Source organism: Blautia sp. JLR.GB0024, from assembly GCF_037000545.1.
Taxonomy (GTDB): Bacteria; Bacillota; Clostridia; order Lachnospirales; family Lachnospiraceae; genus Blautia; species Blautia celeris.
In genome coordinates this window covers 185,344-243,014 of record NZ_JBANBF010000003.1, presented here as the reverse complement: position 1 = coordinate 243,014, position 57,671 = coordinate 185,344, and the positions used below count along the sequence as shown (strand labels likewise).

Here is a 57,671-nt window from a genome sequence, read left to right as displayed (position 1 = left end):
CATTTAAAAATTATGCCCTGGAGTATCTGCGAAGCCCGTCGGAATTTGATGTGGATAAGCTTCTCATGGCAATGCGGCTGGCAGGATGGAAGCGGAGCGGTCCTTTTTTCTGTGTCTGCATGGAACTGACGGAGACCGGGCAGGAGCTGCATTCAGCCGCCTATGAGAGCGTGCTTTTTGACCACCAGCTTCACGGTTACCTCTCCCTGGAATATGAGGACAGGCTGCTGCTTCTGTGCAATCTGGGCCTTGGGCTGGAGGGCAGGGATGAGGAATGCAGGCGCCTGGCCTATATTGTAAGGGATAATCTGTTCAAGTCAGGAATCAGCACAGAGTTCTCTGACTTCTTCCAGTTTCCTGACTACTACCGGCAGGCAGAGGCAGCCCTTTATTCAGGAAAGGAGTGCAGCAGCACCCAGTGGCTGTTCAAATTCGAGGACTATGCCCTGCACTATGTGCTGAACTGCGGTGCCGACACCCTGCCGGTGCGGACGCTGATACCGGCGTCCATCCTGGAACTCATCCGCTATGACAGGACCCACGATACCAGCTATTACAAGACCTTACTGAATTACATAGAATTTGACTCCCACACAGCAAAGGCCATTGATGATCTGTACATACACAGAAATACCTTTAAGTCCCGGATGAAAAAGATCAGGGAGCTTCTGGATATGGATCTGGATTCCCCTCAGGAGAGGCTTTATCTGATGCTCATCTTCCGAATCTTAAAACGGTATCCTGAGCTTGCAGGGGAGCAGGAGGTGATATTATGAAGCTGAATGGATGGATACTGGCGGAAGACTTAAAGGGGGTGGAGGGAAGTTCCCTGAAATCAGACCCTGCGGAGCTTTGTCTGACCGGCGCCCTGATCTGGCAGGAGGGGATATTGCCGAGAGCCTATCACGTATATGTCATGTACGCCGGGGACCTGGAGCGTATACCGAAAAAACATCCTGCCCTTACTTTAGTGAGCATCGGAAAGCCCTCCAAAGAGTGCCTGGAAAGAGAGGGCATGGATATTCTCTGGGTCAGACCCTATCTGACACCTCAAATGATCTTGTCGCTGCTTATGAAACTGTTTGAAAAATACAGGATGTTTGAGGAAGAGCTGGACCGGCTGTGCAGGGACGGAAAACCGTTCTCTGCCCTTGCCCCTGTGCTTCTGTCTGTCTTCTCCAATCCCATTATCCTGGTGGGAGAACATATGGAGATCCTGGCACTGTCCCAGAATGAGGATGCCTGCAGGATTCCCTGTGAGTGCAGGGACGGGGATACCGATTTTCTGCGGCCGTCTTTTGCCCGTTCTTTTTGCCGGGCCTGTAAGGGGGAGGGCGGGGTTTCCGAAACAGAGGAGGGGATTCCCTTCCTGGCAGTGCCGGTCCGTAAGGAGGATAAGTTTTTGTTCGGGATCTTTCTTCTCTCTGTCACAATGCCGCTGACGGAACGGGACAGGATACTGCTCTGTCATACAGGGCAGTATTTAAGGAGCCTGCTCCGTGTGAATTTTATAAACAGTTATCAGGGTATGGAACGGATGCAGAAAACCCTGGCGATACAGGCGGAAAAGGGCAGCAGCTTTCTGCAGATGCCCAGATGCCTGGAGCTTGCCCTCTCCACCCTCGGCTGGGAAATAAAGGGCAGTTATGTGTGCATTGTGCTGAAATCAGCCTTTTTCAGCAAAGTCAGCCAGAGAGAGATACCCGATGATGAGCTGTTTGAGCGAAGCAGTCTCATGGTAAAGACAGGGACTGAGATTTTCTTCCTCTGCAACCTGCTTCCGATATCCGGCGGTGTGGATGAGATCGCAAAACGGCTGGAAAAGATACTGAAAGATTCCCCGCTGATCGCAGGTGTCAGCACGCCTTTCCGCAGTTTTTTAGATTACCCGGATTACTGTACCCAGGCATTGGCTGCCATACGGATCGGAAACAAACTGGATTACACGAAAAAGGCATGTCTATTCAGGGATTTTGCGCTGGATTACATCATCTATGAGGGGTGGAAATCCCTGCCGGTCAATGTCCTTTTATTCGGAGGGCTGAAGGACCTGCTCCTCCATGACCATATCCACCACACCAGCTATTATCAGACCCTGGAGGCTCTCTTTGACAACTTTATGGTCATGAGCCGTACCGCTTCCCATCTGGGAATCCATATCAGTACGCTGAAATACAGGGTAAGACGTATCCACGAAATGCTGGGTCTTGACTTAAACGACAGCTACAATAAAATGTATCTCCAGAGCATTCTGTTCCTGCTGAAACAGGATACCGCGTCCCTTAAGGCATACCTGGAACAGGAGGCTAAGAAGCCCGCGCGGTCGATTCGGGTTGCCAGTTCAGAAAAAATGAAGTAAAATAATACCATTGAGGAGGTATTATCATGAAGAAACGTAATATTCAGAAAATTATAGAACCCATCGTCCGCCGCCCCGGCTGTACGTCATTTGCAGTGATCGGAGACCCGGGATGCGAAGGGCTGGGCACTGTTATGATGAAGACGTACGCAGGCGCGCTGGAGAAGGCAGCGAAGGAGGATATGATTCTCATTGCGGGCGATATGGTTCCCGTAGGGGATGAACGGCACTATAAAAATGTGTGTACCCTCACGGAATCCGTAGCCGAAAAAGATGTATTTGTGCTCCGGGGAAACCACGATACAGGAGACTATGAAGCTTTCTTCGGCCTGCACGATTACGCGGTCCTTGCAGAGACCTTCACCATTGTGGTGGTGGATAATGCCTTCCGGAAATTCTCCGATGCAGGGCTTGCACTTCTGGGACAGGTACTTGCCATGGAGGAATGCAAAAATGTGGTGATCGCGTTCCACATACCTATTCCAAACCATTTTACGGGAAATTCAGTCTCCCAAGAGGAGTTTGAACGCCTGCGGGCAGTGTATTTACCCTATAAAGAGAAGATTAAATATTTTGTGTGCGGCCATGTCCACTCCTGCTTTGAGGACGAAGTGGACAACATCCCCTTTGTCTGTACAGGGGGAGGCGGTGCCATTATTGAGGACGTATCCGAGAATATCAAGGCAGCGGATGTGGAGCATCACATTGTCCGCTTTGCCCGGGAGAACGGCAGGCTCTGCCACAGGTTTGAAAATCTGGGGGATGCCCCTTACCAGAGGGAGCGGGAGGATAAAATCACCAAGAGTCAGCTTGAGGAGACGGTAAAGGGAGAACTGTATGCGTTTCTCAGATATCAGACCTTTGCGGAACGCGCGGATAAGAGAGGATACGGCAGGATCGCCAATCTGTTCCGCGCCCTGGCAGAGTCGGAATACCGGCATGCCAAGAGCTTTTACGCCATTTTAGACAAGCCGAAGGCCTTTCATGAATCCGTGGACACCTATGTGCCGGGAGAGGAATTCGAGTACGAACGGCTGTACCCCATGGTTGCGGACTACGCCCAGGAGCATGATCTCCTGCTGACCAGGCAGGCTTACCGGGATGCCGCTTCCGCGGAGAAAGCCCATGCAAGGCTTCTTCGGGAGGCTGCAGACTGTGACGGATTTGAAAAAACCGTATTTTATGTGTGCCCGGTCTGCGGATGCCTGATGGAGAGCCGCCCGGAGCGCTGTCCGGTCTGCGGGGCGCCGGCCGGGGAATTTTTAGTATATGAAAGTAAAGAAGAGACGGAAGAGGGATGACAGAATTATGACACAGAGCATTGCAAGAACAGGTCTTGTTTTGGAGGGAGGCGGCATGCGCGGTGTGTTTACCGCAGGCGTGCTGGATTATTTTCTGGAACAGGACATACAGTTTGACACCTGTATTGGCGTTTCCGCAGGTTCCTGCCTGGCCTGCAGCTATCTTTCCAAGCAGCACAGAAGGGGATACCGGACCATCACCGGATATCTGGATGACCCCAGATACTGCGGAATAGGCAGTTTTATCAAAACAGGCGATTATTTTGGAGCCGAGATGCTGTATAAAACCATTCCGGAAGAGCTGGACCCCTATGATTATGAGACTTTTGACGCCAACCCTGCCGTGTTTTACGCTGTGGTGACAAACTGTGAGACCGGGCAGGCAGAGTATAAGCAGATCAGGGACCTGCGCCGTGAGATCTGTTATATCCGCGCATCCAGCTCCCTTCCTCTTATGTCCAGAACCCTGTGGATCCGGAAGAAACCCTACCTGGACGGAGGCATCACAGATTCCATTCCCATCCGAAAATCCGAGAGCCTGGGAAATGAGAAAAATGTGGTGATTCTCACCCGCGGCAGGGAATACCGGAAAAAGAAGAACCAGATGATGCCTCTTCTGCGCATCCGCTACGGCAGACAGTTTCCAAAGCTTGTAGAGCGTATGGAAAACAGACATCTGGATTACAACGAGACCCTGGATTATCTGTACCGGGAAGAAAAAGAGGGCAGGGTTTTCCTGATCCAGCCTCCCAGGCCTGTGGAAATCGGGCGTATAGAAAAGGACGGGGAAAAACTGGAGGCACTTTACCGCCAGGGATACGAGACAGCCGCACAGAGAGCAGAGGCGCTGAAAAAATACCTGGAAGGCTAGAGCCTGTTTGACGCTCTTAAGGAAGCTGCCGGACAGGTTTATGTAACAAGAAAAAACAAATATTAACATCCTGAACTATGTTACTGAAACGGAAAGTTTTCTATAATAGAGCCAGGAAGACGAAAAGGGGTCTGCCGGTGCGGGCCCCTTTCGTTTGGGAAGGCGCAGAGCCATTACAGCGGGTATCTGCAGCAAAGTTCTTAATAGGAGATTCAGGAGGGTTTCGTAACATGAAATACGGACATTTTGACAATGAGAAAAGAGAGTATGTGATTGACAGGGTAGATCTGCCTACATCCTGGACCAATTACCTGGGAGTAAAAGACATGTGTGCGGTTTTGAACCATACCGCAGGCGGATATATTTTCTATAAATCACCGGAGTACCACCGCATAACCCGCTTTCGGGCCAACGCAGTTCCCATGGACCGCCCGGGCCATTATGTGTATATCCGGGATGATGAGGACGGAGATTACTGGAGCGTATCCTGGCAGCCGGTGGGAAAACCGCTGGATCAGGCAAAATACACCTGCCGCCACGGTATGTCCTATACGGTCTATGAATGCGATTACAGCGGCATCAAAGCGTCTCAGAAAATGTGCATCCCCAAAGAGGACCCGGTGGAGCTGTGGGATGTGAAGATCAAAAACGACAGCGGACGCACCAGAAGCCTCAGCGTGTATTCCTATCTGGAATTTTCCTTCCATCAGATCGAGATGGACAATAAGAACTTTCAGATGAGTATGTACGCGGCTGCCTCCTCCTGCGAGGACGGCATCATTGAACACGACCTTTTCTATGAAGAGTTTGGATTCCAGTGGTTTACAGCCAGTTTCCGGCCGGACGGATTTGAGTGTCTGCGGGATGAGTTCATCGGCTCTTACCGCACGGAGACCAATCCCATCGGGGTGGAAAAGGGTGTTCTTGGCGGCGGTTTTGAGAAGGGCAACAACCATTGCGGAGCCCTGCAGAAAAAGCTTACACTGGCTCCCGGTGAGGAAGTGCGCCTGGTGTTCATGCTGGGTGAGGGAAACAGAAAAGCCGCTTATCCCTACAGAGAAAAATACAGCAGTTTTGCCAATGTGGACGCAGCCTATGAGGAACTGAAAAACTACTGGGAGAGCAAGTTCGACAAACTGCAGATCCGGACTCCAAATGAAGGCATGAACACGCTTATCAATACCTGGACTCTCTATCAGGCGGAGATCAATGTGATGTTCTCCAGGTTTGCCTCCTTCATCGAAGTGGGCGGACGGACAGGACTGGGCTATCGGGACACTGCCCAGGATGCCATGACGGTACCGCATTCCAATCCGGCAAAATGCCGCCAGAGGATCATAGAGCTTTTAAGGGGCCAGGTGTCGGAGGGATACGGCCTGCATCTGTTCCAGCCGGAATGGTTTGACCCGGATACGGAAGTGAAGCCCTTTAAGTCCCCCACAGTCGTGCCCACACCCAGTAAGGACCAGATGATCCACGGTCTGGAGGACACCTGCTCAGACGATGCCCTGTGGCTGGTCAGCTCCATTGTGGAGTATGTAAAAGAGACAGGGGAATTTGAACTGCTGAAACAGGTGGTGCCTTATGCGGACAAAGGCGAGGGCACAGTCTATGACCATATGAAACGAATTCTGGACTTTTCCGCCAGACAGGTGGGAGCTGACGGCGTGTGCAAGGGTCTGCGCGCGGACTGGAACGACTGCCTGAACTTAGGCGGCGGCGAGAGTGCCATGGTATCCTTCCTGCACTACTGGGCGATACAGAGCTTTCTCGAGATGGCTTCTTATCTGGGCGAGAAAGAGGATGTGGAGAAATACAGGTCAATGGCCGAAAATGTGAAAAAGGTCTGTGACCGGGAACTGTGGGACGGGGAGTGGTATATCCGCGGCATCACGAAAAACGGCCGGAAGATCGGAACACAGAAGGACAAAGAGGGAAGAGTACATCTGGAATCCAATGCCTGGGCAGTGCTCTCCGGTGCGGCGCCCAAAGAAAAGGGAACAAAGGCCATGGATGCTGTTTATGAGAACCTCTTCACTCCTTACGGCATCATGCTCAACGGCCCCTCCTATACGGTGCCGGATGATGATATCGGTTTTGTGACCAGGGTGTACCCGGGCCTGAAAGAAAACGGTTCTGTGTTCAGTCATCCCAACCCATGGGCATGGGCAGCGGAATGTATGCTGGGCAGAGGCAGCCGTGCCATGGAGTTCTACAACGCCCTGTGTCCGTACTATCAGAATGACATGATAGAGGTGCGCCAGGCAGAGCCTTATTCCTACTGCCAGTTCATCATGGGCAGGGACCACACAGCCTACGGCAGGGCACGCCATCCATTCATGACAGGCAGCGGCGGCTGGGCTTACTTTGCAGCCACCAGATATATGCTGGGCATCCGTCCGCTGATGGACGGACTGGAGATCAATCCCTGTATTCCGGGTGACTGGGACGGATTTTCCGCGCACAGGGTATTTCGCGGCGCGTCCTTTGATATCACAGTGGAAAACCCGGACCATGTGGAAAAAGGCGTGAAGGAAATCTGGCTCAACAAGGAAAAAGTGGATAAGATACCGGTCTGCGAAGCAGGCAGTGAAAATACAGTAAAAATTGTTATGGGATAACTTGTGGGTTCGTACAGGAAGGAGAGAACAGCAATGATCAAATTTGGAACAGGCGGTTGGAGAGCAATTATAGGTGACGGCTTCACGAAGGAGAATATCCAGAAGCTGACAAAGGCCCTTGCCATGAAAATGAAGGCAGAGGGCGTGGAGAAGGAGGACATCTGCATCGGATATGACAGGCGTTTCCTGGCAAAAGAGGCAGTTATGTGGTCCTGTGAGGTGCTGGCAGCGGAGGGAATCCGCGCCTGGTTCATCAACAGGTCCTCACCCACACCACTTATCATGTATTATGTGATGGCACACAACCTGCCATACGGCATGATGGTGACAGCCAGCCATAATCCGGCGATCTATAACGGCATCAAGGTCTTCACAAGAGGCGGAAGGGATGCCAATGAAGTGCAGACCGCAGAGATTGAGGAGTATATCGCAAAAGTGGAGGAGGAGATCGCCGCAGGAACTCCCATCGCCGCCATTCCCTATGAGCAGGCAGTGGCTGAGGGGAAAGTGGTGGAATTTAACCCTCTCAATGAATATCTGGACAATATCATTGCCGCTGTGGATGTGGAGGCCATCAAGAACAAAGGACTCCGTGTGGCTCTTGACCCCATGTACGGTGTGAGCCAGACTTCTCTGAAGACCCTGCTCTCCATCACCCGCTGCGAGCTGGAGATCATCCATGAGCGCCATGACACGCTGTTCGGCGGCAAGCTGCCGGCACCCAATGCCCAGACCCTGCGCTCCCTGCAGAACTATGTGCTGGACAGAGGCTGTGACATCGGTGTGGCCACCGACGGGGATGCGGACCGTATCGGCGTCATTGATGATACGGGAAAATTCCTGCACCCCAATGATATCTTAGTGCTGCTGTATTATTATCTGGTAAAATATAAAGGCTGGAGCGGCCCGGTCGTCCGCAACGTGGCAACCACCCACATGCTGGACCGTGTGGCAGAGAGCTTCGGGCAGAAATGCTATGAGGTTCCCGTTGGCTTTAAGTATATCTCTTCCAAGATGGAGGAGACAGATGCCATCATCGGCGGGGAATCTTCAGGCGGCCTGACCGTAAAAGGACACATCAACGGCAAGGACGGCGTATATGCTGCCATGCTGCTGGTGGAAATGATCGCAGTAACAGGAAAGAAGATATCCCAGATCGCCAGGGACATTGAGGAGGAGTACGGAAGTATCTATATGGAGGAGAGGGACTACAAGTTCACGCCTGAAAGAAAAGAGGAGATCCAGAGGACCCTCATGGTGGATAAGGCCCTTCCCAATATTGACGAACCGGTGGAAAAGGTTTCCTACATGGACGGCTGTAAGATCTACTTTAAAAACGGAGGCTGGATCATTGCCAGATTCTCCGGCACAGAGCCTCTTCTGCGCATTTTCTGTGAGATGCCTGAGGCTTACCAGGCTGTCCGCATGTGCGAGATTTTCGAGGAATTCCTGGAACTGAAAAATTGATCGGATAAAGGATGAGGGTATGCTGCAGGATGTTAAAATTTTGCAGCATACCCTCTAATTTTTTCTGCGCAAAAGGATAGTACATGGTATGATAGAGAAAGAGCGGTGCCGGGACGGGAACCGCAGAATGCAGGAGAGGGGAAACGAGATGAAAGAAAAGAAGAAATTTTCCATCCAGTGGAGAGTGATCGCCATTGCTCTTGGCTGCTGGATGATACCATTTGTGCTCATGGTGGGGATGATGGTCCATTATATCCTGTCCAATCAGTTAGGTGACCGGGTGGATAATATGACGGACCAGGTGAACTTTAATATGCAGACAAGCGTGGAGCGGCTGAACCAGGCCATAGAGGACTCCAGAGACGCCTCCTATGAGGGGGAACTGCGCTCCGTATACGAGGCTTTTAAGAACAATCATTATAAAGATTACTGGCTCAGCGGCAGGGTGCGCGGATATCTGAACACCAAGTATACCAAGGATAAAAGCTTTTCCAGCACCGTATTCTGGTATCTGGATGATCCGGAAAAGCTGAACGGCGAGGTGTACAATGCAAGCGCCGGCGGGTCCTATCATCAGATTGACACCTATTGGAAGGAAGACCACGAGACAGTGAAAAAATATGCCGAGACCCTTGATACAAACATCGGTTTTCTGGAGTGTGACGGCAGGGTCTACATGATCCGTAACCTGGTAAACCGTTCCTTTGAGCCTGTGGGTGTACTTGTCATGCGCATGAATATTGCCTACTGCTTTGAGGGCATGCGGCATTTCCTGGAAGACTTTGATATGAGTATCTATTTAAATGAATTGAATCTGGAGTTCAGCCAGGGGAAAGAACAGACGAAGACAGAAGGACTTCACCCCGAGGAGTATCCCCAGGGAAGCACTTGGGACGGGGGCTATCTGTATATCCGGAATCTGGTGAAGGAGAACAGCTACAGCCTGGATACCCTTGTGCGGATACCCAAGATGGTGGTCATGGATTCCATGTACGCGTATCTTCGCATTCTGGGCGTGATGATCGTGCTGCTGGTACCTCTGGTGGTGTTTTTGATCCTTATGGTGCGGCGGCATATCCTGCAGCCCACAGAACAGCTTATGGAGGGGGCGAGGGAGATCCAGGAGGGCAATCTGGGCTATCAGATCACCTTCGAGGCGGGAAGCCGGGAGTTCGTCTACCTGACAGAGTCCTTTAACCAGATGTCAAGCCGGCTGAAATACCAGTTTGACCATATTTACCAGGAGGAGATGGCGCTCAAGGATGCCAGGATCATGGCCCTGCAGTCCCACATCAACCCCCACTTTATGAACAACACGCTGGAGATCATCAACTGGGAGGCACGTCTCTCCGGTAATATGAAGATATCCAAGATGATAGAATCCCTGTCTGTGCTCATGAACGCTGCCATGGACAGGAAACGCCGCCATGTGGTGCCTCTGAAGGAGGAGCTGCAATATGTGGAGGCCTATCTTCATATAATGAAAGAGAGGCTGGGAAGCAAGCTCACTGTGGAGGTGGAGATCGCGGAGGACACCCTGAATGAGAAGGTGCCCAGGCTGATCCTGCAGCCCGTGATCGAGAACGCCATAGAACACGGCGTTATCCGAAGCGGCAGCGGCACAGTGGTACTGAGAAGTTACAAAAAGGGGGACTACCTCTATCTGGAGACCGAGAACAACGGTGTGATGAACGAGCAGGAGAGGGCAAAGGTGGACAGGCTGCTTGCGCCTGACTATGACACCAGCAAGGAATCCTCCGGCAATCTGGGCATAGCAAATGTGAACCAGAGACTGGGTATTTTGTACGGAGAACCCTGCGGACTGTCCATTTTCCAGGAAAAAGATGACCGGATTTGTGCCCGTTTGACCATTTTTGTTGGTCTAAGAGCACAATAAAAAGCAAAAAATCACAGCCTCAGTTATTCGCTTTTTACAATATTTGCGGTATTATAATGTCATCAAGAAAAACAAAGCAAAACAAAGCAAACAGGGAGGTAAGTTAGTTATGAAGAAGAAAGTTGTAGCAGTTTTACTCGTTGGAGCAATGGCAGGAACCATGCTGGCAGGCTGCGGCGGCGACAGTAAAGCAGCAGACGCCGGAGATGATACCAAGAAAGAAGATACCGCGGATACATCGGATGACAGCGATGAAGGCAGTGCGGAAGGCAAAGTTACATTGAATGTGACCACAACTTTTGCAGGAACCGAGAGCAATGTGGATAAATATCAGGAAACCATTGAGAACTGGCAGAAAGAGACAGGAAACAAGATCAATGATTCCTCCGCATCTGCAGATGAAGCCATGAAAGCCCGTGTGATCACAGACTTTGAGACAGGTGCAGAACCGGATGTTATGTTCTACTTCAACGGCAATGATTCCAACCCCTTCGTAGAGGCTGACAAGGTGGTTTCCATTGATGAGATTCGTGAAAAATATCCGGACTATGCATCAAATATGAATGATGACCTGATCCCGGCATCCCCGGTAGACGGTGTAAAATATGCAGTTCCTTTCTACGGATACTGGGAAGGCATGTATGTGAACAAAAAAGTTTGTGAGGACGCAGGTGTTGAGATTCCGGGACCGGATACCACATGGGAACAGTTCATGGAGACCTGCCAGAAGATCAAGGACGCAGGTTATACTCCAATCGCTGCTTCTCTGATCAAAGAGCCGCACTACTGGTTTGAGTATTCTATCTTCAACCATGACACACCGGCAACACACGTGGCAGTACCGGAAAAAGTAGATGACAAAGTGGGCAAAGCCTGGGCAGAAGGCATCGCTGACATCAAAGATGTCTATGAAAAAGGCTTCTTCACAGAAAATACCAATACCTGCGAAGCTGACGAGGCATTCCAGGGATTCTTACAGGACAAAGCAGCATTTTATGTAGACGGTTCCTGGAAGATGGGCGGTATCAGAGACAACGCTGAAAACATTGATAACTTCACCGTTACCTTCGTACCGGGACAGAATGAGAGAAAGACAACAGATATCATCAGCGGTCTGTCATCAGGATGGTACATCTCCAAAAAAGCTTGGGATGATCCGGAAAAACAGAAAGCAGCTGTAGATTTAGTGGAATATTTCATCAACACAGAAACCGTTTCCGATTTTGCAGGAACAGCAACAACATCCTTAAAAGACGGCGCCCAGATTGACGAAAGCAAACTGAACTCTCTGGAAAAAGACGCCCTCACCATGCTGAAATCCGTAACCGCTACATCAGGCGCATGCCAGGATCTGTGCACCGAAGATCAGAGAGCTCCTATCTTCACAAATATGCCGCAGATCGTAGAAGGTCAGATGGAAATCAATGACGCGATCCAGCAGGTTATTGATGCAATGGAAGAATAATCATATCTGTATCCGCAGATAAAGTATTTGTAACGTAAAAACCGTATTTTTTTCAAGGACCGGAGAGGAAAAAATCCTCCGGTCCTTCTTAAAGAAAAGCAAGTGAAGTAACTTTCAAATGGACGCAGGTGTTCGCTTGAAAGTCTGGGAGGCGAAATCTATGAATAACACATCTAATATTTATAAGAATAAGAAGCCGGCCATTTTTTTCCTGCTGCCTGCATTCCTGTTTCTGATACTGTACCTGTACTACCCATTTATCCAGAACATCTTCAACAGTTTCATGAAAATCAAAGGACTGGCAACTCCGGCCAAAGGGTTCAATGACCCGGTTTACAAAAACTACACACGTCTGTTCACAGACCCGAACATGAGAATTGCCCTGAAAAACACACTGATCATGATTATCGTAACCATCGTAGGGCAGGTGGGAATCGCGATTATCATAGCACTTCTGGTAGACAACATCAAAAGAGGAGCAAAATTCTTCCGAATCGTTTACTTCTTCCCGATCGTTATCTCCGCAACCGCATTAGGACTTCTGTTCAACCTGATCTTCCTGTATGACAAAGGTATGATCAACCAGCTTCTGGAATTCCTGGGCATGACGAACCTGACAGACTGGAAGGACGAGGCCCACGCTATCATGACCATGATGATACCGGTCACCTGGCAGTATGTGGGATTCTATTTCATCATACTGCTGACCGGACTTAACAATATATCGGATGAACTGTATGAATCAGCATCCATTGACGGAGCCACAAGGTTCCAGAGAGTACGTTTCATCTCCATCCCGCTTCTCCACAATGTCATCTGCACCTGCTGTGTGCTGGCTGTGACAGGAGCACTGAAGGTCTTCGACCTGCCATGGATGATGTTCCCCAACGGTATGCCCTACGGCAAGACATGGCTCACCGGCACGTATATGTACTACTACGCGTTCGTGGCAAGTGACGCGGACTACAGTTCCACCATTGCCATCGTAATTGTTGTTCTCGGCATCATACTATCCAAGGTTGTAAATGTCATTTTCAAAGAGAAAGATTATTAGAAGGGAGATATAAAAAATGAAAAAGCGTAAATTTTCACCAGGAATGTGCGTCGTATATCTCATCCTGATATTCTGGGCACTTACAACAATTTATCCGATTTTGTGGGTTATCTTAAACTCATTCAAGGACAAAAAGAAAATAATAGCAAATTCCTTTGCACTTCCCATCGGGAATCTGTTCAGTATGGATAACTACAAGACAGCATTTGACAGACTGAATATCTTCACCGCATATAAAAACAGTATCATCGTTTCCTGCTGTGTAGCCCTTGTGGTCATCCTCCTGGCAGGAATGGCCTCCTACGCACTGGTGCGCTATAACCTGAAAACCAAGAAACTGCTGAACACACTGGTTGTGGCAGCTATGATGTTCCCGGTATTCGCAACCATTATCCCGGTATTCCGTATGGAGTTTTCCTGGGGAATCGTTAATACCGATAAGGTTTCCCTCTCGCTCATATCGCTGATACTGCCGCAGATAGCCGGAAACCTGGCCTTTGCCATGGTGGTGCTCACAGGGTACATCCGCAGTCTTCCCATTGAACTGGAAGAGTCGGCGTATCTGGAAGGCTGCAATCCCATGCAGATTTTCTTCAAGATCGTGGTGCCGCTTACGAAACCATCATTTGCAACGGTTGGTATCTTCAGTTTCCTGTGGAGCTACAATGACCTGTTCTCCCAGACCTTCTTCCTTCGTTTCAAAGACCAGTGGGCAATCACACGACTGCTCATGGAGATCTCTTCCAGAGAAGGAACAGACTACGGCCTTATGGCAGCAGTAGTGACACTGATCATCGTACCGCTTCTGGTTGTGTATGTATGTCTGCAGAAGTACATCATCAAGGGTATGACGGCGGGAGCTGTAAAGGGATGATGCCTGAATCATAAAAGCTATAAGGAAAGTATTTGGTGGAAAACCGGCCAAATACTTTCCTTTTTTTCGTTAATGTTTTATAATAATAAAAAGTGAATATATTTTACACAAATTTAAGGTAAATTTGAAAGAAGAACAGAAAATTTGTGATAAACTGTAACTGTGAAGGTGACGAGCAGTTACGATAAACGAAAATAAAAGCCGGGGGTACATATGTATAAAGTAGTGATCGTAGATGACGAACCAATTATTGCAGAGGGTCTTTCCAAAGTGGTGCCGTGGGAGAAATACGGCTGCAGGATCGCAGCCACAGCAGGCAATGGACAGGAAGGCCTGGAAGTCATAAGGAAAGAGCAGCCCAATATTGTAATATCCGACATTTCCATGCCGGGTATGGACGGGCTGAAAATGATTGCGGCTCTCAGGGTAGAATTTCCGGAGATGCAGATTTCCATTCTGACAGGATACCGGGATTTTGACTATGCGCAGCAGGCAATCCGTCTGGGTGTGACGCGGTTTCTGTTAAAGCCCTCCAACATGGACGAGATAGAGGAGGCTGTGCAGGTCATGGCGGAAAACCTGAAAAAGCGCAATATCACCGGCGAGGAGGATGAATCTGAAAATACTGCCGGAAGTTTTATTGTGAAGAATGCCCTGGCTTATATACAGGAAAACTATAATAAAAAGATTTCTTTAAGTGAAGTGGCAGAGAATACTTTTGTGAGCCAGTGGCATCTGAGCAAGCTTTTGAACAAGCATCTGGAGAAGAGCTTTTCGGAGATCCTCAATTCCATCCGGATTGACAAGGCCAAGGAGCTTTTAAAGGACCCGTCCCTGCGCATCGGGGATGTGGCGGAGGAAGTGGGATTTCTGGATATGGCGCATTTCTCCAGGGTCTTTAAGAAGATAGAGGGGATTTCAGCCAACGAGTACAGAAATAAGATATAGTCCGTTTACGGAAGAGGTGAGAAAATGGCAATTACAAGATTTGCAGCAATCGACGTAGGGTCTTATCATGTATCCATGGATATCTATGAAATATCACCCAAGGCGGGAATCCGCCAGATCGATGAGGTCAGAAGCCGTCTGGAGATCGGACGGGATACCTACGGCACCGGAAAGATCGGGTACGATTCCACCCAGGAGCTGTGTGCTGTGCTCCACGATTTTGCCGGCATCATGAAGGAATACCAGGTGGACGCATACCGTGCCTGTGCCACCAGCACGCTGCAGGAGGCAAAGAATGTCTGGATCGTGCTGGACCAGGTATACCAGAAGACAGGCATCAATGTGGAGATCCTCAGCAATTCGGAGCAGAGGTTTTACGGTTATAAATCCCTGGCGGCCAAGGACGCGGCTTTTACGAAGATCATCCAGAAGGGAACCGCCATCATTGAGATCGGTGGCGGTAATGTACAGATCTCCCTGTTTGACAAGGACGCTCTGGTGACTACCCAGAACTTTAAGATGGGCAGCCTGCGTATCCGGGAGCGCCTGATTCCTGTGGAAAAGGAGACCGTATACTATGAGCATCTGGTGGAGGAGCTGATACACAACGATATTCTGAGCTTTAAAAAGCTGCATTTGAAAGAGCGGAAGATTGATAATATCATTCTTCTGGGAGATGTGTTTATTGAAACGCTTCTGAAGAAAAAGAGCAGCATGGAGGAAAACAGGACAGTCAGCCGGGAGGCCTTCATGCAGGCGTATGAGGGCATTGTCCACAAATCGCCGGAGCAGGCGGCTGTGGAGCTGGGAATCTCCCTGGAGTTTGCCACGATTTTGGTGCCCACTCTGATCATCTGCAGGGTATTTATTGATGAGATGGGGGCAGATACCTTATGGCTGCCGGGAACCCAGTTAAATGACGGTGTTTCCTACGACTACGCCCAGAAACAAAAGCTCATCAAGAGCACCCACAATTTTGAAAACGACATACTGGTTTCCGCCAGAAATATAGCAAAGCGGTATATGAGCAACAAGAGCCATACACAGACCGTGGCGGAGGTGGCTACCATCATCTTTGACAGCATGAAAAAAGTGCACGGCATGGGAAGCAGGGAGAAGCTGCTTCTGCAGATCGCGGTCATCCTCCACGACTGCGGAAAATATATCAGCATGAGCAATGCGGCGGAGTGTTCCTACGCGATCATCATGTCCACAGAGATCATCGGCCTGTCCCATATGGAGCGGGAAGTCATCGCCAGCGTAGTGCGGTTTAACTCGGAGCCTTTCAAATATTATGGGGAGGCGGATTCCAAGAGTGCCATTGACCGTGATACTTACATGCTCATCGGCAAACTGACAGCCATATTGCGGGTGGCCAATGCCCTGGACCGCAGCCATAAGCAGAAGGTGGAGGAGATCAAAGCGGCAGTCAGGGAGAAGGAACTGGTACTGACCATTGACACGCAGGAGGATCTGACGCTGGAGGAAGGGCTGCTGACGGAAAAGGCGGATTTCTTTGAAGAGGTGTTCAGCATCCGACCGAGGCTGCGCCGGAAAAAGAGAAGATAGGGGGCATGAGGATGGATTTAAAAGATTATATAAAACCGGAATATTACTGGAACAGGGAACTGAGCTGGATCAAATTTAACGAGAGAGTCCTCTCAGAGGCCAGGGATAAAAGCCTTCCCCTGTTTGAAAGACTGAAATTTTTGAGCATAACGGCATCTAATCTGGACGAATTTTTCATGATCCGTGTGGCATCCCTGAAGGATATGGTGCATGCCAAATACACAAAGCCGGACATTGCCGGCATGACGCCCAAGGAACAGCTAAAAGAGCTGTCTGTTGTGACAAAGGAGCTGGTGGAGACACAGTATAACACCTACAACCGTTCTCTTCTGCCTGCGCTTAACAAAGTAGGGCTTCACGTGGTGGAAAAGCATGAGGATCTGACAAAGGAACAGCAGGAATATGTGGACCGCTATTTTGAGGAAAGCGTATACCCGGTTCTGACACCCATGGCAATGGATTCCGCCAGGCCTTTTCCGCTTATCAGGAATAAGACATTGAATATCGGTGCCCTGATCTCCAAAAAGGACAAAAAGGGCAGGGAGGAGCTGGAATTTGCCACGGTCCAGGTGCCCTCTGTGCTGCCGAGGATCGTGATGCTGCCTGAGGACAAAAAGGGAAACACCGTGGTGATTCTGCTGGAGCAGGTGATCGAGCGGAATATCGGCAAGCTGTTTTTGAGCAATGAGGTGGCCTGCACCTGTCCGTACCGGATCATGCGGAATGCGGATCTGACCATAGATGAGGACGAGGCGGCAGACCTTTTAAAGGAGATCCAGAAGCAGCTGAAAAAGCGCCAGTGGGGCGAGGTGATCCGTCTGGAAGTGGAAGACAAGATGGACGAAAGGCTTCTGAACATTCTGAAAATGGAGTTTGAGATCAAGGAGGAGGATATCTTCCAGATAAACGGCCCCTTAGATCTGACCTTCCTGATGAAAATGTATGGAATGGACGGCTTTGAGGAGTACAGGAACAAGCCATACACACCGGCTCTGGTGCCGGCTATGATGACAGATGAGGATATTTTCACCCAGATCAGAAGGGGAGATATTCTGCTGCACCATCCGTTCATGACATTTCAGCCTGTGGTGGATTTTGTGCGGCAGGCAGCCAAGGACCCGGATGTGCTGGCGATCAAGCAGACCCTGTACCGTGTGAGCGGCAATTCACCCATTATCGCGGCGCTGGCCCAGGCAGCGGAGAACGGCAAGCAGGTCACCGTACTGGTGGAGCTGAAGGCCCGTTTTGACGAGGAGAACAATATTGTCTGGGCAAAGATGCTTGAGAAGGCCGGATGTCATGTGATCTATGGCCTTCTGGGGCTTAAGACCCACAGCAAGATTACTTTGGTGGTGCGCAGGGAGGAGAACGGCATCCGCAGATATGTGCACCTGGGTACGGGCAATTACAACGATTCCACAGCCAAACTGTACACAGACTGCGGAATTCTCACATGTTCTGCCAGGATCGGGGAGGACGCCACAGCGGTGTTCAATATGTTATCAGGCTATTCGGAACCGAGGACGTGGAATAAATTGGTAGTGGCGCCTATCTGGATGCGTGACCGTTTCCTGCATCAGATTGAGATGGAGCGGGAATACGCGCTGAAAGGACGGAAGGCCCGGATCGTGGCGAAAATGAATTCTCTCTGCGACAGGGATATTATTGCGGCTCTGTATGCTGCAAGCGCCGCCGGGGTGAAGATCGATCTGATCGTGCGGGGTATCTGCTGTCTGAAGGTGGGGATTCCGGGAATCAGTGATAATATCACGGTGCGCTCCATTGTGGGAAATTTCCTGGAGCACAGCAGGATTTTCTATTTTTACAGTGACGGCCGTGAGGAGGTCTTCATGGGAAGCGCTGACTGGATGCCGAGAAACCTGGATAAGAGGGTGGAGATTGTATTCCCTGTGGAGGATGAACGGCTGAAAGAGGAAGTGAAGCATATTCTGGAGATACAGCTTGCGGACAATGTCAAAGCCCATGTGCTGCAGCCGGACGGCAGGTATGAGAAGATTGATAAGAGGGGCAAGGTGCTTCTTGATTCCCAGGATTACTTCTGTGAGGAGGCATGGGAGAATGCCAGACTGCCGGAGAGTTCAGTGGATAAGCGCGTGTTCATTCCTGCGGAGGCACCGGAGGATTAAAGAAGAACATAAGGACCGGTATCCGGGGAGGACATGCCTTCGGATGCCGGTCTGTTTTTGGGCGGGGGAAAAGTCTGGCAGAAAGGTGTCCCGGAAGGGAAAGATTTCTGCCGGGCTCTCTTTTGGCATAACAAAAAAGATTCCAGCATAAACACTGAAATCTTTTTAGCAGTTCGTAGGGGAATCGAACCCCTGTTTCCGCCGTGAGAGGGCGGCGTCTTAACCGCTTGACCAACGAACCATGTTGCGCTTTTCAATTGTAGCATACTGTATGAGCAGTTCGTAGGGGAATCGAACCCCTGTTTCCGCCGTGAGAGGGCGGCGTCTTAACCGCTTGACCAACGAACCGTGTTGCGCTTTTCTGTTGTAGCATACTGTATGAGCAGTTCGTAGGGGAATCGAACCCCTGTTTCCGCCGTGAGAGGGCGGCGTCTTAACCGCTTGACCAACGAACCATTCTGCGTTTTGCTTTGTCGTTTCGCATGACGCTTGATTATGATACTACATATTATTCCAAAATGCAAGAGTTTTTTTGAAAAAAGTTATTTTTTTGAATCATTTTTTCGGATATCATGTCTTTATATAAGCACACCGGCATAGAAATGCAGGTATTCCCCTATGAAAAATTGCTTCACAATCGGGCGGATACCTGCTTTCTTTATTTTCAGCCACAGGCAGAGCGGTAATCCTGCTGTTACTCAGCCTTCCTGATTTTCTGTTCAAATGCTTCAACTGTATCTGCCCTGGCGGCGTATTTTACCCATTGTTTCAAAATTTCAGGATTCTTCTGCTTCATGATTTCAGACTGCAGTAGCTCAGGTACACTGCCCAGTTCAAAAAGCAGATCTAAAATAGTTTCTGTTATTCCTTCTACTTTTTTGGCTTCCAATTCATCTTTCATTAATTCTTCCAATGCTTCACACATGGCCTTTACCTCCTTGAATTTTTCCTGGTTAGCGCGGACAATTAGATTCATTACTGATTTATACAGGCTATTTTCTTTATGTTTTGCATACTGTTCGATTAAACGATTTACCATTTCTGGGTCTTCCAGATTATCGGTCAGATTTTTCAGCCATAAATTGTGATTTTCTGACAATTCCTTTGTCAGGATCAACTGTATGGGGATTTTATCTCCGATAATATAATAAATACCATCCTCAACTCTGGTGATCTGATACCCTATTTCATCCGTTAAATACCGTATCAAACTGCGGGGATAACGGTGGCATACGAAGGTTATGGTGATATCATGAATCTTAATACTGTCGGCCCTTGCCGTATCCGCCTTGTAAAAACAGGCATAGCCATAAACCTTATAGAAATCATCTATACTTAAATAATCGGTTGGACTCTTGTATTCTACGATATTATGCTTCCGAAAAATCCTTCCGATATTTTTTCGTATAGGAACTTCTGCCTCCTTTTTAACAATCAGTACGTCAATCTCCTTTGGCTTTGTCCCAAGCTGATGTTCATTTTCAAAAACCAGAAGTCCTGCTTCTTCTTCCAGCTCAATCTGAATATCAGCATAAAAGGCAGGATGCCATTGCAGTGCATGTGTTCTTGGTTTGTCCATGTAAATCCTCCTCCTTATTTAATTCATGTGTGCAGGAGGTTTTAAAGTTTCCGAAAAACCCCTGCTATAGTGTGAGAAAAGCATGAATTTTCCGAAAAGACAGGTCAAAGAATACAAACCTGCTGTAATGAAATGCTTACAGATATTTTGAATCCTGATCGGATACAAAACCAGATAAATGACTTAGAAAATTTGCTTTTCATTATTCTAACACATCGTTTAGCGGACCGCAACAGGATTTTGCCTTGTTTGTTCCTTATCTGCCGTCAGCAGGAAACGTTGTATCTTTCCTGCCTCTCTGTTATACTGATATTGTAAAAAATTAAGATGTTTATTTCTGATACAGGAGAATCCATATGAGAGATTTGATAGATCTGCACACACACTCAAACGCTTCTGACGGCACTTATACGCCGAAAGAGCTGATTGCGTATGCTCTGGAAAAGGAGCTGCGGGCCATTGCACTGACTGACCACGATACCATGGACGGGATAGAGGAGGCCATGGAGGCGGCAGAGGGAACTTTGCTGGAAGTGATTCCCGGGATTGAGCTGTCCACGACCTGGTGGGGGAAGGATGTGCACATTGTGGGGCTGGGGATTGACTGGAAGGACACACATTTCAGAAAAGAGCTGACTTACTTCCAGCAGTCAAGAGATGCCAGAAATATTAAAATGATAGAGCGGCTGAACGAACACGGTATGGATATCACATACGAGGCGATGAAGGAAGCATTTCCGGATAGTGTGTGGACCAGGGCACATTTTGCGAGATTTTTGTTTGAGCACGGATATGTGGGTTCTGTCAGTGAGGCTTTTGACAGATACCTGGGGGACCGAGCCTGCTGTTATGTGCCCAGGGAGAAGGTGACGCCGGCCCAGGCCATACGGCTCATACATGAAGGGGGCGGCAAGGCAGTCTTTGCCCATCCGGTGCTGTGCCGTTTTATAGACGACAGATTGATCCGGGCTGTGAAGGAGCTGAAAAAGGCCGGACTTGACGGGCTGGAAGCCATGTATTCCACGTACAAGCCTTTTGAGGAGAGAAACATGATAAGGCTTGCAAAAGAACTGTCTCTTTGCATTTCGGGAGGCAGTGATTTTCATGGTACGAACAAACCGCATATTGATCTGGGAAGCGGAATGGGGAATTTAAAAATCCCTTATTCCGTGTGGGAGAAAATAAAAGAAAGCTGACAGGTAACTGTTCAGTCAGGTCTGCGCATTTGCTGCGCTGACCGTGCAAAAGAGTAGTGGCGGCAGGTATTCGCCCCATCGCGAAGCGATTTTTAATGGGCGAATACCCGTAACGATTCAGCTGGCTGAATCGTTACGCTGACAGAACCGTACAGTCCCGTGACACTTCTACACTCTGTTGCAGAAAAGCTTTCAGAAAAAGACAGAATAATGGATTGACAATATTTTTTAATTCCTTTAAACTAGAGACGGTAGGAAAAATAGATGAGTCTGCTTCGGCAGACTCTTATTTCATGATATAGGAAACTTTGTCTCCTATATTCTGCCGGGGGAAATACATAAAGGAAAGGAAGTCTTATATGACAGAAACAAATGTACAAGAGAATAAAATGGGAGTCGTGCCGGTGCCGAAGCTTCTGTTTCAGATGTCTCTGCCCATGATATTGTCCATGCTGGTGCAGGCTTTATACAACGTGGTGGACAGTGTTTTCGTGGCACAGATCAATGAGAACGCGCTGACTGCCGTCTCTCTGGTCTTTCCGGTGCAGAGCCTTATGATCGCTATCGCAGTGGGTACCGGTGTGGGTGTCAATGCCGTGTTATCCAGAAGTCTGGGAGAAAAAGATTTCAGAACAGCGGATGAATCGGCGAAAAACGGTATCTTTCTGGCATTCATAAGCTGCGTGGTCTTCGCAGTGCTGGGAGTTGCTCTGGCAAAGCCATTTTTCCACATGCAGACCTCGGATGTGCAGATCCGGGAATACGGAATCCAGTATATGACCATTATTTCAGGCCTCTGCCTTGCTGTCTATATGCAGGTTATGTTTGAGCGTCTTCTGCAGTCCACAGGACGTACTTTTTACACTATGATATCCCAGGGACTGGGCGCTGTCATCAATATTATCTTTGACCCGATCTTAATCTTCGGCCTTCTCGGTTTTCCGAAGATGGGGGTTGCGGGAGCCGCGGCAGCAACAGTTTTAGGACAGTTCTGCGGTATGTTCCTGGCAATGTTCTTCAATGTGAAGTTTAACAAGGACATTCATATCAGTATGCGGCATTTCAGACCGTCAGGAAGAATTATCAAAGTGATCTATTCTGTAGGCGTGCCCTCCATTATCATGCAGGCGATCGGCTCTGTCATGACCTTTGGAATGAACAAGATCCTGATTCAGTTCACCACAACGGCAACTGCCGTATTCGGAGTATATTTCAAGCTGAACAGCTTTATCTTCATGCCTGTGTTCGGTCTGAACAACGGTATGGTTCCCATTGTTGCCTATAATTACGGGGCTGGGGACAAGAAGCGTATCACCCAGACGATCCATCTGAGCATTGCGTCAGCGGTGATCATCATGCTTTTGGGACTGGCGCTGTTCATGATCTTTCCGGCACAGCTGCTGGGTATGTTCAATGCCTCCAAGGATATGCTGGCGATCGGTGTGCCGGCTCTTCGGATCATCTGCTTAAGCTTCCTGTTCGCGGGATTCTGTATCATTGTGGGCTCCGTGTTCCAGGCTCTGGGAAATGGTGTCTACAGTCTGATCATATCCGTGACCAGACAGCTTCTGATCATTCTGCCGGCAGCCGCGATTCTGGCAAAGGTAGGAGGATTATCCGCTGTGTGGTGGTCCATACCCATTGCGGAGATTGCATCTGTATTGCTGAGTGCGTATTTCTATAAGAAGATTTACAGGGAGAAGATTGCTCCGCTTAGAGGAAGATAATAAAAAGGAACAGAGAACGGTTAAGGCTGCCGTTTTCTGTTCCTTTTTTGAGTGAATATTTGGGAAAATCAAGTTTCCAGCTTCTGTTCCAGGATATAGAAGGACAGCCGGAGGGTAAGCCGTTCCCTGCTGTCCTCGAAATCTATGCCGGCGATTTTCCGGATGCGTTCCAGACGGTAGAAGAGGGTGCTGCGGTGAATGTACAGCTCCTTTGCGGTCTGCAGAACATTGCGTTCCAGCTCCAGATAGACCTTGGCGGTATGGTACAGGTCTGTTTTGTTGTTATCGTCGTATTTTTTCAGGAGAAGCAGTTTTTCAGAGCAGAGAAGCTGGGGCGGGATTTCCTCCCTGCCTTTTTTCAGGAGATATTCCAGCAGGTAGTCGTCAAAACGGTAGCACCAGGTCATGCTGTCGCTTTTCCGGCCGAGATCCAGGGCTGCGCTGGCCTGGATGTATCCCTGAGGGACCAGCATGAAATCGCTGATCTCTGAGCTGGCACCCATTTTCAGGAGGCCTTCCCGCATGAGGATCGCAAGACTGCTGATGACCTCAGAGGAGGTATTATGGGCGTAAGACAGGTTGACCACCACAGCTATGCTGTTTTGGTAGAGGAACGCGTGTCCCGTGGGAATCTGCGTCTCAATATGCCCCAGAGTGGCGGCAGCGGACAGCATATTGATATCCCTCTGCTCTGTCTCCAGGCGCAGGCAGAGATAGCGGTCATTCTGCTTCCAGTGCAGGAAATAGAGGTAATTGAGGATTCGCTGCGGGTCCGTGATGGTGCCATCCAGGTATTCATTGAAAAAGCGGTCCATATCATTGCCCATGCTCAGATAAAAGAGACTTTTGTGTTTGATCGCCAGCTCTATGGACTGCCCCAGGTATTCAAGGGCAAGATAGTTGCCTTCCTGAATCTCACTCTGTATTTCATCCACGCAGATGCGGCCCTCATAGCGGCTTCCGTTCCAGAGATTCACATAGAGTATCCGGTAGCCCCGCTGTTCCGCGGAGAAAAGGTCGGGTGATTTTTTGCTGAGGGTATCCAGATATTCGGTGTCTGCCTTGAAGTCATGGATCAGGCTGAGAGGGACCATGCTGCGCCCCGTCCGTGAATCCCGCTCCCAGACGGTCATGCCCTGTACATATCTGGGACAGGAGAGAATATAAAAATCAGTGTCGTGGATGAACATGGGATTGCCGAAGAGCCCCAGGCTCGCCAGCAGCATTTCATCCAGGGGATGTTCACTGGCAAGGGCATACTGCAGGCGTCTGTCCCACTGTCTGTATTTGGCGAAAATTTCCTGTACCAGCTCAAAGGCATCCAGAAAGTCGGTGCCGCTTTTCAGCTCTATGACAGGACAGCTTGGATGGATACAGGAGATATCAATACGTCCCACAGCGATAAAATCAACATCCCGGTAATCGAGGAACGTCTGATCCACATCCGCACTTTGAAGCAGGTAAACATACCGGGAATACAGTTTTTTTCCCTTTTTGTAGAGGCGTATACCTTCCAGGCAGGGACGGTCATTCTGGGAATAGAAGGTGACATTCTGGTCATGCTCCGAGAAGGCGTCCGCCAGTATCTGCATGTTCAGCCGGAACAGGCGGTTTTTCTCCTCTGGATTGAAAGATAATTCTGTCAAAGCCGGATTCTCCTTTTACTTTTTGTATGGCAACAGTATAACATTTCCTGAAAAAGGGTGCAAAGTTTGCAATGATATATGGAAAAATAAGCGGAAGCGGGAAATGCTGTTTTCCCGTTTCCGCATTCTTGACTGCTTCGTCAGATATGATAGGTTTCCCTGTTGTAAGCTTCAATCTCGTCGGCGATGATCTCGTCTGTCTTGGGATAAATGGTACCGGCAAGGCCGTAGGTCATGCAGGGGATGAAGTGTCCGCCCGGTCCGTAAGTGCTGCAGGCCCTCCGGACATCTGCGCGTATTTCTTCCTCCGTGGCGTCCTCACGGTCTATGGTGGCGTCAATGCCTCCCATGAGAGTCATGCGGCCGTCAAGCTGCTTCTGCAGTTTTAAAATGTCATTTTCCGGCAGCACGCCCTGCCATACATCCACACCAATCTCTGCCATGTCCTCAACAATAGGTTCCAGGAAGGAATCTGCATGGTGCATGACCAGAACACCGTGGTCGTGCATATATCCGTAAATGCGTCGATAGTGCTCTTTGAAGAACTGCCTCCAGATGTCAGGCTGCATGAACAGGCTGGTCTTGGAACCCCAGTCATCGTGTGACAGGATGATATCCGGGTGCAGATTGTCAACCAGCAGTTTGGCATACCGGAAACGGTATTCCGCAATGGCGTCAACCAGCTCCTGCATGGATTCCGGCTCCAGAAGAAGATTCATCAGGGCATCCTCAAAGCCCATGAGAAAATGGCTCTGCTCAAAGATTCCGGTACCCATAAAGCCGAGAACCAGTTTTTCGCTGCGGTCCACCTGGGATGCGGCGCTGAGGGCGTCTTCCCATCCGTCGCTGCAGTTGGCGATCAGGTCAGGGACTTTTACGGATTCCTGCCACCGGGTCACATCCGGACACACTTTATTGGCTTCCGTGACATGGGGCATGGGGCCGGGAGCGTCTTCGGGGAAGAGAATCTCCGTTCCCCAGCGGTCCACGGAAGTTTTTCCACGTACACGGTTTCCTCTGGTGAATTTCTGCAGGGAATCATTCATGATCGGGACAAAGGGCTGATATTGATTGACCAGGCGGTCCGGTTTTCCGTCCTTTTTCAGGGTTTCCAGGAAATTTTCTTTTGGTGTCAGCATTTTGATTCCTCCAATTCTGCATATTTGATTCTGCTGTAGCGGTACAGTTCATCGGCAAGATTCACTGCACGGTCAGGCTTCTCATCCTTCAGACGGCAGGCAAAACGGCCGGTCATAGCCAGTTCATCTACTTTTCTGTGGATATCCGCGACAGCGTCCTCATCGCTCATATCCGCGGGTATGATATACAGTGTACACTGTGCCAGGTCTTTTCCGTATTCCTCCATGATGGCTGCCTTATCATTGGCGCTGTCCTGGCCCTCCCAGGCATCAAATCCAGCCTCAATAATGAGGGGCATCAGTGTTTTGATGCAGCCGCAGGAGTGCAGACAGATGTACATGCCCATATCGTGGGCGGCTTTGGTGATCTTCTTATACTGGGGAACAAACAGCTCTTCATAGGTAGACGGTGAGAAGAAGGTGCTGATCTGGGTTCCCATATCGTCGTGGAAGAGGATCATATCTGTGTGGTAGACATCATGGGCGATCTTGATCAGTTCAATGTGCCATTCAGCCAGCTTGTCATAGAAGGCAGTCAGCTCCTCCGGCTCTTCGATGAGGGCACAGAAGGCATCCTCAAAACTGATCAGGTCAGCAGTTCTTTCAAAAAATCCGTTTACTATGACAAAGTAGGAAAAGCGGTCACAGGCAATCCGTCCTTTATAATTCTCTTCGTAGTCTTTCTTCCAGTCTATGGCGGTCAAGTCAGGAAATTCCAGTTCTTCCCGCCATTTTGTAATGTCAGACAGCCTCCGGGTACCTGGTTTTACCATGGCTGCCTTTGTGTTCGGCTCGTATTCCCACTCAATGCCGAACCAGTCCGTGCCGCCGAAATTGCGGGCTTTTGCATCCGGCATAACAAGGGGCTGTATGGCATTGTTGTCAAGGGTCTGGTTTGGCACCCACAGAGGCATCCTGCCTTCCAGCATGCGGAGCATGTTTTCCTTTGGGGTGATGGGACGGTTGTATTTGGGAACTATGCTGTCCGGCGCGCCGTAAATGCCGGGCATGTTGTATTCACCGATGATCTCCAGTTCTTTTTCGTCAAATTTCATATTCTGATACCTCCTGTTATTTTCTGTTTCTTGCGGCAATCTCAGCGGAATACTGCTCCACTTTCTCTTTTGTCAGGCGGAAGCCGAAGAGAAGTAGGACAGCGGCCACAATGAGGGCTAGTGCAGGGATGACCATAAATGCCATGCAGATACCTTTTTTCAGCTCTACAGATGCCATAGCAGCGTCGATGCTCGGGTCAAAGGCAGCGAAGGCAAGGCAGGCGGAGATGATGATACCCCTTGTCATAACACCGACTTTTAAGGGGACATTCTGAAGTCCGCTGATCCACCCGGTAGCATTTTTTCCTGTTTTCCACTCAGAGTAGATAATGGTATCGGCATAGAGAGCCGGAGTACACGCGTAGGCAACTCCATATCCGAACTGTGCCGCTGACATAAGAACAATGACCAGGGTCACGTTGGAATAGATGAAATTGGCGGCGATCAGTATGACAGCCATGGCGAAAAAGGTGACGATGGTGGTGGATCTGGTCGAGATTTTCTTTGCCATATTTTTGGCAAAATAAGAACCGATCACGCACAAAATGTTGGAGATCAGGATATATCTTGCCAGAAGGTCCGCATTCTGTGCCACATAGGTGAAGTAATAGATGGCTACGCCGGAGCACACGAAATTGAACATCCATTTTGCCAGATCAGCCAGCAAAAGGGAGAGGAGGGGCGGATTCTGCAGAAGGGCCTTGATCAGGTCCATACCGCCTGTCTTGGTGGTGTCTTTTTTAGCTGCTGCGCTGTTTGCCGCTGCTTCTGCCTCCTCGTATCCGTCAAACATTTTAAAATGTGCGAAATAAAGCACTGCCATAATACATCCCAGTACAAAAGCGGTTGCGCCGTACTGGCTTTTTTCTCCGATCATGCCTGCAAAGAGAGCAGCCAGGGGAGGCCCCACATAGGAGAAGATCACCTTGGAAAAGTTAGCCCACGCAGCTCTTGTGGAGGCCAGATGCGCCCTGTCATCCGGTGTTTTTCCGGCTACCGCGATCATGGATACATTGGCCACATAGGGGAAGTTCCATACAACATGGCTGACAACAGCAGCCGCGATAATGATCGCTATGGAAAGAGGCCCGTCTCCGATCTTCAGAAACTGGAATGCATAGAGAAACGGTACCAGCCATGGCAGAAGAATCAGCCAGGAACGGTAGCGGCCCCATTTTTTCGGTTTGATACTGTTTAAGATGGCTCCATATATCCAGGACAGGCAGGCGTCTATGACGCTTGCGGTGGTGGTGATAAAGGAGACGGTTGCCAGTCCGAACTGTGCCAGATTTGTGAGGAAAAAGTTAAAGTAATAACTCTCCACATTGGTCATCAGGGTAAAGCCGCAGTCGCCGATGCCGTAGAACAGCTTCAGCGCCTTACTCAGTCCTTTCTTTTCGTTACTCATCTGAATTTCTCCCTTCCTTTTGGACAAAATGCGCACTTGCCCGTTCATACTTTTTGCTCACATACCGGTATGCAGTAATAAATTCATAACATCAGTATATAACAGGATTTCCGGTGCGTAAATCCGCACAGGGTTTCATTTGCCGAAAAAAGATTCCTACTTTTTGTAGCATAGGGTATGATCAATATGACGAAAGTTTTTTTCCGCTTTACAAACAAAAATGCACCTGTATATAATGAAGATATCATATGGTGTGCTGCAAAAGGAGGAAGGATTATGTATGAAGCACTGTATGCGTCTGTTCCCGATGCAGACGCCTATCTGGTACGGATTCAGCGAAAGCGCAGGGATGTGCTCACAAAGGAATACCTGGATGACCTGATCTACGGGCATCAGCTCCATGTGCCGTTTGAAAATCTGGATGTCTGGATGTTTCAAAAGGACATTCCGCTGGACATTGAAGCAATCTATGAAAAGGTGGTGACAAAGCACAGAGGCGGCTACTGTTTTGAACTGAATGCCCTGTTTACCGCTCTGTTAAAGGACCTGGGGTTCCATGCCAGCTCCTGTATGTGCCGGATCACCAGGAATAAGAATTATGTGCCGCTTGTGCTTCACAGGGGAATCATCGTGGAGCTGGATGGCATGAAGTATTTTTGCGACGTGGGCTACGGCGGTCCCATGCCCCCGGGAGCAGTCCCGGTGCAGGACGGAGCAGTGGCGGATATGAGGGGAGAGCGGTACTTTATGTATAAGGATGAAGTCCCCTGGTGGACCATGAAGAGAAGGACCGGCAGCGGAGAGATTGAGTCCATGCTGCAGTTCTATACCATGCCCCAGGAAGCTGTGGATTATATCCCCATGAATGAATACTGCTCCAAGAACGAAAATTCCGTGTTCCGTCAGAGGCTTTATCTGAATAAGAGGACAGAGCGTGGGAGTGTGTCGGTGATGGGAAATCGGTTTACGGAAGTGGAGAATGGGGTAGTGGTGCAGGAGATGGAGATTGGGGAGGAGGAGATGAAAGGGGTTTTGGAGAGGTATTTTGAGATTGTTGTATAGAGGTGGAATTATAACCGAAGGGCGAACCGCTCACATTTCCATGATCAAGACGGCATGTCCGGCAGAGGGTTGGCATGAGAAAGGCAGCAGGGAAGGAAAAGCCTGCTGCCATAAAAACGAAACACTAATTAAAGTCTAATGTCTGAAAAGTCAATCCACAGATCATCATAGATATTGACCTTTATTTTGTCCTGGAAAGTATAAGCTGTAGTTTCAAACTTTGTTTCTTCCAGGTAGTAAACATAGATTGATTTTTTTATAGGGTTTACAATCCAGTATTCCCGAACGCCTGCATTAGTGTACAGGTTCAGCTTTCGGATGTAGTCATGACTGGAATTACCAGGTGAAACAATCTCAATAATCCAATCAGGTGCGCCTGTACAACCCCGGTCTGTAAGTTTGTCACGGTCACAGATCACGCTTATATCCGGTTCAACGATAGTTTTTCTGTCCTCATGTAATTTGACAGCAAATGGAGCAGGATAGACCTTACAGAAACCGCCTTTTGATTTGAGATAATCCCGGATACTTCCTGAAAGCTCCATCAGTACTTCTTGATGCGCCCGGCTTGGTGCAGCTTGGTAATAGATTTGACCGTCAATCAACTCTGCACGGACATCCTCCGGCAAAGCGTAATAGTCGGCTTCTGTGTAAATCTGCTTCTGTGGTATTGCCATAGTAACACATCCTTTCCTGGTGGCTTATTGGTTAGTGGCTGATGTGGTTTCTTGTATCTCGGAGTTGTACTCGTTTATAAATACCTTCCCTGAATCTTTGGTTACTGTCTGAACAGTACAGTTAAGCATATTCGCTATTTTCACATAGTCATTATATGTGAATGTATCACGATATAATTTATTGCTTAAAATTTGAGATTTAACCCCCAACATTTCAGCAAGATTTTTAACGGAAATATCACGCTCAACCATGATTTGCTTTATAACTTTAGATGCTGACATAATCAAGTCTCCTCCTATGATGATTTTATAATAACAATATAACATAGAAAATAGCTTTTAACAAGAATATATAATCAAAAACAGTTATAAAATCATTTTAAAGGTTATTTTGAGTAAAATTCCCATACGACCTCGTTCGAGGAACAACCCCTCAGTAATCGTACTCTTGGGCGTTACCGAGCCAGATGTAATGCATATGAGATAGAGTACAGTGTTGATTAATTTATGTAAAATAGTGAATGCTTTTATTCAAGGCTTTTTATGATGAAATTAAAATCATAAAAAGCCTTGTTTTTGTATTCGGATTGATACTGTTTTATGTGTTAAAGTTCCATTTGGAAGTTACATTACCTATTCTTGGTTATTGAGATTACAGCCATCGGTTTTTAAGTTATCTTTTTTCTTACTCCACGAAAAATACAGCTAAAGTTGAAAATGTTTTTTAATTAAAATGTGGTTATTACGTTTAGCCTGTTAAAAACAACAGTTATGCAATAATTAAAAAATATGTTGGATTAAATGATAAAATTGTAAAAATTAAAGATTTAGAAGAGATAAAACTTATTGTTTACAATAGATTTTTTAATATCTCTTTATTTATTGTATAACAAACTTATTTAAATAAAGAGAGGAGGTACGGCTGTTGGAGGGAATTATTGTTTATTTCCAAAATAATTGGGTGGTATGGTTATTTGGAATTTTGAATATTTTAATTACTCTAACCTGTCGTCTCATGTTAAAAGCTGTAAGGCAGGAAAGGAATAGAAATGTAGCAATCATGCGTGGAACAAAAGCTCTTTTAAGAAGTCAGATATTGAATATGTATAATCATTATTATGAGGAAAAAGAATATTTTCCCATATATGCAAGAGAAAATGTCGAGGAGTTATATCGCTACTATAGCCTCTTGGGTGGGAATGGAACAATCACGGAATTGATTGAAAAAATGCGTGAACTGCCGACAGAAGGAGGTGTTTAGATGGATACATCAAAATTAATTGAGTATATAAATTTTGTTACTTGGGGGATGTGTTTGTGTATAGGGAGTGTATTAAAATCCTTATTTACGAAATTTCCAAATAGATTCATTCCATTGTCTATGCTAATTATAGGAATGTTGATAAACATAGCATTATATACCTATATTACACCTGAAATCCTGCTTGGCGGAATGGTATCCGGATTAGCAAGTACAGGGGCGTATGAAGTATTCAAAAACACAATTGAACAAAAAGAAAAATGATTTTTTGACAGTTTAGTTTACATTTAAGACTTTCGGTTCTACTTACCCCAATAAAAGGGGATGGACCGATTGGACACAATTAAAGAGTTACTGAAAAAATACAAAAAGGGGGATAAAGAAGCGTTGAATCAGATTATGATTCGAATGACACCTCTTGTGAAAAAATATGCAGGCAGAGTGCACTTTATGGAGAAAGAGGATTCCATGCAGGAATTTTATATTACTATATTGGAAACTATAAAATATCTGGATGAAAATAAAAGTGAAGGAGAATGTTTGGCGTATATGAAAAGAAGTGTTAAACACAAATTTGCAAAAATGTGCGATAAATACATTACAGATATAGAAATAATCTCCGAAGAGGAAATTTTTCAAACACTGGAAATAAGGGAAAATTACAGTACAGATACCCTCGTTCATATTGATTTTGAAAAATACATACAAAATATAGAAGAAAAAAGTAAGTTAAAAGGGAATATTCTTCGGGCATTTTGGTATGACAATAAGAGTGACGCAGAAATTGCTGATTCGTTAAAAGTCAGTAGACAATATGTCCATAGGGTAAAAAAGATACTGATTAAGGAATATCTGGAGGCATAGGGGAATTGCCCTATGCCTTTTAGTTCATTTAGAGCTGTTTTGGGACTCCAGAGCTAAAGAAACTTCTTTTTGATAGCGTACTGCAACATCACAAGTAAGATTGTTGTCAAATACAATTTTACGAACTTTTTTTTGTAGAGCCTTTACATGCTGGAGATTGATAATAATGGATTTGTGGCAATATATAAAATTGTTATTCAGCCGGGATTTGAGAAGTTTTAATGACTCGCCTGTTTCATAAATACTGTATTGGGTATGAATGGCGCTTTTGCGCGCACCCGGCACTATTTCTATGTAATATATATCGGATTGTTTTAAATATATTTTTTCTGTTTTAGTCTTCAAAATAAGAATTTCTTCTATAGGAAGTGACTTAGTATCTCTTTCATGTATATGTGTTAAAATATCCGCAATATTTTTCTTTATTTGTTCAGTTTCATCCTTAGGGATAAAGTCTGTAGCGGCCACTCTGTGTCGCAATACCATCATGCTCAATTCTGAATGCGATGTAATATAGATAATATAGCCATCAGGATCATATTGTCTGATTTTTTCTCCAAGATATATCCCCTCTTTTTTTCTATTGTCTCCCAGTTCTATATCAAGAAAATAAATTCCTTTTTGTTTGTCCTTACTCACTATAGTTAATATTTCGTCAGGATTATCTGTTGAACAAACTATTTTCATTTCGTATTCATGGAAAGAAAGATAATCCTGAATATAGTTTGTATAACTTTTAAGGAGGGTAGGTTCGTCTTCACAAATAAAAATTGGCAGCATACATATCCTTCTTTCTAAACGTTTGTGCAAAAAAACAAGACGTTTGTGCGTAAAACAGTGTATCCATTATAGCATATGTTAAAATGAAAATCATGTAATTTGTTGAAAATGCTCGAAAAAAATGGGGATAGAGGCACGAAGCAAATATGTATAAAAAAATTGCAAATTGGTTGTTGATATATTCTGATGATCAGGATTATAATATTGATATATTGGCATATGGGTTGGAGGTGATAGGGGTTACCTGGGGGAAAACGCTGGTTTTGCTAATGGTGGGAATGTGTACGGGATATTTGTCTGAAACAGCCATAGTATTACTTGTGTTTTGTGGGCTTCGCAGTCAGGCAGGAGGACGGCATTGTAAAACGAGCTGGAGATGCAGTCTGACTATGATTATAATTATTTATGGTTCTATATTATGTGGGAAGCTGGTAAAAGTGCCATATTCATTTTTGTTAATATGTCTGGTATTTTATGCGTTTTTGTTATATAAAGAAGCACCGTACTTTACAGAAAATTTTCCCATAACAGATAAGGTAGAATTAAAGCGAAGAAAAAGAAATTCAATATTTATTTTATGTATTATAATTCTGGCTGAAATAATAGTGCAGGATTGGCAGACAAGAGAAATTATGTTTTTTGCATGCTCTATGGAAGTTGTCAGCATAGTTTCACTAAAAAACAATAGATTAAGTTGGAGGAATATGAAATGAAAAAACAGTATATGATTTTAGCAATTGTATTGGCAACTACCGTATCTCTTTCGGTTTCAGGCTGTGGCACGAAAGATAAAACAGAGGAAAATACTCCGACGGTATCATCGGAATCTTCAAATGATCCTGTCAAAAAAGAGGAGAAAATAGTTCAGCCTAAAGAAAATTCGCAAAATGTCACAGATGAAAAGAAAACTGAAAATTCAGATAAAACCAGCACTCCGTCTACGCAAAAAAAGGACGAGGATAGAAATTCAGATGTAAAGGAGGAAGTACAGGATAACAATGGAAATGTAAATGAAGATGAGCAGAATGGGGAGGCAGATGTGAATGGAGTCGCAAATGAAGAAGAGAATGCAGATACTAATGAAAATATAGAAAGTGCAGAGAAAAATTTGATACAAACATGTGGTTTTGTTGTAGAATCAGACTCTGATGGGCAAACCATGATGATCGCAGAAGGATGGGAAGAGGCTCCTCCCAGTGTGATTGAAGCTCGGAAGACGGGGGTGTCTTATTATATTGGAGATGCAACAATTAACTGTCCTTGTCGTATAACTGGTGGGTTAGTTGTATATTTAACATATTATACTGAAAATGGAGTTAATATAGCTACGGAAATAACCAGTGATGGAGATGAAAAAGAACCAAGGTTATATGATTATGAATATGAGTATCCTGAGAATGAGCAATAGTTAAGCAAAAGCCAGATTATTTCTGGCTTTTTTGTTTACAATATATATTTTTCTACCTCTTTATATTATGAATGCATTCAATAATGATAATATAAGGAGAAAATAATATGACAGATTATGAAAAGTCAGTGATTAGAAACATTATCTATGCAGTAGAGACCGGAGGACAAGTATATGGTAATAAAGATTATGCGGATTTTACTGAAGCTTATACAAACAGCTCCACTGAATACGCTATTACTATAGGGGCCGGTCAGTGGTATGGAATTGAAGCAAAAACGCTTCTTGATCGTATTAGACAGGCAGATCCAAGTCTTTTTGCAAGTCTTGATACGGCGGGGGTCAGGGCTGATTTGGATGCCTCAGACTGGTCAAACTATAGGATATCGAAAACATCGGCAAAGGCACAGTGTATTGTTAGAATTATTGACACATCTGTAGGCCACCGTTGTCAGGATCAGCTTATTGAGGAGCAGATGGAGAATTTTATAAATAGAGCAGCCTCTTTAGGAGTGACTGATATGGACGCGAAAATGATGTGTGCAAATTTTGAGCATCAGGGTGGTTCCGGAGCTGTGCCGAGAATTTTAGCGAAATGTCAGCAGCCTTATACTCTGGATAATCTCTATGCAGCCTGCAAAACAGATACTGGAAATCAGGTTGGTGTATACAGAAGCCGGCAGACTATGGTATATAATGCATTAAAAAAATATATCAGCAATTATGTTGTTACCCCGGAAGCCGCAATTGAGGCTGCAATAACGATTGCAAAAAAAGAAGTCGGATATTTTGAAAAAGGTTATGGTGATAACCTGGATAATTTTGCACCTGGTTCGAGATATGACAACTATACAAAATATTGGCGTGATATTGATTCAAGTCTGCAGGGACAACCCTGGTGTGCAGCTTTTGTAACCTGGGTATTTGAGAAAGCATTTGGAAGGTCGGCTGCAGCTACACTGCTTAAACATTATCCATATATTTATGTACCTAAACTGGCAAATCTATTTACCAGATATGCCAATCCTCAGGTTGGTGATGTTGTCATGTACTATAGTACCGAAAAGGGATTCTATCATACAGGTCTTGTTATCGCAGTCAATGGCGATAGTTTTACTACTATTGAAGGAAATACAAATGATGGCTCCGGAGTTATTGATGAGGGAATTGGAGTATTTATTAGAGAACGCAATAATAGCAGACTGCCCGGTACAAAATTTGCAAGACCAGATTATAGTATAATAACTTCCATTAATGACGGAGGATCAGGAGAAAATCCCTATCCTGTGGACACTTTCAAACCTACCGGAACTGCAACTTGCACAGGTGAAGGTGTAAATGTCCGTGAATCGCCTAATGGAACGGTGATAGGGTCTCTGAGTAAAGGAGATCGTTTTGAAGTAGACGGTTATAAATCAGGTGTATGGGTACACATAAAAGCTGCGGGAATCGGAGTTGGTTACATGCATGAAGATTATGTATCCTATGATGGAGGAAGCAGTTCATGGACAGCAACAGGGACAGCTACGTGCGGGGGAGACAGTGTATATGTACGTGCTGCCCCGGGAGGTACAGTTATAGGAATGTTGGATAAAGGAAACCGCTTTGAAGTAGACGGAACAAAGTCTGGTGTATGGGTACATATTAAAGTGGCCGGAATTGGAATTGGTTATATGCATGAAGATTATGTGGTTTATGATGGAAGCAGTTCTTCATGGAACCGGACAGGAACCGGATATTGTACTGGTGATGAGGTACGTGTACGCGCAACACCTAATGGAACAGTTATTGGATATCTGAATAAAGGAAATATGTTTGAAGTAGATGGAACCCGCTCCGGTGTATGGATACATATTAAAGCAGAAGGAATTGGAATTGGTTATATGCATCAGGATTATGTCAGCTCATCTGGTTCTTCAGGAGGTGCAGGAAGTGCGGCAGGTATTGCGCAGAGTACGTTGAATAGCAGATATAATGCCGGTTTAAGTGTAGATGGAATTTGGGGACCGGCAAGTCAGGAGGCTTACGTCTGTGCAATTCAGAAGGCATTGAACAGTGTTTATGGTTCAGGACTTGTTGCAGACGGTATATGGGGTAGCAATACAGCATCTGCCTGTGCAGCACATCCGCTTTCTCAGGGTGATAACAACTCATATGTAGGTGTCCTTCAGATTGGCTTATATGCACATGGAATCACATTAACCAATGGAATTGACAATGATTTTGGGCCTTCAACAGAACAGGGAGTTCGTTCTTTCCAGAGTATGTGTGGATTGGATGTTGATGGTATTGCAGGCGGAAATACGTTTGAGCAGCTTGCTAATAATTAAATCATCTGATTTTTATGGTATGCTAAGCAGAAGCAGGGGGAAATACCCATGTCATTTAGTTAAGACATTGGAATAACATCTTTTACAGAGCAAGGTATATAAAATTATGTACCCTGCTCTTTTTTTGTGATTATTTCTGAAAAGTGCTTGACAAGCATGAGGAAATGTGCGGCGAAGCCTCTTGAATGTATTACATTTTGGAGGTACACCTATGATATTTGCTGAATATGTAAAAAACAATCTATTATCCCTTATCCAACAGATGGCGGCTGTCCCGTGGTTATTTTCTAAGAATCCGGACACTGATTTTTCAAGAAGAAGAAAACTTAATTTTGCGGCTACCGTTCAATTAATTCTTTCCATGGAAAGTGCCAGTTTAAAAAAAGAATTATTGGATTATTTTCAGTTTTCCGTTGATACTCCTTCTGCTTCGGCTTTTAATCAGCAAAGAACCAAACTGCTTCTGGAGGCATTTCAATTTTGTTCTATGAATTTAATTCTCTTGTTCCATTTCAAAAGAATTATAAAGGTTATCAACTATTGGCCTGTGATGGTTCTGATCTAAATATTGCCCGTAATCCAAAGGATACCGATACTTATTTTCAATCACAGGCAATGGATAGGGGATATAACCAGATCCACCTCAATGCGCTCTATGACTTGTGTGAAAAACGCTATACAAATGTTTTGATACAGCCCGCGCGGAAAGAAAATGAGTCTCTGGCAATGACTCTGATGATTGACCGCTGTCAGGGACAGAACAAAACAATTTTTATTGCTGACAGAGGGTATGAAATCTATAACATTTTCGCCCATGTCCAGGAAAAAGGAATGCATTATTTGATTCGTGTTAAAGATGGGGGAAAGAGCAGTATGACTGGAAGCTTTATGCTTCCTGATGAGGATGAATTTGACCATTCCATGCAACTTGTGCTGATTCGGAAACAGACAAATGAAATAAAAGCCAATCCGGAACAATATAAGTTTCTTCCAAAAACAAGTTCCTTCGATTACCTGGATTCACATGATAGAAAATTTTATACCCTGAATTTCCGGGTGGTAAGATTTGCTGTTTCAGAAGATTCTTACGAGTCTATTATCACAAACCTGCATCTGGAAGAATTCCCTGCGGAAGAGATAAAAAAGATTTATAAAATGAGAGGGGGAATTGAAACATCTTTCAGGGAATTGAAATATGCAATTGGGTTAAGCTGTTTTCATTCAAAAAAGGTGGAGTATATCATGCAGGAAATTTATGCACGTCTGATCCTATACAATTAGTGTGAAATCATCACGATGCATGTGGTAATCCACCAAAAGGATAAAAAACATATTTACCAGATGAATTACACGATAGCGATTCATATATGTCGTTATTTTCTGCGGAATGATATTTCTCCACCTGATGTTGAGAAACTGATACAGAAGAATCTTTTACCTGTCAGACCAGGACGTTCAGACCCTCGCAAAGTCAGAACAAAGTCAGCGGTAAGTTTCCTGTACCGAGTTGTTTAACTTCTACAAAAGTATATCTCTTTTTCAGACAGATGGCAATCGTCTTTTTGTGTTACCTGAATACAGAAAAATCTTCTTTCAAAAATAAAAAAATAGGCAGAGATAAGAAGTCCGAATCTCTGCCTAATGATGAGCTATCAATAAAATGTCTTAACTAAATGACATTGGGGAAATACCCCTGCTTCTGTTTTGGTTATTAAGATACTATTTCTTATCATTGTGGAATATGAAGCTCCTGGGTAAAGTGATTATCTCTGCATTCTGTACGATGTATAATTTCTGGATATTTATTTAATATCTCTTTGGCATTAGAAAGTCCAATCCCCTGTCCCGTATCTTTGGTTGTAAAACCATTTTCATATAGTTTCTCGATAGGGATACCTTTTAAATTACAAGAATTTATAAGACAGATAATCGTATTACCTTCGTTTTGTAAAAGACCACAAAATAAATATTTTTCTTCAGTGTCAGATGCGGCTTCTATGGCATTGTCAAGAAAAATACCCATTAGCCGGGATAAATCTATAGGATCCATAGAACCAAGAGAAATAAGCGGAGTGGGAATATCAATATTCAACTGCAAATGAAGAGAGGATGCACGCATGAGCTTTTGGTATAGTATACTTTTTAGTTCTAAAATTTGTATATTTGCAAGTCTTCCTAGCGACGCGGTATCTTTGGAAAATTGTTTTCCAGTGGGTAGAATTTTATTATGAAAGTATTCATCCAGACTATCAAAGTCCCGTTGTTCTATATAACAATCCAGGGTAGCCAGAATGTTTATGTAATCGTGTTTGAAGGAACGCATTTGTTGATAAAGGTCTTCCAGTTTAACGGTGTATTCCTGTAGAATTTTTAATTCTGCTGATTTTTGCTTTTCTAATGCCTCTCTTTTGACGGATCTTACTATATAATAAATTAATACAATAGTTAAAGAAAAGTACGATAGAAATAAAAAACAGTTTATAAAAGTAAAGTAAGTAGGATAACCTAATTGTTCGCTAAATGAAAAATTAAATATAAATAACGAAACGCAAGAGATAACAAAAATGACAATTATTATCAACATATTTTTATGTTCAGTAAAGTATGTAATTGATAGGTGTTTTTTTATAAAAACGCCTATTCTACGCGTTATATAACAACATAGAATGACGTAAAATATAATGAAAATCATGCTTTGAGTGAAATTGAATTCTGAAAAATTTACATTAAAAAAAAGGTATACCAATAGTAGACAAATATAATTTAGAGTAACCTGTATTAAGTATCCTATAAGGAATAAAAAACAGTTTATTAAGGAGTATTGTTTATTGGTAATTATAATTAATAATATGTATGCAATTAATAAATAAGTAGAATATTCATTGATAAAATACGCTGTAACAGGAGATAGGATTAAACCCCCAGTCCATAAAGCTATCTTTAATGAGTAAGTTAAATCGTAATATAACATATGTATGCATGTAAAAATCGTAACGGAAACACCTAAGAAGCTTGATATAAAAAAGTAAATCATAGTTTCCCTCCTATCGTTTATGCAATAAAATACAACGATTATACATTTTTTTTAAAAGAAAAGTTGATTATGATATTATACTAACATAAAGCTAATAAATGTTCTAGATGTAATATAATTTTTATGCAAAATTAGGGAGGAAAAATGATTAGTAATATAATTTTAAAAGTGATAAATATAGGGATTTTATGCAAGCGTGGTTTACCACAGAGTATGCCTATGCATTGTTATCAACCTAGGCTTGTCGGGGATATTGTATATCCTGATATTGATTAAAATTTGCTTAGTGAAGAGGAATCCAGAACTAATATTGAAATCCGTAGGCATGTCTCTGTACTGCTCCTGAAACAGTGGTATCATCAGTTGGAGGCGGTGATGATAGAATTCTTCCGGCGTGGTGCACTGAATTCCCAGTATGTACTCCATGTGACCAAGGAAGATACACAGCCCTTATCAGACCGTTTCTTGCACTGTTTTTGGAGAAAGGTGTTTCAATATAATAAAGAGTATGGCTATGACCACATCCGTAAGGATTTTAAGTGAATCTTAAAGCTTGTTTAGTCACCACTTAGATTATCTACTTTTATTGTGACAGGGGATGATATGCGTTTTAGAAGTACGCCAAGTTTATCTTCTACAGTTTTAGTTATTTTGCAAAGTGTAGGTATAATGAATTTGGACAACCAGGTTACAAAAAATGGCTATGTTTGGCTGAGTTGATAACGTCAATTAACACATCAGTATGGATGGGTGGCTGTTGATTATGTCAAAAGTACAGAAGATCAGTAATATCGGACCGAATTATAAGAGAAGGTGATGAGAAAGAACCAGAATTATGTGAATATGTGTATCCTAAATATTGTAGCAGTTAAGTAAAAGCCGGATTATTTCTGGCTTTTTGTTTACAATTTATATGTTATTTCCTCTTTATAATATGAATGCATTCAAAATAGAAAATTAGCTTCAGAAAATGAGCTGAACATCTATGTGTAACTGTCAATTAATAATTAAAATTATGAGAGGTATAACTATGGAAATGAAGAAAAATGTAACACAGCCTAAAGCAACTAAGGGAACTACAATCCCAGGTGAATGGATTCAGAGTTCTAATGGAAAGTGGTGGTATCGGCATACCGATGGCGGATATACAGCAAATGGTTGGGAATACATCAATGGATATTGGTATTTTTTTGATCCTTCTGGTTGGATGTATACAGGAATGTTTGAATGGAATGGTAAACAGTATTACTGTGATCCCGTAAGCGGGAAAATGCAGACAAACTGTTGGAAAGAAAACCTTTATTATTTTGGAAATGATGGGGCTATGCTTGTTAACACGATGACACCTGATGGCTATACTGTAGGTCCAGATGGGAAATGGGATGGTCGTGAAAAGTGGGTAACACGTTTACAGCGCGCTTTATTAGCAGCTGGCTATAATCCTGGAAATATTGATGGTATCCCTGGAACGGGCACACTTAATGCCTGCCCGACATTACAGTTCGGAAGTCAGGGCGCTTTGGTTAAACTGGTACAGGAAAGACTTTCTGACTTCTTCCACATTGGTGTAACTGGTGGAATTGACGGTTCTTTTGGAGATGGTACCGAAGCAGCAGTTATTGAACTTCAGCATAGAAACGGATTAAGTACGGATGGTATTGTTGGAAGAGCAACTTGGGCAGTATTATTGGGGATTTAATCGCATTCATGTAATGCTGTAACTGTATATAGCTAAAACAGATGGGGGCAGACATAGTTCGTCTGTTCCCGTTTTCTTATTTACATTGCAAATAATCCAAACATCATAACTGACTTTTAAAGTAATGGAGTGGAAGCATGACCGCTCCGTCAAGTGTTTTAAGAATCTTTATACTTCTGAAAAATTATCTGCACATAAAGACAACAATTGAAGTAAATATAATTAGTAAAAAATATTAATATCCTATTTTAGAGCCGAAGGTTTTTACTCATATTTACCGATTCCTAAAAGTAATAACGTTATTACAAAGTTACGAATATTAAAAATACTATACCCACTCTAACGTTAAAGTAATCAAACGGAACGTTTGTACAATTTTACTGTTATTTTGATATGAAATGCTATAATGTCGTTATAAAATACATTAAAATATATATTATCTATTTTATATTTTGATAGAAACTTATTAACGAAAAACTATAGCATTTTTATATATAATAAAAATATAATATTTTTGTAACTCTAGTAGAGGAATATATAGATATAAATTCTTTATTGTCAAATTCTAGATACGATAATAAAGATTTATATATAAATAAAAGAACAAAGGAGAAAGCGCGATGAAAGAAAAAAAGGTAATGATGTTATTCACCACAGCTATAATGACCATGGCTATGACTGTGCCTGTATTTGCCACGGAAAATGGGAACGATGAAGGCATTATAGACACACCTGATATAATATCGGAAGAATATGGTGAAAATGACGAGACAATAGAGGAATCTTTGCTGGAGGAGAATAATATTCCAGACCCAGCTGAAAATCTTCCTGATATTACAATTCCTGACAGCGTCAGGGAACAAATGATGATGACTCGAAATGGTGATGGAAATACACCAACGACAATTCCTGGTACTTGGATTCAGGCATCCGACGGACGTTGGTGGTACAAACACACGGATGGTTCTTATTCCAAAAATGTCTGGGAATACATAAACGGCTCGTGGTACCATTTTGATGATGCTGGTTGGATGCAGACGGGATGGCTTAATGATGGAAACAAATGGTATTATCTTAATGCAAGCGGCGTGATGGCTACCGGATGGATTCAGGTTGATGGGAAATGGTATTATATGACTGCCAGTGGAGCAATGTCGGTTGGATGGACCGCTGTGGGTGGCAAATGGTATTACATGGACTCTAGCGGAGCAATGATTACAGGGACCAGAGTTATCGACGGGGTTACTTATACATTTGCGAGCAGTGGAGAATTGATTAGTGATAATGCGCCTACAAATAAAGGAAAAGAGATTGTGGACTATGCTGTGCAATTCGTAGGAAATCCCTATGTGTACGGCGGAACAAGTCTGACAAATGGAGCTGATTGTTCCGGATTTGTACAAAGTATCTTTAAACATTTTGGTATTTCTTTGCCAAGAAGCACTAATGATCAGGTGAAAAGTGGAACTTCTGTTAGCACAAGTCAGCTTAAACCTGGTGATTTGGTATTTTATTATGATGGCCCGGGTCATGTGGCTATTTATATTGGAAATAGTCAGGTAGTGCATGCATTAAATTCTAGGACAGGTATTGTAATAACATCTATTGATTGGTGTGGAACACCGGTTGCATGCAGACGCACATGGTAAATGATATAGAAGCTAAAAGGGATTAATTTGATAAAAAAATACAGAGAAATAACGCTGTTAATTAATCCATGCATTCGGCTTGGAAAGAAATACAGATAAATATTCCAGTGATGAGAATCTGGTCTTTATGAGTGTTTTTCAAAAGATGGAGGGGAACTATTGGAGAATAAAGTAAAAGACGATGAGATAAAAGAATTTTTTGAACTTAATTCAATAGAAGCAAAAAGAAATCGTAACCGTGAGGAAAGAGAACGTAGGGTAGATAGACTTGAGGACGCGATTTTTATTGGCGGAATCGCCTTTGCGATTTTACTTATATTTATTATTATTATTATTGTGTTAGAATAGTCTGTTCGTAGGTGGACTTGAAAAAAATAGCCGTTGTTATCCGGTTGAGTAAGAAAATTTCTAAAGCTATCCAACATTGCTTTATACCACAAATGACAATGACTAGAATTACTTATAAAATTACATTTCTATATCCGGGCAAGAATTGTTGTCATAGGATAACCTCAACCGGGCAGGCCGTACCTGCCCGGTTATCATCTTAAAGAAGAAGGTTTTATCCTAAAAGTATTTTCAAAGGAAGCATAAAATTGTAATCTGCTGGAATTATTTTTTATTGTATCTGCAGATCTCGCTTAATGGCTTTGTATCTCCCAATACGTTTATGTAGTTTTTTCGTACGTTCATGCCTTTTTCATATATTATTTCTTTTTATATTATATAATAAATTTATTAAAAAGTGAAATGAATTTAAAGAAGTAAATAGAATTATTGAGCCTTTATCCCAGTAATAATAAAAATCGTATAAATGTATGACAAAAAATATTTGTGTTTCATATGTATAGACCTCGATTAAAAAAATAATCTATAAAAATAATTCTACGTAAATTTTAGTATGCTGAAAATTCATATATGTTGGTGTATTTATGTATAACGGCGTTTGAAAGTATGCCTGTTCAGGCAACTCAATTAGACGTTGAGCAGTCAAATGCAGTAATTATAGAACCAACAGAACAGAACCACTGGCAAAACTTGTATAGTCGCCACTTAGAACATCTACTTTTTTTAAAACAGGGGATGTTGTCAATGTCAATTAACACATCAGTATGGATGGGTAGCTGTTGATTATGTTAGAAGTACAGAAGAATAGTAAAATCATACTGGAATTAAACACTAAAATTGTATTGTACTCATTTGTACAATTGCAATAAATAAAAAAGAGGAGGAGACTAATGAAAAATAAAATCAGAAGCGGAACAATTTAAAACGCCGCATAGAACCTATAATAGTCAATTATCAGATACTACTTTATGTAGTGTTAGGAAATTATGCGGAGATGATAAGTATAATGTATCATCAGGTAAAAGTTAAGAATAGGAGGGGAAAATATTGAATAAAACATTAAAAAAATTTTCGGTTGGTATACTTTCAACGTCTTGTGTTTTTGGTATGATGTTTGCAACTTCGGCAAAAGAGGTGAAAGCAACACCATATTCGTTTTATAGAATTACAAGTTATGCATTTTCGACAGGTACAGATGTGAATATGGGATATCGAACTACGGCTGAAGATTCCAATAATACAGGTTATTATGAGAGCCAGTCTTTGGGAAGTGTTAATTATACATGGCGTTTATATCTTACAGATAGAAGTACTCAGGCAATGCAATATGTTAATGGAGTAGGAGAGACCCCGACATATGGAAAGTTGTATTCACAATATCGTGCAAAAGGCAATGCTTTTTGTTACAAAGCTGCCAGTTCACATACTGGGAATCCATTGACATTGATTGGCGAATTTGAAACCGCTGAGTAGACTGTAAGGAAAAGTGTCCCAAAACACAAAAGATTTGGTTTTGGGACACGATATTATGAGGTGCTGATAGTGAAAAAAAGGAACAGAAAGCTTAAGCTTTTAACTATACTTATTAGTACGATTTTTTGTTGTGGATGTGAGAACAAAGAACCTCTATATATGCATCTAAATAATCCTGAAACAGAAGTTACACTGGAAGAGTACAAATATTATATAATTACAAAAGCGATTGACGATGAGCGAAACAAGGAATGGTTTGATGTAAAACCTACTAAAGTCATAGGGAAAGAAAAGGATGATTTAATGCATTTAGTGAATTCTTTTCTTAGCGATCGATATAATTGGCATAGAGAAATAAATCCAGAAAAATTTGGTAATTCAAATAAAATATATACGCAGCGTTTTATTAATGAGATGGAAACATGTGATTTAAATAAATATATTCCATATATCGTAAATGAATATAAGCTGACGTCTATTATTAATTATGCCTCGATTATGCCTTGCGATTATGTGCAAAAAGAAAATGTTAATAATCAAAATAGGTATAGACTTTATATAGATATAAATTTGAATGTAAAAGCATCATCTGAAAATAAATATTTTGAAAATGATTTGTATATAGAAGGAAGTAATTCAGTTTCATTTTGGGTTTTTATAAAAGAAGAAAAAAAAGAATTGAAAATTGATGGTTGGTATGAAATGATACATGGTGCACAAAAAAATTTCATTATACCTTATTGGAGTAAAAACTATGCTAAGGATGATACAATATAAGCTATATAGTATGCCTTTGTGGCGTAAAATATTATTTATAATTGTTATTTTTATATTTATAAATATTGATATAAGATTATATAAAGGACTAGAATTTACATTGTTGGAATTTATCGTTATGCACTTTAACGATGCTAAAACAATAGATTATTTTTATTTGATGATTATAATGATATTAAGTGCTGATGTTTATAATGATGCTCAAAACACTTTTGAAGATATGATTATATTAAAAAGTGGAGGAAGGAAAAAATGGTTTTACAAAATCAGTATTTATATTATTTGGATATCTTTTATTATGGTATGTATTTATTTAGCAGTCGCATGTATTGTGGGTATAATGGAAGGATATAGAGGCTTTTTTATTGATAGACAGTTTCCAGAACTAAAAAGTTTACAGAACTTTCAAGTGATAGGTGAAATAATACTGCTTACAGGACTTAGAATATCATTTCTTAATATTATGATTTTTTGTGTCAACCTAATATGTAAGAATAATCCTATGGGATTTATAATGGTATTTATTGTGTCGATTGTAGACAGATTTTTTTATGAGTCTTTTGATATTTTGTTACCATTAGGTGTTACACCTATAGAAAATACAAGGATAATATATACAGAGGCCGTCGCACCGATGGCATTTGATTCTAAACGTTTTCCTATAAGTGATTCAATTTTATATTGGATATTTGGTATTTTTATCGTTATGACGATTTTATATTTTATAACAATGAAAAAAGATTTTTTTGCTAAAAATGTAAAATACTAAGAGAGTGGTGGTGTTAAGCTAAATGAAGATTCTAAAAATTTCTAATTTGACAAAAATAATGAAAGGTTCTGTAGTGTTGAATAATATAAATTTAGAAATTGATAAGCCAGAAATAGTAGGCATAGTTGGTGCAAATGCATCAGGTAAAAGTGTATTATTTAAGTGCATTACGGGTTTGTTTACAAGTGACCAGGGACGAATTGAAATCTTGGAATGTGATATTAATAAGAATGATAATTTACATGAATTAGGAGCATTAATTGAATATCCTTCATTTATACCGAATTTTTCAGGATATAAAAATTTATATTTGTTGTCTTTATTTAATAAAAAAGTTGTTAAGAAAGATATTATAGAATGCATGAAAGAACTGAGCTTAGATCCTGATGATAAAAAAGTTTTAAAAAATTATTCTTTAGGTATGAGACAAAAATTAGGGATAGCGGCTGCTGTTATGGAAAAGCCTAAATTAATACTTTTGGACGAACCTACAAATAATTTGGATGAAGAAAGTGTTGTGGTTATCCATAATTTGATTAGAAAATTAAAAACAGAAAATGGCTCTGTTGTTTTAATGACAAGCCATAATAATGAGGACATAGAAGTTTTATGTGATCGTATATTGGAATTGAAAAATGGATATTTAGTAGAAAAGAATGGTGATAAAAGTTATGATAAGTACTTTGACAAAATGTAACCTTTATCGGGTCATTGCAAGGAAAGAGACCTATGTTGCAATCTTAATAATTATAGTAAGTTCTATTTGTACGTTGAAAAGAAATAGTATTTTATATTCGTTGAATGCTATGGATCATATTGGCGTGTTGAATATGTTTATTTTTTCTTGCATCAAGAATAATGGAATTATGTCTGTATGTGCACCATTTGTAGTCATGTTAGTATACCCTAATATTATTTTTGAAGACATACAAAATAGATATTTTGATCAGATACGTTTAAAGGTATCTAATGAAAAATTTTATTTAATTCAAATTTTCGAATCTTTTATTATATCAGGTGGTATTTATGTGATGGCCCATTTAATTACACTATTTTTATATTATTGTATATCACCAAAGGATTCGGTTATGGTAACCTTTCTAAATGGACCATTCTCAAATGTTTATTATAGATCACTGACATTATACTGTGTTTTATTTATTGTTCATTCATTTTTATTCGGAGGAATAATAGGAATTCTAGGTATGGGATTAGCGATGAATTTGCATAATAAATGTATTTTATGGACATTGCCTACACTGTTGTACTATTTAGGCTTTTATTTTTTTATTTTATTTCCAGACAATATGCAATCAGTTATGATATATATAATACCTTTATTGCCTTATGAAATTACAACATATGATATTCCAGTTGGTGTACATATATCGCAGTTGTTTATAATTACACTGGTTGGATTTATATTAATATGGATTGGTATTCAGCGTTATGATAGTAGTTTTAAGTGCAAAGGAAATGATAGCAAAGGTAAAATCAGGGAGGAGACAGCAAAATGAAAAAATCATTTACAGCCGCAATATTAAGCCTTGTACTTATCAGCCTCACCGGCTGCCAGGAAACACCAAAAGAAGATCTTGTCAAGAATAAAAAAGAACAGGATTTGGAGCAGGAGATGAAGAATAATGCTCAGAAGACAGAACAGGATTCTGCCGGGACAGCAGAGAATCTGGCCTCTGTTCCGGCACATTATCAGTATGAAATGGAAGCGGACGGCGTGGCCGTACAGGTGGACGCGGATGTACATATTCCGGATACAGATAAAATCATCAGTGAAAAAGTCAAACCATCAGAAATGACACAGGAACAGATAGAAAATACGATCCATTATTTTGCCGGGGATACAGCCTGTTATCCTTTGGGCGCAGTGACATCGAAGGAGGAGCTTATGGATGAGATTATTTCACTCAGACAGGAGATAGCGCTGCTGGAAAGCGGGGAACAATCCGCTATAAACGAGGGAGATGGAACGCCGGAAGAACAACTCGCAGAATTAAAGGCGCAATTAAAGAAATCTGAAGAATTATATGACTCTGGTACAGAGGAAGGGGAGGCTGCGCCTGTTTCCATTCAGGGCATTACCTTTGATGAGAACGGTTCCATTGAGCTTCAGAGTGATTTGGGAAGGGCAGAGGCAGCCCGCATTTTCCTTTATAAAGATGCTGACAGGGGAGACAGGGTAGAATTCATGAATTACAGCCCTGCATACAATGCAGTGGAGGGAGAATGGTCGGCAGATATCTCCCGGGAGGAAGCAGTCAATAAAGCGCAGGAAGTGATACAGACCCTGGAACTGGGGAATCTGGAAGTTATGGGGATAGAGGAGAAAGCCCAGGTTGTGGATGGAAATATTGTAGGGTATTACGACATCAGTTATAAAAGGAAGATGGGCGGAATAGAAAATTTCTATCTTCAGGAAAAAGCATCTGTGCAGACAGACCAGGCAGAAACACCGGAAGAATACAGTGCCCATATGGAGCAGACAGAGGACCATATACAGGTGGATGCATCAGGTGTCATCGGCATGAATGTAACTATGCCGCCCCAGGTAATGGAGTGCGTAAATGAGGATGTTTCCATATGCAGCTTTGACCAGGTGAAAGAATTTCTGGCCTCCAATATTATGAACAAATCATGGAAAGCGCCGGGAGAGAAGACTTATCTGAAGATTACCCAGATCTATCTGTCTTACATGTATGTGGTAAATAAAAACAACAACCGGGAATATCTGACCATTCCGGTTTGGGATTTCTGCGGCTATGCCTATTGGGAAAGCATGCCGGAAAATTCCGTTTATAATCTGGAAAAGACAGATAAAGAAAGTATCTATAAAACCACGTACCTTACGATCAATGCAGTAGACGGGAGCATTATCAGCAGACAGGCAGGGTACTGACAGAATCACAGGCGGGAAATCATATGAGATATATACGGGCGGAACTGATTCGTGTTTTGGAACATAAACGTTTTTACAGAGTTAATTTCCTGGTGATTTCAGCCATGCTGCTGCAGGCAGAAAGTATTTGCCGTCTGGCAGAAGAAAAAGAACGGCTCGCCCGTGGATACTGGCTTCACCTGGTTAATTTGACGATCCATGATCAGCGTACGGTTTTGTTTTTTGCTGTTGTCAGCGGAACGGTATATGCGGCAAGTCTCAGAGAGGATTTTGAGAGCAGATTTTATTATCCCTGCTTTTGCCGCGAAAGGCGGATGGATTATATAAAAGGTAAGATTGCCGTCAATTTTTGCGCGGTCAATTTGCTCTTTATAACGGCCTGTTTCTTATGCGCTGTAAAACAATTCCTGTTTTTAAGCCCGCAGGAGATTTTACCCGGAGAGATTGGAATTATGGAATCCGTTAGAGGGATATTATCCGGTGGGATCACGTATCTGTTGTACAACTTTTTTTGGAGCAGCTTTGCCATGACAGTGTCTTATACCATGAAAAGCATGTATCTGTCTTATCTGGCACCCTTTATTGGATTTTATATTCTTGTTATTATGAACCAGCGCTTTTTTAAAGACCTGAAGATAGTAAATCCTTATTTATGGGTTCTGAAAGAACAAGAATGGTACGGGGGCAAATACGGTCAGTGGCTATTCCTTCTTCTTTTGTGCGCTGCTGTTAATTCGATTCTTGCTGTCATTGTATATAAGAGGTACGGAAATGATTAAAATAAAGCAGACAGGTATGGTAGTGGCCTTTTATTTTCGGCTGTGGAGACATAATTCCAGAGTATGGACTGCTTTCTGCCTTAATTTTATTATCTGCTATATCCTGTTGGGCAGAATACTGGATTTTTCAGAACAGCATCAAACAACCATGCAGATTTTTGAACCATTTATCTGGACCTTTGATGACAGCTATGCTGTTCTTTTGATCTCAGTGGTTCTGTTGCTGCTGTTTTCCGATGTCCCATATCTGGGCAAGGAGGTACCTTATCATCTCATGCGTATGAGTAGGAAAGTGTGGCTGGCAGGTCAGGTACTTTATGTGATTTTGGGTACAGGGATTTATATGGTGCTCATATTGCTTTCAACGGTAATAATCTGCGGGCAGCGCTGTTTTACAGGAAATAAGTGGAGTGAGACAGCAGTGAAGCTGGCCTTTTCAGATGCAGGTGAAACCTTATCTTTGGCATCTTCTGCCAGAACTATAGAAATGTCACGGCCGTTTCAATGTATGGTAATCATATTCACTTTGATTTTTCTATATTCTTGTCTCATGGTGTTTTTTATGTTTGTATTTAGGATCATACTGTCAGATACAGCGGGGATGGCTGCAGGTATCGTTTTTAACCTTTATGCAGTGCTTCTGAGTCCGGAACTGATCGGAGAATTGTTCCATATCAGCGAACAGGACCGGTATAAACTGTACGTGATCGCAGGATGGGCATCCCCTTTGAGACAGGCCACTTACCATCTGCATAATTTTGGGTATGATGAGCTGCCGTCTGTCGGGCAGAGCGTTTTGTATGCTTCTGCGCTCTTGCTTTTACTGCTGCTTCTGGCTCTTAAAGGTATGCGGAAATATAATTTTAATTTCGGAGGGACCCTGGAGAATTGAGTGAAGATATTATTATCATTGAGAATGTCTGCAAATCTTTTCGGGATGAACAGGTATTAAAAAATATTACATATACACTAAAGGCCGGGAAGATATATGGCCTGATCGGAAATAACGGAAGTGGTAAGACGGTTCTGTTGAAATGCATCTGCGGCTTTTTGATTCCTGATTCCGGAAAGATTTTCGTCAGGGGAAAGCAGATCGGCAGGGATGTGGACTTTCCTGAAAATATTGGTGCCATAATAGAAAGCCCCGGTTTTCTGCCGAACATGACGGGAATGAAAAATCTCCGTATCCTGGCGGCACTCAACGGAAAAATAAATAATGGTGACATCAAAAATGCTATCTGCAAGGTGGGGCTTGACCCGAATCTGAAAAAGAACGTGGGGAAATATTCTCTTGGTATGCGCCAGCGTCTGGGGATTGCCCAGGCCATTATGGAAAACCCGGATATTCTTATCTTGGACGAGCCGTTTAACGGTTTGGATAAAAAAGGGATTGAGGAAATACGCAGACTGATACAGGAGCTGAAGCAGGAGGGAAAAACAATTCTGCTGGTCAGCCATAATCAAAAGGATATTGACATTCTGTGCGATGAAGTCTGTGAAATAGACAATGGACGTCTGGAGGTGTTGACAAAATGAAAAAAAGCATAATCCTGGCAGGAATCCTTATGGGGATTCTGTTTGGAAAGTCAGTTATGGCAGCCGTGCCCGACACGTTTTCAGCGTCCGTGCTTACGGAACAGGCAGAAGATAAAGAGCAGGAAGTACCGGACCAGGAAGATAACGCAGGTGTGGAGTTGTATATAGATAACCAGACGGTATACGAGGGGATGAATACCTCCTACAGCAATGGGTACATACCAATAGAAGAAGAGAACAGTGTTGAAATCATACTGCCTCTTTTAAACAGAGGTAAGATTTTAAATAAAGAGATTCGGGTGAGTCCAAATATAGGTGATACACAGGGAAATCCCTTTGTGTATAAGAATTATGACATGCGTATAAAGGAAGAAAAAATACAGGTTACCGGAACAGATGAAAAGAAGTCTGTATATTACGTGAAGCTGACGCTGGAATTAAAGCAGGAGAGAAAAGGCGGCACTTTTCCTGTGATCTGGGAAATCTCAGGAGAAAGTACAGGGGGTGAGAAGTTTGCTCAGACTTTCACCACTTATGTGAATATTTCCGAAAAGAAAGAGGAGGAAATGACAGAGGGGGAGGAAGTCCCGGAACACGGAGAAGAGAATGAACCGACAGACCCGGAAGGAAACGAAATGGATTTTCAGGGAGGACAGCAGGAGGAAAGCGTACCGCAGGAAGAGACTGAGAAGAAGAAAGAGTCCCCTAAACTGCTTCATACAGGAACAACCTGCGACAAAGAAGAAATCATCCCCGGAGACAGCGTATCCTTACTCCTGCAGTTTCAAAATATGAACGAAAAGGAAGGTATCCATAATGTCAGCCTTACCGTTTTAAGTCAGGAAAAGAACATCTCCATTTTAAATGAAAGTACGGTCTGGTATTTTGAAAGTATCAGGTGTAAGGAGGTCATTGAGATTCCTGTGAAGGTGCTGATCCAGATGGGGATAGAGACAGACGCTTTTACTCTTCAGTATAAGGCTTCTTATGAAAATTCGGAGGCTGAACCGCTGACAGAGGAGGGAACAGTCACTGTTAAAATACGGAAAACACCTAAAATCACTCCGGAGATAACAAAACCGAATAAGAAGATCTATGTGGGGGATGCCATTGCGATCAAGGGAAACTTTATGAACACAGGAGCAGGGAAAGCTTACAATGTGACAGTTTCCGCAAAAGCGGATGGTCTGAGACTCCAAAACACCCTGTTTATCGGAGAGATAGAGAGCAGGGACGCTGCTGCCTGCGACGGTATTTTACTGGTGGACGGCAGGGAAGGCAAGGAAAAATACGGAGAGATAAACGGTGTGTACCGCATTTGCTACAGTGATGAATCAGGGGAGGAATATACGGAAGAAATCCCATTCACGACAGAGCTGCAGCCTCCGATACTGCTTTCGGACACCGACAAGAAGGAGGAGGGGCAGAACATGTCGGTACAGTGGTGGGTGACCATAGGATTACTGGCTGAGATCATACTGATCTGTCTGGTTTATTTTATAAAAAAGGTTAAGAAAACGCATGGTAAGTGAGTGGAGTTATATCGGCAGACAATGCTATGAGAGAAGCTGCTGTAAATGGATACTGCTCTTTTTTTCCATTCTGTTTGCGGTTGCTGTGGTACTGCCGAAGGAGCAGTATAAAATAATAGGAGCTGCTTACAAAAAACAGGAAGTCTGGATCGTAAATTGTCAGATATCACAGGAAGCGGTGGAAGAAATAGAAGGATGGAAGGATATAGAAACCGTATATCCTCTCTGTAAACTGCAGGCAAGCCTGAAGTCAGGGGAAGAAAAAAAGGATTTTGACTTATATGGTATCAGCCGGAATTATGATTCTGATATAGCAGAGGATACCATATTTCTGCCGGAAAAATGGGGACTATTAAAATCAGGAGCTGTCGGTCAGGCCGTTTTTTCAGTGGGAAAAGGAACATACATGCAAAAGGATTACATGTTTTCACATGTCAGGAAAAGCAAAAAGAACGCTGCTTACATTTCGGGGGATATGGCAGAGCGGATCATAAGGGAGACCGGGGAGATGGCAGGGAGTTATGACGGAATCTGCATCAGAATTTCTTCTGCGGAGACGCTGCCAAAGATTGAAAAACTTGTAAAGAAAATTCAGGGAGAATCTCTGAATGACATGAACGCTGTCAAAAAAAGTTATCGGGAAGGCAGTGCTGCTCTTGGAATGCTTGTGTTTTATGCGGCGGCGGGCATTCTTGTAATGGAGGCACTGATTGGCCTGATCATGGAAAACCTGTGGTATGGCCTGGCAGGAAGGTCTGACAACGAAAGATTTACAGAGGATTTCCGTAGAAAAGTAAAAAGATACTGGTTTTTGAAAATGAATGGTATCTTCTTGTTTTGCGCGGGAACCGCAGTGTTATTCTTGATAACAGGAGTCATTTAAATATCAGTTGATAAAAGCCTCTGCTCCCATCCCGGAGCCGGAGGTTTTTTGCCGTCACCCCACATATTTACCGAATTACAGAATAGATTTGAAAAAATCCCCAAAATAAGTTATGATATAGGACGAATCCGAAACAGAAAGGAAAAAGATATGGGTTGGGAATTTACGATATTGGATGCTTTGCAGCAGATACATACCCCTCTGCTGGACAAAATTTTAGTATTTATCACATCCCTTGGAAACGCAGGATGGTTCTGGATCGTACTTGGTCTGGTGCTGCTCTGTGTGAAGAAATACAGAAAGTATGGCGTTCTTGTGCTGGGGGCGCTGATATTATCCGCTTTGTTTGGAAATATGATATTAAAGCCGCTGGTGGCCAGGCAGCGTCCCTGCTGGATCAACGACACCGTGGAGCTGCTGATCCGGGTGCCGAAGGACTATTCCTTTCCGTCAGGTCACACGCAGGCCTCCTTTGCCGCGGCCACAGCGCTGTTTACGGGCAATAAAAAGGCCGGCATCTGCGCCTATGTGCTGGCTGCCCTGATCGCCTTTTCACGCCTGTACCTGTATGTGCATTTCCCTACAGATGTAATGGCGGGTGTTGTCATCGGCATCTGCTGTGGGCTGCTGTCTGCGTATGTATTTGGCTGTGTGAAAAGCCGCCGAATGAATCCGAACAAATAACAGGAGAACCAAGATGAGAAAAGATTTAAAAATGATAGCCATTGACCTGGACGGTACGCTTCTTCGGGACGACTGCACCATCTCAGAGAGGACCAGGGAAGCTGTGGAGGAAGCGGGAAGAAAAGGATACCTGATTGTGCCCACAACAGGCCGCTCCTACCGCAATGCCCGGTTTGTTTTAAAAGATTTCCGGGAGATTTCCTATTTCATAAACGGTAACGGCTCCGTTATCACCGACGGCAGGACAGGAGATGTCCTGTATTTTCATGAAATGGATATGGACAATGTCAGGAAGATTTACGAGCTTGCGGCACAGTATGATACCTATGTGGAAATCTATGCGGGACAGGATGCCTATATGGATGCAAAGGGGCAGGAAGTGATAAAAAGGTGCGGTCTTCCGGTAGAATACTGTGACCAGCTTCTTGCCACCAATAAAATGACAGCAGACTACAGGCAGCTTCTTGCGGAGGATGGAATCCGTGTGGGAAAGGTACATATTTTAGTATCCAAAATGGAAGAAAAGGATAAGCTGATAAGGGAAATAGATATGCTCCCCGGTGTACATCCCATTTCCGTCATCCCCAATAATATAGAAGTGGTGCACGGAAGATGGAGCAAATGGAATGCCATTGTAAAGCTGGCAGACATGATCGGAGTCAGACAGGAAGAGATCATGGCAGTGGGTGACAGCAATAATGATTATGAAATGCTTTTAAATGCCGGATACTCTGTGGCTATGGGCAATGCCTGCAGCAGAGTGAAGGAGATCAGCAGTGCAGTGACAGATACCAATGAGAATGACGGTGCTGCAAAAGCGATTGAGAGTATACTGAAATAGAAAGGACGAACAGGAATGGCAAAAAAAACAACCTATGATGCCAGCAGCATCACAGTTCTGGAGGGACTGGAGGCTGTAAGGAAACGCCCCGGTATGTATATCGGCAGTGTTTCCCGGAAAGGTTTGAACCATTTGATTTATGAGATTGTAGACAACGCGGTGGATGAGCATCTGGCCGGATTCTGTACGGATATCCGCGTGACGCTGGAGCGGGACGGCTCTGCCACTGTGGAGGATAACGGACGTGGAATCCCTGTGGGCATGCATGAAAAGGGGATGTCAGCCGAGAGGCTTGTATTCACCACACTGCATGCAGGCGGAAAGTTTGATGACTCCGCGTATAAGACAAGCGGAGGCCTTCATGGTGTCGGCTCCTCTGTGGTCAACGCTCTGTCCACATATCTGGATATCAAGATCAGCCGGGAGGGCTATATCCATCACGACCACTATGAGCGGGGAATCCCCACCATTGAGCTGGAGGAGGGCCTGCTTCCGAAGCTCGGAAGGACAAAAGCCACAGGTACGCTGGTGAATTTCCTGCCGGATGCGGAGATTTTCGAGAAGACACGATTCTCTGCCACGGAGGTGAAGAGCCGTCTTCACGAGACTGCCTATCTGAATCCTGAGCTGACCATTGTATTTGAGGATAAGAGAGGGGACGAACCGGAGAGCATCACCTTCCATGAACCGGAAGGTATCGTGGGCTTTATCAAGGATCTGAACAAAAAATGTGAGATCCTCCATGAGCCTGTCTATTTTAAGGGAGAATCCGAGGGCATCACCGTGGAGGTTGCCTTCCAGTATATCAATGAATTTCGGGAAAATGTGCTGGGCTTCTGCAACAACATCTACAATGCAGAGGGCGGCACCCATCTGACCGGTTTTAAGACCACATTCACTTCGGTGATGAACAACTATGCCAGGGAACTAGGTGTCTTGAAGGAAAAAGACCCCAACTTCACAGGGGCGGACATCCGAAACGGAATGACGGCGGTGGTGTCCATCAAGCATCCCTCCCCCCGGTTTGAGGGACAGACCAAGACTAAGCTGGACAACCAGGACGCGGCCAAAGCCACAGGAAAAGTGACAGGGGAAGAAGTTGTCTTATTTATGGACAGAAATCTGGACACCCTGAAGAACATTCTGTCCTGCGCGGAGAAGTCCGCAAAGATCAGAAAGACGGAGGAGAAGGCCAAGACCAATCTGCTGACCAGGCAGAAATACTCCTTTGACTCCAACGGCAAGCTGGCAAACTGTGAAAAAAGAGACCCTTCTCTGTGTGAAATCTTCATTGTGGAGGGAGATTCCGCCGGGGGAAGTGCCAAGACAGCCAGGGACAGAAGCTTCCAGGCCATCCTTCCCATCCGCGGTAAGATCCTCAACGTGGAGAAAGCCACCATTGACAAGGTGCTGGCAAATGCGGAGATCAAAACCATGATCAATGCCTTCGGCTGCGGATTTTCCGAGGGATACGGCAATGACTTTGACATCAGCAAGCTGCGCTATGATAAGATCATCATCATGGCCGATGCCGACGTGGACGGTGCCCACATTTCCACCCTGCTTCTGACTTTGTTCTACCGGTTCATGCCGGAACTGATCTATGAGGGACACGTGTACATTGCCATGCCGCCCCTCTATAAAGCCATGCCCGCAAAAGGGAAAGAGGAATACCTCTATGACGACAAGGCTCTGGAACGTTACAGAAAAAGGCACAAAGGCCCCTTCACCCTGCAGCGGTACAAAGGTCTCGGTGAGATGGACGCGCAGCAGCTCTGGGAGACAACCCTGAACCCGGAGACCAGGCTTTTGAAGCTGGTGGAGATCGAGGATGCGCGTATGGCATCCGACGTGACAGAGGTACTGATGGGAACGGAAGTGCCTCCCCGGAAAGCATTCATCTACGAGCACGCCCAGGATGCGGAATTAGACATATAGGAGGAGCAAAATGGCGAACGTACAGGATAATATTATCAGAACAGAATATTCGGAGATCATGCAGAAGTCTTATATTGACTATGCCATGAGTGTTATCGTCGCCCGCGCCC

At 43.9% G+C, this 57,671-nt stretch carries 52 protein-coding genes and 3 tRNA genes (2 of these 55 only partly in view); 43 read left to right on the top strand and 12 right to left on the bottom strand.

From position 1 onward, the window contains the following. The 13 genes from V8Q34_RS09320 to V8Q34_RS09260 all read left to right on the top strand — a co-directional run. Positions 1-776, top strand: partial view of a helix-turn-helix domain-containing protein gene (locus V8Q34_RS09320; RefSeq protein WP_335835294.1) — the 3' end only. 793 nt of this gene lie to the left of the window's left edge; the window shows 776 of its 1,569 coding nt (coding positions 794-1,569); its start codon lies off the left edge, out of view; its stop codon occupies positions 774-776. Beyond that, positions 773-2,359, top strand: coding sequence for a PucR family transcriptional regulator (locus V8Q34_RS09315; RefSeq protein ID WP_227244408.1), 1,587 nt, complete (start codon positions 773-775; stop codon positions 2,357-2,359). The genes V8Q34_RS09320 and V8Q34_RS09315 overlap by 4 nt, the downstream gene beginning before the upstream one ends. Before the next feature lie 26 nt (positions 2,360-2,385). Next, positions 2,386-3,660, top strand: a complete 1,275-nt coding sequence (locus tag V8Q34_RS09310) for a ferritin family protein (protein ID WP_335835293.1) — start codon at positions 2,386-2,388, stop codon at positions 3,658-3,660. Beyond that, complete coding sequence (locus V8Q34_RS09305; protein WP_264475980.1) at positions 3,629-4,531, top strand: patatin-like phospholipase family protein; 903 nt, start codon at positions 3,629-3,631, stop codon at positions 4,529-4,531. Before V8Q34_RS09310 ends, V8Q34_RS09305 begins: the two co-directional genes overlap by 32 nt. 230 nt (positions 4,532-4,761) lie before the next feature. Next, positions 4,762-7,152: a GH36-type glycosyl hydrolase domain-containing protein gene (locus tag V8Q34_RS09300; RefSeq protein ID WP_335835292.1), complete on the top strand. Its 2,391-nt coding sequence runs from the start codon at positions 4,762-4,764 to the stop codon at positions 7,150-7,152. Between the two features lie 33 nt (positions 7,153-7,185). Continuing rightward, positions 7,186-8,619 carry a phosphoglucomutase/phosphomannomutase family protein gene (locus V8Q34_RS09295; RefSeq protein ID WP_033141939.1) on the top strand — a complete coding sequence of 478 codons (1,434 nt, stop codon included), beginning with the start codon at positions 7,186-7,188 and terminating at the stop codon, positions 8,617-8,619. Positions 8,620-8,707: 88 nt separating this feature from the next. After that, entirely contained in the window at positions 8,708-10,516 is a 1,809-nt protein-coding gene (locus V8Q34_RS09290; RefSeq protein WP_335835291.1) for a sensor histidine kinase, read from the top strand. A 109-nt stretch (positions 10,517-10,625) separates the two neighbouring features. Beyond that, positions 10,626-11,981, top strand: a complete 1,356-nt coding sequence (locus V8Q34_RS09285; protein WP_033141940.1) for an ABC transporter substrate-binding protein — start codon at positions 10,626-10,628, stop codon at positions 11,979-11,981. Between the two features lie 160 nt (positions 11,982-12,141). Next, positions 12,142-13,035, top strand: coding sequence for a carbohydrate ABC transporter permease (locus V8Q34_RS09280; protein ID WP_033141941.1), 894 nt, complete (start codon positions 12,142-12,144; stop codon positions 13,033-13,035). 16 nt (positions 13,036-13,051) lie between these two features. Beyond that, positions 13,052-13,909 (top strand): carbohydrate ABC transporter permease, encoded by an 858-nt coding sequence (locus tag V8Q34_RS09275; protein ID WP_335835290.1) that lies wholly within the window; start codon positions 13,052-13,054, stop codon positions 13,907-13,909. Between the two features lie 213 nt (positions 13,910-14,122). After that, positions 14,123-14,857: a response regulator transcription factor gene (locus tag V8Q34_RS09270; protein WP_335835289.1), complete on the top strand. Its 735-nt coding sequence runs from the start codon at positions 14,123-14,125 to the stop codon at positions 14,855-14,857. A 24-nt stretch (positions 14,858-14,881) separates the two neighbouring features. Continuing rightward, positions 14,882-16,426 carry a Ppx/GppA phosphatase family protein gene (locus tag V8Q34_RS09265; RefSeq protein ID WP_335835288.1) on the top strand — a complete coding sequence of 515 codons (1,545 nt, stop codon included), beginning with the start codon at positions 14,882-14,884 and terminating at the stop codon, positions 16,424-16,426. A gap of 11 nt (positions 16,427-16,437) precedes the next feature. After that, entirely contained in the window at positions 16,438-18,573 is a 2,136-nt protein-coding gene (locus V8Q34_RS09260; protein WP_335835287.1) for an RNA degradosome polyphosphate kinase, read from the top strand. 169 nt (positions 18,574-18,742) lie between these two features. Here V8Q34_RS09260 and V8Q34_RS09255 read toward each other — a convergent pair. The 4 genes from V8Q34_RS09255 to V8Q34_RS09240 all read right to left on the bottom strand — a co-directional run bounded on the left by V8Q34_RS09255 (position 18,743) and on the right by V8Q34_RS09240 (position 20,152). Then, positions 18,743-18,814 (bottom strand) — tRNA-Glu (locus tag V8Q34_RS09255). Positions 18,815-18,849: 35 nt separating this feature from the next. After that, positions 18,850-18,921 (bottom strand) — tRNA-Glu (locus V8Q34_RS09250). A gap of 35 nt (positions 18,922-18,956) precedes the next feature. Continuing rightward, positions 18,957-19,028, bottom strand: a tRNA-Glu gene (locus tag V8Q34_RS09245). Positions 19,029-19,267: 239 nt separating this feature from the next. Beyond that, a complete protein-coding gene (locus V8Q34_RS09240; protein WP_033141946.1) occupies positions 19,268-20,152 on the bottom strand; it encodes a hypothetical protein in 885 nt (294 codons plus the stop codon). A gap of 356 nt (positions 20,153-20,508) precedes the next feature. Between V8Q34_RS09240 and V8Q34_RS09235 the strand changes: the two genes are divergently transcribed. Both V8Q34_RS09235 and V8Q34_RS09230 read left to right on the top strand, forming a co-directional pair. Beyond that, on the top strand, positions 20,509-21,348 hold the full coding sequence (locus tag V8Q34_RS09235; protein ID WP_103731295.1) for a PHP domain-containing protein: 840 nt from the start codon (positions 20,509-20,511) through the stop codon (positions 21,346-21,348). 359 nt (positions 21,349-21,707) lie between these two features. Beyond that, positions 21,708-23,075, top strand: coding sequence for an MATE family efflux transporter (locus V8Q34_RS09230; protein WP_335835286.1), 1,368 nt, complete (start codon positions 21,708-21,710; stop codon positions 23,073-23,075). A 68-nt stretch (positions 23,076-23,143) separates the two neighbouring features. Here V8Q34_RS09230 and V8Q34_RS09225 read toward each other — a convergent pair whose 3' ends face one another. The 4 genes from V8Q34_RS09225 to V8Q34_RS09210 all read right to left on the bottom strand — a co-directional run bounded on the left by V8Q34_RS09225 (position 23,144) and on the right by V8Q34_RS09210 (position 28,323). After that, a complete protein-coding gene (locus V8Q34_RS09225; protein WP_103732527.1) occupies positions 23,144-24,721 on the bottom strand; it encodes a PucR family transcriptional regulator in 1,578 nt (525 codons plus the stop codon). Between the two features lie 140 nt (positions 24,722-24,861). Beyond that, positions 24,862-25,860 (bottom strand): uroporphyrinogen decarboxylase family protein, encoded by a 999-nt coding sequence (locus tag V8Q34_RS09220; protein WP_335835285.1) that lies wholly within the window; start codon positions 25,858-25,860, stop codon positions 24,862-24,864. Next, the gene (locus tag V8Q34_RS09215; RefSeq protein WP_033143305.1) at positions 25,854-26,915 is read right to left on the bottom strand and encodes a uroporphyrinogen decarboxylase family protein; all 1,062 of its coding nucleotides are present in this window, start codon (positions 26,913-26,915) and stop codon (positions 25,854-25,856) included. Before V8Q34_RS09215 ends, V8Q34_RS09220 begins: the two co-directional genes overlap by 7 nt. A 16-nt stretch (positions 26,916-26,931) precedes the next feature. Next, complete coding sequence (locus tag V8Q34_RS09210) at positions 26,932-28,323, bottom strand: MFS transporter (protein ID WP_033143304.1); 1,392 nt, start codon at positions 28,321-28,323, stop codon at positions 26,932-26,934. 276 nt (positions 28,324-28,599) lie between these two features. Between V8Q34_RS09210 and V8Q34_RS09205 the strand changes: the two genes are divergently transcribed. Continuing rightward, positions 28,600-29,385: an arylamine N-acetyltransferase family protein gene (locus V8Q34_RS09205; protein ID WP_335835284.1), complete on the top strand. Its 786-nt coding sequence runs from the start codon at positions 28,600-28,602 to the stop codon at positions 29,383-29,385. Between the two features lie 128 nt (positions 29,386-29,513). Here V8Q34_RS09205 and V8Q34_RS09200 read toward each other — a convergent pair whose 3' ends face one another. Both V8Q34_RS09200 and V8Q34_RS09195 read right to left on the bottom strand, forming a co-directional pair. Further along, positions 29,514-30,062 carry a Uma2 family endonuclease gene (locus tag V8Q34_RS09200; RefSeq protein WP_335835283.1) on the bottom strand — a complete coding sequence of 183 codons (549 nt, stop codon included), beginning with the start codon at positions 30,060-30,062 and terminating at the stop codon, positions 29,514-29,516. 24 nt (positions 30,063-30,086) lie between these two features. Continuing rightward, positions 30,087-30,344, bottom strand: a complete 258-nt coding sequence (locus tag V8Q34_RS09195; RefSeq protein ID WP_335835282.1) for a helix-turn-helix domain-containing protein — start codon at positions 30,342-30,344, stop codon at positions 30,087-30,089. 643 nt (positions 30,345-30,987) lie between these two features. Here V8Q34_RS09195 and V8Q34_RS09190 point away from each other — a divergent pair. From V8Q34_RS09190 to V8Q34_RS09180, 3 genes are all read left to right on the top strand, one after another. Continuing rightward, entirely contained in the window at positions 30,988-31,323 is a 336-nt protein-coding gene (locus V8Q34_RS09190) for a hypothetical protein (protein WP_335835281.1), read from the top strand. Then, positions 31,324-31,587 carry a phage holin family protein gene (locus V8Q34_RS09185; RefSeq protein ID WP_335835280.1) on the top strand — a complete coding sequence of 88 codons (264 nt, stop codon included), beginning with the start codon at positions 31,324-31,326 and terminating at the stop codon, positions 31,585-31,587. A 69-nt stretch (positions 31,588-31,656) separates the two neighbouring features. After that, complete coding sequence (locus tag V8Q34_RS09180) at positions 31,657-32,187, top strand: RNA polymerase sigma factor (RefSeq protein ID WP_335835279.1); 531 nt, start codon at positions 31,657-31,659, stop codon at positions 32,185-32,187. 24 nt (positions 32,188-32,211) lie between these two features. Here V8Q34_RS09180 and V8Q34_RS09175 read toward each other — a convergent pair whose 3' ends face one another. Continuing rightward, positions 32,212-32,967, bottom strand: coding sequence for a LytR/AlgR family response regulator transcription factor (locus V8Q34_RS09175; RefSeq protein WP_335835278.1), 756 nt, complete (start codon positions 32,965-32,967; stop codon positions 32,212-32,214). Positions 32,968-33,113: 146 nt separating this feature from the next. Between V8Q34_RS09175 and V8Q34_RS09170 the strand changes: the two genes are divergently transcribed. From V8Q34_RS09170 to V8Q34_RS09150, 5 genes are all read left to right on the top strand, one after another. Further along, positions 33,114-33,680 carry an accessory gene regulator B family protein gene (locus V8Q34_RS09170; protein WP_335835277.1) on the top strand — a complete coding sequence of 189 codons (567 nt, stop codon included), beginning with the start codon at positions 33,114-33,116 and terminating at the stop codon, positions 33,678-33,680. Next, the gene (locus V8Q34_RS09165; protein WP_335835276.1) at positions 33,677-34,375 is read left to right on the top strand and encodes a hypothetical protein; all 699 of its coding nucleotides are present in this window, start codon (positions 33,677-33,679) and stop codon (positions 34,373-34,375) included. The genes V8Q34_RS09170 and V8Q34_RS09165 overlap by 4 nt, the downstream gene beginning before the upstream one ends. Positions 34,376-34,482: 107 nt before the next feature. After that, positions 34,483-36,705, top strand: coding sequence for an SH3 domain-containing protein (locus V8Q34_RS09160; protein ID WP_335835275.1), 2,223 nt, complete (start codon positions 34,483-34,485; stop codon positions 36,703-36,705). 211 nt (positions 36,706-36,916) lie between these two features. Continuing rightward, on the top strand, positions 36,917-37,270 hold the full coding sequence (locus V8Q34_RS09155) for a hypothetical protein (protein WP_335835274.1): 354 nt from the start codon (positions 36,917-36,919) through the stop codon (positions 37,268-37,270). Next, complete coding sequence (locus V8Q34_RS09150) at positions 37,186-37,986, top strand: IS4 family transposase (protein ID WP_335835273.1); 801 nt, start codon at positions 37,186-37,188, stop codon at positions 37,984-37,986. The genes V8Q34_RS09155 and V8Q34_RS09150 overlap by 85 nt, the downstream gene beginning before the upstream one ends. Before the next feature lie 448 nt (positions 37,987-38,434). Here V8Q34_RS09150 and V8Q34_RS09145 read toward each other — a convergent pair whose 3' ends face one another. Further along, positions 38,435-39,739, bottom strand: a complete 1,305-nt coding sequence (locus tag V8Q34_RS09145) for a sensor histidine kinase (RefSeq protein WP_335835272.1) — start codon at positions 39,737-39,739, stop codon at positions 38,435-38,437. 375 nt (positions 39,740-40,114) lie between these two features. Here V8Q34_RS09145 and V8Q34_RS09140 point away from each other — a divergent pair, with 375 nt between their 5' ends. The 19 genes from V8Q34_RS09140 to V8Q34_RS09050 form a co-directional block, all read left to right on the top strand. Continuing rightward, positions 40,115-40,282, top strand: a complete 168-nt coding sequence (locus tag V8Q34_RS09140; RefSeq protein ID WP_335835271.1) for a hypothetical protein — start codon at positions 40,115-40,117, stop codon at positions 40,280-40,282. A 487-nt stretch (positions 40,283-40,769) separates the two neighbouring features. Further along, positions 40,770-41,438, top strand: a complete 669-nt coding sequence (locus V8Q34_RS09135; protein WP_335835270.1) for a peptidoglycan-binding domain-containing protein — start codon at positions 40,770-40,772, stop codon at positions 41,436-41,438. Between the two features lie 620 nt (positions 41,439-42,058). Continuing rightward, positions 42,059-43,087 carry an NlpC/P60 family protein gene (locus V8Q34_RS09130; protein ID WP_335835269.1) on the top strand — a complete coding sequence of 343 codons (1,029 nt, stop codon included), beginning with the start codon at positions 42,059-42,061 and terminating at the stop codon, positions 43,085-43,087. Positions 43,088-43,246: 159 nt separating this feature from the next. Continuing rightward, positions 43,247-43,435: a hypothetical protein gene (locus V8Q34_RS09125; RefSeq protein WP_335835268.1), complete on the top strand. Its 189-nt coding sequence runs from the start codon at positions 43,247-43,249 to the stop codon at positions 43,433-43,435. 1,047 nt (positions 43,436-44,482) lie between these two features. After that, on the top strand, positions 44,483-44,908 hold the full coding sequence (locus V8Q34_RS09120; protein WP_335835267.1) for a hypothetical protein: 426 nt from the start codon (positions 44,483-44,485) through the stop codon (positions 44,906-44,908). A 69-nt stretch (positions 44,909-44,977) separates the two neighbouring features. Then, positions 44,978-45,685, top strand: coding sequence for a hypothetical protein (locus V8Q34_RS09115; protein WP_335835266.1), 708 nt, complete (start codon positions 44,978-44,980; stop codon positions 45,683-45,685). After that, on the top strand, positions 45,663-46,454 hold the full coding sequence (locus V8Q34_RS09110) for a hypothetical protein (protein WP_335835265.1): 792 nt from the start codon (positions 45,663-45,665) through the stop codon (positions 46,452-46,454). The genes V8Q34_RS09115 and V8Q34_RS09110 overlap by 23 nt, the downstream gene beginning before the upstream one ends. Before the next feature lie 22 nt (positions 46,455-46,476). Continuing rightward, complete coding sequence (locus tag V8Q34_RS09105; protein ID WP_335835264.1) at positions 46,477-47,151, top strand: ABC transporter ATP-binding protein; 675 nt, start codon at positions 46,477-46,479, stop codon at positions 47,149-47,151. Next, on the top strand, positions 47,126-47,971 hold the full coding sequence (locus V8Q34_RS09100) for a hypothetical protein (protein ID WP_335835263.1): 846 nt from the start codon (positions 47,126-47,128) through the stop codon (positions 47,969-47,971). Before V8Q34_RS09105 ends, V8Q34_RS09100 begins: the two co-directional genes overlap by 26 nt. Next, a complete protein-coding gene (locus V8Q34_RS09095) occupies positions 47,968-49,368 on the top strand; it encodes a DUF6034 family protein (protein WP_335835262.1) in 1,401 nt (466 codons plus the stop codon). Before V8Q34_RS09100 ends, V8Q34_RS09095 begins: the two co-directional genes overlap by 4 nt. A 23-nt stretch (positions 49,369-49,391) precedes the next feature. Further along, complete coding sequence (locus tag V8Q34_RS09090) at positions 49,392-50,147, top strand: hypothetical protein (RefSeq protein ID WP_335835261.1); 756 nt, start codon at positions 49,392-49,394, stop codon at positions 50,145-50,147. After that, positions 50,140-51,039, top strand: coding sequence for a hypothetical protein (locus V8Q34_RS09085; protein ID WP_227244439.1), 900 nt, complete (start codon positions 50,140-50,142; stop codon positions 51,037-51,039). Before V8Q34_RS09090 ends, V8Q34_RS09085 begins: the two co-directional genes overlap by 8 nt. Further along, the gene (locus tag V8Q34_RS09080) at positions 51,036-51,683 is read left to right on the top strand and encodes an ABC transporter ATP-binding protein (protein ID WP_335835260.1); all 648 of its coding nucleotides are present in this window, start codon (positions 51,036-51,038) and stop codon (positions 51,681-51,683) included. The genes V8Q34_RS09085 and V8Q34_RS09080 overlap by 4 nt, the downstream gene beginning before the upstream one ends. Beyond that, positions 51,680-53,215: a hypothetical protein gene (locus tag V8Q34_RS09075; protein WP_335835259.1), complete on the top strand. Its 1,536-nt coding sequence runs from the start codon at positions 51,680-51,682 to the stop codon at positions 53,213-53,215. Before V8Q34_RS09080 ends, V8Q34_RS09075 begins: the two co-directional genes overlap by 4 nt. Then, complete coding sequence (locus tag V8Q34_RS09070) at positions 53,205-54,098, top strand: hypothetical protein (RefSeq protein ID WP_227244447.1); 894 nt, start codon at positions 53,205-53,207, stop codon at positions 54,096-54,098. The genes V8Q34_RS09075 and V8Q34_RS09070 overlap by 11 nt, the downstream gene beginning before the upstream one ends. 150 nt (positions 54,099-54,248) lie before the next feature. Next, positions 54,249-54,782 carry a phosphatase PAP2 family protein gene (locus V8Q34_RS09065; RefSeq protein ID WP_335835258.1) on the top strand — a complete coding sequence of 178 codons (534 nt, stop codon included), beginning with the start codon at positions 54,249-54,251 and terminating at the stop codon, positions 54,780-54,782. A gap of 13 nt (positions 54,783-54,795) precedes the next feature. Further along, complete coding sequence (locus V8Q34_RS09060; RefSeq protein WP_335835257.1) at positions 54,796-55,623, top strand: Cof-type HAD-IIB family hydrolase; 828 nt, start codon at positions 54,796-54,798, stop codon at positions 55,621-55,623. A 15-nt stretch (positions 55,624-55,638) separates the two neighbouring features. Next, positions 55,639-57,561 (top strand): DNA gyrase/topoisomerase IV subunit B, encoded by a 1,923-nt coding sequence (locus V8Q34_RS09055; RefSeq protein ID WP_103732210.1) that lies wholly within the window; start codon positions 55,639-55,641, stop codon positions 57,559-57,561. 10 nt (positions 57,562-57,571) lie between these two features. Continuing rightward, positions 57,572-57,671 carry the beginning of a DNA gyrase/topoisomerase IV subunit A gene (locus V8Q34_RS09050; protein WP_148392316.1) on the top strand. Its footprint extends 2,147 nt past the window's final position, so the window shows 100 of its 2,247 coding nt (coding positions 1-100); its start codon is at positions 57,572-57,574; the stop codon falls past the right edge of the window.

Bases quoted from the DNA above. Each gene is read 5' to 3' on its own strand.
- V8Q34_RS09215 (WP_033143305.1), bottom strand. From the start codon at position 26,915: ATGAAATTTGACGAAAAAGAACTGGAGATCATCGGTGAATACAACATG.
- V8Q34_RS09260 (WP_335835287.1), top strand. From the start codon at position 16,438: ATGGATTTAAAAGATTATATAAAACCGGAATATTACTGGAACAGGGAA.
- V8Q34_RS09275 (WP_335835290.1), top strand. From the start codon at position 13,052: ATGAAAAAGCGTAAATTTTCACCAGGAATGTGCGTCGTATATCTCATC.
- V8Q34_RS09055 (WP_103732210.1), top strand. From the start codon at position 55,639: ATGGCAAAAAAAACAACCTATGATGCCAGCAGCATCACAGTTCTGGAG.
- V8Q34_RS09305 (WP_264475980.1), top strand. From the start codon at position 3,629: ATGAAAGTAAAGAAGAGACGGAAGAGGGATGACAGAATTATGACACAG.
- V8Q34_RS09270 (WP_335835289.1), top strand. From the start codon at position 14,123: ATGTATAAAGTAGTGATCGTAGATGACGAACCAATTATTGCAGAGGGT.
- V8Q34_RS09090 (WP_335835261.1), top strand. From the start codon at position 49,392: ATGAGATATATACGGGCGGAACTGATTCGTGTTTTGGAACATAAACGT.
- V8Q34_RS09280 (WP_033141941.1), top strand. From the start codon at position 12,142: ATGAATAACACATCTAATATTTATAAGAATAAGAAGCCGGCCATTTTT.
- V8Q34_RS09290 (WP_335835291.1), top strand. From the start codon at position 8,708: ATGATAGAGAAAGAGCGGTGCCGGGACGGGAACCGCAGAATGCAGGAG.
- V8Q34_RS09095 (WP_335835262.1), top strand. From the start codon at position 47,968: ATGAAAAAATCATTTACAGCCGCAATATTAAGCCTTGTACTTATCAGC.
- V8Q34_RS09140 (WP_335835271.1), top strand. From the start codon at position 40,115: ATGATAGAATTCTTCCGGCGTGGTGCACTGAATTCCCAGTATGTACTC.
- V8Q34_RS09310 (WP_335835293.1), top strand. From the start codon at position 2,386: ATGAAGAAACGTAATATTCAGAAAATTATAGAACCCATCGTCCGCCGC.
- V8Q34_RS09085 (WP_227244439.1), top strand. From the start codon at position 50,140: ATGATTAAAATAAAGCAGACAGGTATGGTAGTGGCCTTTTATTTTCGG.
- V8Q34_RS09300 (WP_335835292.1), top strand. From the start codon at position 4,762: ATGAAATACGGACATTTTGACAATGAGAAAAGAGAGTATGTGATTGAC.
- V8Q34_RS09195 (WP_335835282.1), bottom strand. From the start codon at position 30,344: ATGTCAGCATCTAAAGTTATAAAGCAAATCATGGTTGAGCGTGATATT.
- V8Q34_RS09235 (WP_103731295.1), top strand. From the start codon at position 20,509: ATGAGAGATTTGATAGATCTGCACACACACTCAAACGCTTCTGACGGC.
- V8Q34_RS09205 (WP_335835284.1), top strand. From the start codon at position 28,600: ATGTATGAAGCACTGTATGCGTCTGTTCCCGATGCAGACGCCTATCTG.
- V8Q34_RS09265 (WP_335835288.1), top strand. From the start codon at position 14,882: ATGGCAATTACAAGATTTGCAGCAATCGACGTAGGGTCTTATCATGTA.
- V8Q34_RS09065 (WP_335835258.1), top strand. From the start codon at position 54,249: ATGGGTTGGGAATTTACGATATTGGATGCTTTGCAGCAGATACATACC.
- V8Q34_RS09240 (WP_033141946.1), bottom strand. From the start codon at position 20,152: ATGGACAAACCAAGAACACATGCACTGCAATGGCATCCTGCCTTTTAT.
- V8Q34_RS09315 (WP_227244408.1), top strand. From the start codon at position 773: ATGAAGCTGAATGGATGGATACTGGCGGAAGACTTAAAGGGGGTGGAG.
- V8Q34_RS09145 (WP_335835272.1), bottom strand. From the start codon at position 39,739: ATGATTTACTTTTTTATATCAAGCTTCTTAGGTGTTTCCGTTACGATT.
- V8Q34_RS09075 (WP_335835259.1), top strand. From the start codon at position 51,680: ATGAAAAAAAGCATAATCCTGGCAGGAATCCTTATGGGGATTCTGTTT.
- V8Q34_RS09160 (WP_335835275.1), top strand. From the start codon at position 34,483: ATGACAGATTATGAAAAGTCAGTGATTAGAAACATTATCTATGCAGTA.
- V8Q34_RS09105 (WP_335835264.1), top strand. From the start codon at position 46,477: ATGAAGATTCTAAAAATTTCTAATTTGACAAAAATAATGAAAGGTTCT.
- V8Q34_RS09100 (WP_335835263.1), top strand. From the start codon at position 47,126: ATGATAAGTACTTTGACAAAATGTAACCTTTATCGGGTCATTGCAAGG.
- V8Q34_RS09170 (WP_335835277.1), top strand. From the start codon at position 33,114: ATGTATAAAAAAATTGCAAATTGGTTGTTGATATATTCTGATGATCAG.
- V8Q34_RS09060 (WP_335835257.1), top strand. From the start codon at position 54,796: ATGAGAAAAGATTTAAAAATGATAGCCATTGACCTGGACGGTACGCTT.
- V8Q34_RS09230 (WP_335835286.1), top strand. From the start codon at position 21,708: ATGACAGAAACAAATGTACAAGAGAATAAAATGGGAGTCGTGCCGGTG.
- V8Q34_RS09200 (WP_335835283.1), bottom strand. From the start codon at position 30,062: ATGGCAATACCACAGAAGCAGATTTACACAGAAGCCGACTATTACGCT.
- V8Q34_RS09220 (WP_335835285.1), bottom strand. From the start codon at position 25,860: ATGCTGACACCAAAAGAAAATTTCCTGGAAACCCTGAAAAAGGACGGA.
- V8Q34_RS09110 (WP_335835265.1), top strand. From the start codon at position 45,663: ATGCTAAGGATGATACAATATAAGCTATATAGTATGCCTTTGTGGCGT.
- V8Q34_RS09130 (WP_335835269.1), top strand. From the start codon at position 42,059: ATGAAAGAAAAAAAGGTAATGATGTTATTCACCACAGCTATAATGACC.
- V8Q34_RS09285 (WP_033141940.1), top strand. From the start codon at position 10,626: ATGAAGAAGAAAGTTGTAGCAGTTTTACTCGTTGGAGCAATGGCAGGA.
- V8Q34_RS09210 (WP_033143304.1), bottom strand. From the start codon at position 28,323: ATGAGTAACGAAAAGAAAGGACTGAGTAAGGCGCTGAAGCTGTTCTAC.
- V8Q34_RS09070 (WP_227244447.1), top strand. From the start codon at position 53,205: ATGGTAAGTGAGTGGAGTTATATCGGCAGACAATGCTATGAGAGAAGC.
- V8Q34_RS09295 (WP_033141939.1), top strand. From the start codon at position 7,186: ATGATCAAATTTGGAACAGGCGGTTGGAGAGCAATTATAGGTGACGGC.
- V8Q34_RS09165 (WP_335835276.1), top strand. From the start codon at position 33,677: ATGAAAAAACAGTATATGATTTTAGCAATTGTATTGGCAACTACCGTA.
- V8Q34_RS09185 (WP_335835280.1), top strand. From the start codon at position 31,324: ATGGATACATCAAAATTAATTGAGTATATAAATTTTGTTACTTGGGGG.
- V8Q34_RS09135 (WP_335835270.1), top strand. From the start codon at position 40,770: ATGGAAATGAAGAAAAATGTAACACAGCCTAAAGCAACTAAGGGAACT.
- V8Q34_RS09175 (WP_335835278.1), bottom strand. From the start codon at position 32,967: ATGCTGCCAATTTTTATTTGTGAAGACGAACCTACCCTCCTTAAAAGT.
- V8Q34_RS09155 (WP_335835274.1), top strand. From the start codon at position 36,917: ATGATATTTGCTGAATATGTAAAAAACAATCTATTATCCCTTATCCAA.